The sequence below is a fragment of the Xanthomonas hortorum genome, from assembly GCF_040279205.1.
Classification (GTDB): Bacteria; Pseudomonadota; Gammaproteobacteria; order Xanthomonadales; family Xanthomonadaceae; genus Xanthomonas; species Xanthomonas hortorum_F.
Genome location: NZ_JBEOLS010000009.1, coordinates 57,672 through 110,844, shown reverse-complemented (window position 1 = coordinate 110,844; position 53,173 = coordinate 57,672). Strand labels below are relative to the sequence as shown.

46 protein-coding genes and 1 pseudogene (1 of these 47 running past the window's edge) are annotated in these 53,173 nt (G+C 65.5%); 21 read left to right on the top strand and 26 right to left on the bottom strand.

Translation table 11 applies throughout. From position 1 onward, the window contains the following. Positions 1 to 127: 127 nt before the first annotated feature. Positions 128 to 1,068: pseudogene (locus ABS769_RS06240) on the bottom strand (IS3 family transposase); the annotation flags it as partial. Between the two features lie 488 nt (positions 1,069 to 1,556). Between ABS769_RS06240 and ABS769_RS06235 the strand changes: the two are divergent. Then, positions 1,557 to 2,354, top strand: a complete 798-nt coding sequence (locus ABS769_RS06235) for a YopJ family acetyltransferase (protein ID WP_350498123.1) — start codon at positions 1,557 to 1,559, stop codon at positions 2,352 to 2,354. Between the two features lie 634 nt (positions 2,355 to 2,988). Here ABS769_RS06235 and ABS769_RS06230 read toward each other — a convergent pair. The 3 genes from ABS769_RS06230 to dtd all read right to left on the bottom strand — a co-directional run bounded on the left by ABS769_RS06230 (position 2,989) and on the right by dtd (position 5,907). Next, entirely contained in the window at positions 2,989 to 3,312 is a 324-nt protein-coding gene (locus tag ABS769_RS06230; protein WP_317061739.1) for a DUF6566 family protein, read from the bottom strand. Between the two features lie 174 nt (positions 3,313 to 3,486). After that, the gene (gene rpoD / locus ABS769_RS06225) at positions 3,487 to 5,361 is read right to left on the bottom strand and encodes an RNA polymerase sigma factor RpoD (protein WP_317061738.1); all 1,875 of its coding nucleotides are present in this window, start codon (positions 5,359 to 5,361) and stop codon (positions 3,487 to 3,489) included. 105 nt (positions 5,362 to 5,466) lie between these two features. Next, complete coding sequence (gene dtd / locus ABS769_RS06220) at positions 5,467 to 5,907, bottom strand: D-aminoacyl-tRNA deacylase (protein WP_317061735.1); 441 nt, start codon at positions 5,905 to 5,907, stop codon at positions 5,467 to 5,469. Here dtd and ABS769_RS06215 point away from each other — a divergent pair. Next, entirely contained in the window at positions 5,906 to 6,922 is a 1,017-nt protein-coding gene (locus ABS769_RS06215) for a lauroyl acyltransferase (protein WP_317061734.1), read from the top strand. The two genes, dtd and ABS769_RS06215, sit on opposite strands and share 2 nt — an antisense overlap. 241 nt (positions 6,923 to 7,163) lie before the next feature. On the opposite strand, the gene ABS769_RS06210 is transcribed toward ABS769_RS06215, so the two are convergent. Beyond that, positions 7,164 to 7,685 (bottom strand): GNAT family N-acetyltransferase, encoded by a 522-nt coding sequence (locus ABS769_RS06210; protein WP_317061733.1) that lies wholly within the window; start codon positions 7,683 to 7,685, stop codon positions 7,164 to 7,166. 245 nt (positions 7,686 to 7,930) lie between these two features. Between ABS769_RS06210 and ribA the strand changes: the two genes are divergently transcribed. The 3 genes from ribA to ABS769_RS06195 all read left to right on the top strand — a co-directional run bounded on the left by ribA (position 7,931) and on the right by ABS769_RS06195 (position 11,182). Then, positions 7,931 to 9,064 (top strand): GTP cyclohydrolase II RibA, encoded by a 1,134-nt coding sequence (gene ribA, locus ABS769_RS06205; RefSeq protein WP_317061732.1) that lies wholly within the window; start codon positions 7,931 to 7,933, stop codon positions 9,062 to 9,064. Positions 9,065 to 9,203: 139 nt separating this feature from the next. Continuing rightward, positions 9,204 to 9,680: a PH domain-containing protein gene (locus ABS769_RS06200; RefSeq protein WP_317061731.1), complete on the top strand. Its 477-nt coding sequence runs from the start codon at positions 9,204 to 9,206 to the stop codon at positions 9,678 to 9,680. Next, entirely contained in the window at positions 9,677 to 11,182 is a 1,506-nt protein-coding gene (locus ABS769_RS06195) for a PH domain-containing protein (protein ID WP_317061730.1), read from the top strand. Before ABS769_RS06200 ends, ABS769_RS06195 begins: the two co-directional genes overlap by 4 nt. A 208-nt stretch (positions 11,183 to 11,390) precedes the next feature. Here ABS769_RS06195 and ABS769_RS06190 read toward each other — a convergent pair whose 3' ends face one another. After that, the gene (locus tag ABS769_RS06190; RefSeq protein WP_317061728.1) at positions 11,391 to 12,449 is read right to left on the bottom strand and encodes a CDP-glycerol glycerophosphotransferase family protein; all 1,059 of its coding nucleotides are present in this window, start codon (positions 12,447 to 12,449) and stop codon (positions 11,391 to 11,393) included. Between ABS769_RS06190 and ABS769_RS06185 the strand changes: the two genes are divergently transcribed. After that, positions 12,450 to 13,274 (top strand): glycosyltransferase family 2 protein, encoded by an 825-nt coding sequence (locus ABS769_RS06185; protein WP_317061727.1) that lies wholly within the window; start codon positions 12,450 to 12,452, stop codon positions 13,272 to 13,274. On the opposite strand, the gene ABS769_RS06180 is transcribed toward ABS769_RS06185, so the two are convergent. The 5 genes from ABS769_RS06180 to def form a co-directional block, all read right to left on the bottom strand. Next, positions 13,259 to 14,530: an O-antigen ligase family protein gene (locus tag ABS769_RS06180; RefSeq protein WP_317061726.1), complete on the bottom strand. Its 1,272-nt coding sequence runs from the start codon at positions 14,528 to 14,530 to the stop codon at positions 13,259 to 13,261. The two genes, ABS769_RS06185 and ABS769_RS06180, sit on opposite strands and share 16 nt — an antisense overlap. Positions 14,531 to 14,682: 152 nt before the next feature. Then, positions 14,683 to 16,404 (bottom strand): ArnT family glycosyltransferase, encoded by a 1,722-nt coding sequence (locus ABS769_RS06175; RefSeq protein WP_317061724.1) that lies wholly within the window; start codon positions 16,402 to 16,404, stop codon positions 14,683 to 14,685. Between the two features lie 47 nt (positions 16,405 to 16,451). Beyond that, positions 16,452 to 17,762 (bottom strand): 16S rRNA (cytosine(967)-C(5))-methyltransferase RsmB, encoded by a 1,311-nt coding sequence (rsmB, locus tag ABS769_RS06170; protein WP_317061723.1) that lies wholly within the window; start codon positions 17,760 to 17,762, stop codon positions 16,452 to 16,454. Then, complete coding sequence (fmt, locus tag ABS769_RS06165; RefSeq protein WP_104550011.1) at positions 17,762 to 18,685, bottom strand: methionyl-tRNA formyltransferase; 924 nt, start codon at positions 18,683 to 18,685, stop codon at positions 17,762 to 17,764. Before fmt ends, rsmB begins: the two co-directional genes overlap by 1 nt. 102 nt (positions 18,686 to 18,787) lie before the next feature. Further along, positions 18,788 to 19,300 (bottom strand): peptide deformylase, encoded by a 513-nt coding sequence (def, locus tag ABS769_RS06160; protein WP_006453163.1) that lies wholly within the window; start codon positions 19,298 to 19,300, stop codon positions 18,788 to 18,790. 132 nt (positions 19,301 to 19,432) lie between these two features. On the opposite strand from def, the gene ABS769_RS06155 reads away from it, so the two are divergent. From ABS769_RS06155 to ABS769_RS06115, 9 genes are all read left to right on the top strand, one after another. Then, complete coding sequence (locus ABS769_RS06155) at positions 19,433 to 20,569, top strand: LysM peptidoglycan-binding domain-containing protein (RefSeq protein ID WP_104550010.1); 1,137 nt, start codon at positions 19,433 to 19,435, stop codon at positions 20,567 to 20,569. A 74-nt stretch (positions 20,570 to 20,643) separates the two neighbouring features. Beyond that, positions 20,644 to 21,780, top strand: coding sequence for a DNA-processing protein DprA (dprA, locus tag ABS769_RS06150; protein WP_317061721.1), 1,137 nt, complete (start codon positions 20,644 to 20,646; stop codon positions 21,778 to 21,780). 43 nt (positions 21,781 to 21,823) lie between these two features. Beyond that, positions 21,824 to 22,297 carry a DUF494 family protein gene (locus tag ABS769_RS06145; RefSeq protein ID WP_006453160.1) on the top strand — a complete coding sequence of 158 codons (474 nt, stop codon included), beginning with the start codon at positions 21,824 to 21,826 and terminating at the stop codon, positions 22,295 to 22,297. 40 nt (positions 22,298 to 22,337) lie between these two features. Continuing rightward, complete coding sequence (locus ABS769_RS06140) at positions 22,338 to 23,069, top strand: pilin (RefSeq protein ID WP_317061720.1); 732 nt, start codon at positions 22,338 to 22,340, stop codon at positions 23,067 to 23,069. Between the two features lie 60 nt (positions 23,070 to 23,129). After that, positions 23,130 to 24,365 carry an RDD family protein gene (locus tag ABS769_RS06135; protein WP_317061719.1) on the top strand — a complete coding sequence of 412 codons (1,236 nt, stop codon included), beginning with the start codon at positions 23,130 to 23,132 and terminating at the stop codon, positions 24,363 to 24,365. Between the two features lie 182 nt (positions 24,366 to 24,547). Further along, entirely contained in the window at positions 24,548 to 27,040 is a 2,493-nt protein-coding gene (locus ABS769_RS06130) for a DNA topoisomerase I (RefSeq protein ID WP_317061718.1), read from the top strand. A gap of 8 nt (positions 27,041 to 27,048) precedes the next feature. Next, positions 27,049 to 27,624 carry a Sua5/YciO/YrdC/YwlC family protein gene (locus tag ABS769_RS06125; RefSeq protein ID WP_317061717.1) on the top strand — a complete coding sequence of 192 codons (576 nt, stop codon included), beginning with the start codon at positions 27,049 to 27,051 and terminating at the stop codon, positions 27,622 to 27,624. Between the two features lie 192 nt (positions 27,625 to 27,816). Beyond that, on the top strand, positions 27,817 to 28,593 hold the full coding sequence (locus tag ABS769_RS06120; RefSeq protein ID WP_317061716.1) for a DUF4124 domain-containing protein: 777 nt from the start codon (positions 27,817 to 27,819) through the stop codon (positions 28,591 to 28,593). Continuing rightward, positions 28,590 to 29,252, top strand: coding sequence for a DUF4124 domain-containing protein (locus ABS769_RS06115; protein ID WP_317061714.1), 663 nt, complete (start codon positions 28,590 to 28,592; stop codon positions 29,250 to 29,252). Before ABS769_RS06120 ends, ABS769_RS06115 begins: the two co-directional genes overlap by 4 nt. Before the next feature lie 171 nt (positions 29,253 to 29,423). Here ABS769_RS06115 and ABS769_RS06110 read toward each other — a convergent pair whose 3' ends face one another. Further along, a complete protein-coding gene (locus ABS769_RS06110; protein ID WP_024938534.1) occupies positions 29,424 to 30,200 on the bottom strand; it encodes an SDR family oxidoreductase in 777 nt (258 codons plus the stop codon). A 106-nt stretch (positions 30,201 to 30,306) separates the two neighbouring features. On the opposite strand from ABS769_RS06110, the gene ABS769_RS06105 reads away from it, so the two are divergent. Further along, positions 30,307 to 30,522, top strand: coding sequence for a hypothetical protein (locus ABS769_RS06105; protein WP_016903674.1), 216 nt, complete (start codon positions 30,307 to 30,309; stop codon positions 30,520 to 30,522). A 277-nt stretch (positions 30,523 to 30,799) separates the two neighbouring features. Here the strand turns inward: ABS769_RS06105 and sppA are convergent, their stop codons facing one another. From sppA to ABS769_RS06085, 4 genes are all read right to left on the bottom strand, one after another. Continuing rightward, positions 30,800 to 32,701, bottom strand: a complete 1,902-nt coding sequence (gene sppA, locus ABS769_RS06100) for a signal peptide peptidase SppA (protein WP_317061713.1) — start codon at positions 32,699 to 32,701, stop codon at positions 30,800 to 30,802. An 84-nt stretch (positions 32,702 to 32,785) separates the two neighbouring features. Further along, on the bottom strand, positions 32,786 to 34,162 hold the full coding sequence (locus ABS769_RS06095; RefSeq protein WP_268212946.1) for an MATE family efflux transporter: 1,377 nt from the start codon (positions 34,160 to 34,162) through the stop codon (positions 32,786 to 32,788). A 173-nt stretch (positions 34,163 to 34,335) separates the two neighbouring features. Beyond that, on the bottom strand, positions 34,336 to 34,953 hold the full coding sequence (locus ABS769_RS06090) for a DUF3106 domain-containing protein (RefSeq protein ID WP_317061712.1): 618 nt from the start codon (positions 34,951 to 34,953) through the stop codon (positions 34,336 to 34,338). Then, on the bottom strand, positions 34,940 to 35,977 hold the full coding sequence (locus ABS769_RS06085) for a hypothetical protein (RefSeq protein WP_317061711.1): 1,038 nt from the start codon (positions 35,975 to 35,977) through the stop codon (positions 34,940 to 34,942). The genes ABS769_RS06090 and ABS769_RS06085 overlap by 14 nt, the downstream gene beginning before the upstream one ends. 470 nt (positions 35,978 to 36,447) lie before the next feature. On the opposite strand from ABS769_RS06085, the gene ABS769_RS06080 reads away from it, so the two are divergent. Then, positions 36,448 to 38,670 carry a primosomal protein N' gene (locus ABS769_RS06080; RefSeq protein ID WP_317061709.1) on the top strand — a complete coding sequence of 741 codons (2,223 nt, stop codon included), beginning with the start codon at positions 36,448 to 36,450 and terminating at the stop codon, positions 38,668 to 38,670. A 257-nt stretch (positions 38,671 to 38,927) separates the two neighbouring features. On the opposite strand, the gene ABS769_RS06075 is transcribed toward ABS769_RS06080, so the two are convergent. Genes ABS769_RS06075 through ABS769_RS06065 form a run of 3 tightly spaced genes read right to left on the bottom strand, consistent with a single transcriptional unit; the run spans position 38,928 to position 40,944 of the window. Next, a complete protein-coding gene (locus ABS769_RS06075) occupies positions 38,928 to 39,590 on the bottom strand; it encodes a glutathione S-transferase family protein (RefSeq protein ID WP_317061707.1) in 663 nt (220 codons plus the stop codon). After that, entirely contained in the window at positions 39,587 to 40,417 is an 831-nt protein-coding gene (locus ABS769_RS06070) for an NYN domain-containing protein (RefSeq protein WP_317061705.1), read from the bottom strand. Before ABS769_RS06070 ends, ABS769_RS06075 begins: the two co-directional genes overlap by 4 nt. Next, a complete protein-coding gene (locus ABS769_RS06065; RefSeq protein ID WP_317061703.1) occupies positions 40,414 to 40,944 on the bottom strand; it encodes a hypothetical protein in 531 nt (176 codons plus the stop codon). Before ABS769_RS06065 ends, ABS769_RS06070 begins: the two co-directional genes overlap by 4 nt. A gap of 118 nt (positions 40,945 to 41,062) precedes the next feature. Here ABS769_RS06065 and ABS769_RS06060 point away from each other — a divergent pair, with 118 nt between their 5' ends. After that, a complete protein-coding gene (locus ABS769_RS06060) occupies positions 41,063 to 42,355 on the top strand; it encodes an NAD(P)/FAD-dependent oxidoreductase (RefSeq protein WP_317061702.1) in 1,293 nt (430 codons plus the stop codon). Between the two features lie 52 nt (positions 42,356 to 42,407). Next, positions 42,408 to 43,022, top strand: coding sequence for a trimeric intracellular cation channel family protein (locus ABS769_RS06055; protein ID WP_317061701.1), 615 nt, complete (start codon positions 42,408 to 42,410; stop codon positions 43,020 to 43,022). Positions 43,023 to 43,166: 144 nt separating this feature from the next. On the opposite strand, the gene rpoH is transcribed toward ABS769_RS06055, so the two are convergent. The 6 genes from rpoH to rhlB form a co-directional block, all read right to left on the bottom strand. Then, positions 43,167 to 44,042 (bottom strand): RNA polymerase sigma factor RpoH, encoded by an 876-nt coding sequence (gene rpoH, locus ABS769_RS06050; RefSeq protein WP_006453141.1) that lies wholly within the window; start codon positions 44,040 to 44,042, stop codon positions 43,167 to 43,169. A gap of 199 nt (positions 44,043 to 44,241) precedes the next feature. Next, complete coding sequence (gene ung, locus ABS769_RS06045; protein ID WP_317061741.1) at positions 44,242 to 44,967, bottom strand: uracil-DNA glycosylase; 726 nt, start codon at positions 44,965 to 44,967, stop codon at positions 44,242 to 44,244. A gap of 14 nt (positions 44,968 to 44,981) precedes the next feature. Next, positions 44,982 to 45,824 carry a response regulator gene (locus ABS769_RS06040; protein WP_006453139.1) on the bottom strand — a complete coding sequence of 281 codons (843 nt, stop codon included), beginning with the start codon at positions 45,822 to 45,824 and terminating at the stop codon, positions 44,982 to 44,984. Positions 45,825 to 45,832: 8 nt separating this feature from the next. Further along, the gene (gene ftsX, locus ABS769_RS06035) at positions 45,833 to 46,783 is read right to left on the bottom strand and encodes a permease-like cell division protein FtsX (protein ID WP_006453138.1); all 951 of its coding nucleotides are present in this window, start codon (positions 46,781 to 46,783) and stop codon (positions 45,833 to 45,835) included. Continuing rightward, the gene (gene ftsE, locus ABS769_RS06030; protein WP_023905405.1) at positions 46,780 to 47,466 is read right to left on the bottom strand and encodes a cell division ATP-binding protein FtsE; all 687 of its coding nucleotides are present in this window, start codon (positions 47,464 to 47,466) and stop codon (positions 46,780 to 46,782) included. Before ftsE ends, ftsX begins: the two co-directional genes overlap by 4 nt. A gap of 75 nt (positions 47,467 to 47,541) precedes the next feature. Beyond that, positions 47,542 to 49,278: an ATP-dependent RNA helicase RhlB gene (rhlB, locus tag ABS769_RS06025; protein WP_317061699.1), complete on the bottom strand. Its 1,737-nt coding sequence runs from the start codon at positions 49,276 to 49,278 to the stop codon at positions 47,542 to 47,544. Positions 49,279 to 49,476: 198 nt separating this feature from the next. Between rhlB and trxA the strand changes: the two genes are divergently transcribed. Next, entirely contained in the window at positions 49,477 to 49,818 is a 342-nt protein-coding gene (gene trxA, locus ABS769_RS06020) for a thioredoxin TrxA (protein WP_005923050.1), read from the top strand. 220 nt (positions 49,819 to 50,038) lie between these two features. Continuing rightward, a complete protein-coding gene (rho, locus tag ABS769_RS06015; RefSeq protein WP_317061696.1) occupies positions 50,039 to 51,949 on the top strand; it encodes a transcription termination factor Rho in 1,911 nt (636 codons plus the stop codon). A 679-nt stretch (positions 51,950 to 52,628) separates the two neighbouring features. On the opposite strand, the gene ABS769_RS06010 is transcribed toward rho, so the two are convergent. Then, a protein-coding gene (locus ABS769_RS06010; protein WP_317061694.1) for a hypothetical protein crosses the window boundary here: on the bottom strand, positions 52,629 to 53,173 show its 3' portion. It continues 340 nt past the right edge of the window; only the last 545 of its 885 coding nucleotides appear in the window; its start codon lies beyond the right edge, outside the window — the gene reads right to left on this strand; its stop codon occupies positions 52,629 to 52,631.

Here is a 53,173-nt window from a genome sequence, read left to right as displayed (position 1 = left end):
ACGAGGACCGACCCAAAAAAGCAATCTGCGGCATGACCCCGGCTGCGTATGCCCAACATCTGGCAAACACCGATATCATCAGCCCCGGACTCTAAACCAGGCCGCTACTCAGGGCGGGGGGACGTCGGCAGTTGCCACGCCGACTCATGCTGCACACCAAGCCATGGGACGCCAGGAAACTGCGCCAGTCATCGCCGGTGTAGACAGACCCCTGGTCCGAATGAACCAGGCAACCAGCGCTGGGTTTGCGCCGCCACACCGCAGACAACAAGGCCTGCACGACCAACTCGGTGTCGGCCCGATCGCGCATCGCCCAGCCGACGACCTGCCTGGAAAACAGATCGATCACAACAGCCAAATACATCCAGCCTTCATGCGTGCGGATGAAGGTGAAATCGCTGGCCCAGGCCGTGTCCGGCTCCGTCACGTCGAACTGTCGGTCAAGCAGGTTGGCCGCCGCCTTGCACTGCATTCCTCCATGGAAGCGCGGTGTGCGACCATAGTCCACCTGGGCACGCAGTCCCTCGGTGCGCATCAGCCGATGCACCCGATGGCGACTACAACGCTCACCTAGATCGCGCAGATCCGTGGTGATCTTGCGATGCCCATAGACACTGCCGCTGGCCAGCCAGTGGTGCTTGATTAGTCCAAGCAAGCGATCATCTTCCTTGGCGCGCTCACTGTCGGGCGAGCGTAACCAGGCGTAATAACCCGCCCGGTTGACCCGCAACACCCGGCACATCGCACACACCCTGAATTCCCCGCAGTGGGCTTGCATGAAGGCGTACTTTGCCTTTACCCCTTGGCAAAGGACGCGGCGGCCTTTTTTAGGATGTCGCGCTCCTCGGTCACTCGACACAACTCTGCCTTCAGCCGCCGAACCTCGGCGCTCTGGTCCACCTCGGCGCGATGCACCACGCCAGACTTGCCGAACGTGCGCAGCCAGGCGTACAGGCTGTGCGTCGTGACACCCAGCCGCTCGGCGACTTCTGCCACCTTGAACCCACGATCAGTCACTTGCCGGACCGCCTCGATCTTGAACTCATCCGTATACCGCTTGCTGCTCATAGACACCTCCGAATCGACCATTTTCCATGGCCTTGAGATGTCTAGGAAACCCTGGGCGTATCAGATGCTCAGCCTGTTGGGAAAGGCATGGGTCATCCTCCGCGTCAATGCCTTCGTCGTCCCGGCCAAGTCTTCGGTGAGGCGAAGCGAATCGGAGAACTACTCACCAAACTTGCATTCTAAAGTCACTGCAGGAGATCAACATGGGACTATGCAATTCAAAGAGCGTGGCAGGCTCAGTGGCAGGCTCACCTATAGCAACTTCACCTGAGCATTATCCAACCAGCGCCACAGAGCAGACCACGCCTTTTAGGCCTTCATCTCCCGAGGCGTCCATGTCACCCAGCCTGCATGACTTGGCGGCACTCGGCTCTCCCCGAGCAAGGCGGGCCCGCTCGGGGAGAGCCGCCAGTCCCTCCGGCACCGGCATCATGGCAGGGCGAGTGTCCTTTCCTTCTTCGTCGTCCGGACCTACGCTCGCGGCTCAATTGCAGGACTTCATTGAAGCGCTGGAGCACGCCGAGCGTCAAGGAAAACAATATCCGGCGGCCGAACTCGATCAGAAGTTCCAGCCACAGGTGGTGGCGGCCCAGAATCACATCCACCCCAATCTCGATGTAAAGGTCTTCGATGCGTCGGCATCCGAGCCGCATGCGTTGCGGCAAGCTATTGTCAATACCGGGCGGGGTCAGCGGTGGCGCGCCGTCGTTAACGTGGAGCGGATCCATGGAAAGGGAGCGCCAAGCCATGGCATCGCGGTGGACGTGTCGGGAGGTCGTGGCAAGGTGTCCGTCTTGGCGGTCGACAGCGTATGGGGATGCACCGACACGCTGTCCGTCATGACCGCCGCGTTGAAGGGCGTGAAGAACGCGACGCTGACCATCCTCAACACGGGCACGCAGAAGGATGTCATCAACTGCAAGACCTTCGCCCTGGCGAATGCGAAGGCGATGGCGGATAACGATGACTTGATGGTGGATCTCCACAAGAAGAATTTTAGAGGGAAGATCGTCGGGACGGGCGATACCATCAATGACGTGGACGTCACGATCGCGCGCGGCTCCGACGTGCTCGATGCGAGCTTCTTCCAGCACACGACGTCGAAGGACGTTTTCGACGATCTTCCCGAGCATATCCGGGAACCACTGGAGGAGAGCTTCGACCAGAACTTCCGGGAGATCGAGGCAGGAGGCAAGCGCAGGGCGTACAACACCTCCATCCAGCAGGAGAGGCTCAAGTACCTAAGGGATGCGCTGCTTTTCGCCGACGCCGAGTACTGGAGCTAAGCGCTCAAGGAACCCACGGGGTGCCCCTGAGATAATTGAGGGTCGGCAGGGATTCGTGTAAAAACCTTTGCTGACAGCGAGTTAGCTCACTTTTTGCTGTTTTTTACACGAATCCTTGCCGAACCTTGTGTACCAATCCTTATGCGCTGAAGATGCTAGTGCAGGGCACGGCAGTGGTCACCCGCAACGCGGCCAATTTCAGCCGACAGGAGTGACTATCGTCAACCCGTGGGAGCAGTCGCCATGAACGCCTACGAGTTCAAGATTGTCTCCAATAGCGGTACTCAAGCGATACAGGGCTGAGTTTTGCCCGTCATCGCCAAGCTGCGCTAAACTGCTGTCGCAGCTTACTTTTTTGTTCTGCTGCTTACGTTGTCTTATGCGTGGTTTTCCTAGGCATGGCGCGTTGACGTCAAACTCATAATCCTTTGGTTCCAGGTTCGAATCCTGGTGGGCCCACCAGTAAAACTCCATGGTCTACTGAGGCGACTCATCTTCACGAGAAGCCAAAGGTGCTGTTTCGATACAGACCGGGAGCCGGCGAGCTATGGCGGATGGTAAGGACCTCCACAGGTTCTTGGGAGACAGTCATCTGTAAGACTGATGGCCTCCTGCGACTCGTACATTCCGCCCACTACGCCATCTCAAACCGCGCATCGATCAACTTCCGCCCCGCTTGAAACCCTTGCGCAATAGCGTCCTGATACGTCTCCCAACCAGGCCCCTGGTCGTCGATGCGTGGCTGGCGTTGGCCGCCAAGCGCATACACATCGACCTGCACCGTCCAGTTGGCATCCGGCGCAGCGCGCTCGACGCGTACGCGGATCTCATGATCGCGGTACGTGGTGGTTTCAAAGCGGCTTTGCCTGCTCATAAGGCGGTCTCGTGTGCGTGCGTCCATCAACTTAGAAGGCACGGTTGGAACACCACGTGAGCTTTGGAGAAGCGCCGATTTCATGTTGCGGCGCCGTGCGGCTTCGTCGCCGATGCGTGAATGCCGTAGCGCTGCAATACGCTGCCGGGGCACGCATCCCCCGCACTTACTGCAAGTACCGTCCTTCGGCTGACCCATAACGCAACAGCCCCGCGATTGCGGGGCTGTTGTGATCACTGCGCTGGCATCGCCCTGCTATCAGTCGATATCGAGGAACGAGCGCAGCTGCTCCGAACGGCTCGGGTGACGCAGCTTACGCAACGCCTTGGCCTCTATCTGACGAATCCGCTCGCGGGTGACGTCGAACTGCTTGCCCACTTCTTCCAGCGTGTGATCGGTATTCATGTCGATACCGAAGCGCATCCGCAGCACCTTGGCTTCGCGCGGGGTGAGGCCGGCCAACACATCCCGCACCGTCTCGGAGAGATTGATGTTGGTGGTGTTGTCGATCGGGGACTCCACGTTGGTGTCCTCGATGAAGTCGCCCAGATGCGAATCCTCGTCGTCGCCGATCGGGGTTTCCATCGAGATCGGCTCCTTGGCGATTTTCATCACCTTGCGGATCTTGTCCTCGGGCATGTCCATCTCCTTGGCCAGTTCCTCCGGCGTGGCCTCGCGGCCGAACTGCTGGAGCATCTGACGGGAAATGCGGTTCAACTTGTTGATCGTTTCGATCATGTGCACCGGAATACGGATGGTGCGCGCCTGATCGGCGATCGAACGGGTGATGGCCTGACGGATCCACCACGTTGCATACGTGGAGAACTTGTAACCGCGACGGTATTCGAACTTGTCCACGGCCTTCATCAGGCCGATGTTGCCTTCCTGGATCAGGTCGAGGAACTGCAGGCCGCGGTTGGTGTACTTCTTGGCGATGGAGATGACCAGGCGCAGGTTGGCCTCGACCATTTCCTTCTTGGCCTTGCGCGCCTTGGCTTCGCCATAGGCCATCGCGCGGCTGATTTCCTTGATCTCGCCCAGGGTCAGGTAGTTGACCTTCTCCATCTCGATCGAGCCTTGCTGCTCGGAGACGATCTGGTCCTTGACATCGCGCAGCGCCGAGGACCACTTCTGCTTGCGCTTGAGTGCGTCTTCCACCCATTCCAGGTTGGTCTGGTTGCCTTCCCAGGAGCGGATGAAGTCCTTGCGCGGCATGCGTGCCACGGTGGTGGCCAGGTGCAGCACCTTGCGCTCGTGGTCCTTGATGCCGTTGACCACGCCACGCAGCTGGGTGACCAGCGCATCGGTCAGCGGCAACGGCAGCTTGAGCGTGGTGAAGATGGCGGCCATGTCCTCGCGCGCCTTGACCACCAACTTGTGCTCGGCGCCGTTCTTGGCATAGATCTTCTTGAACTTGGCGTATTCGTTGGCCAGGTTCTCCATGCGCGTAGCGACTTCCACCGGGTCCGGACCGGTCGGGCCGGCCTCTTCCTCGGCAGCGTCGTCATCGCCGTCTTCGTCGTCGTCTTCATCGACCGCGTCTTCGTCCACGGCGACCGGGCCGGCGGCGGCCAGCGCGGCAGCGGCGGCGTCGGCTTCTTCGATCAGGTCGTTGAAGCCGACCACGATCTCGGCCAGACGCTTCTTGCCTTCCTTGTGCGCTTCGTAATCGGCCAGCAGCATTTCGGTCGACAGCGGGAATACGCCCAGTGCTGCCTGGACCTGGCTCAGGCCTTCTTCGATACGCTTGGCGATGGCGATTTCGCCTTCGCGGGTCAGCAGCTCGACCGTGCCCATTTCGCGCATGTACATGCGCACCGGGTCGGTGGTGCGGCCACCTTCGGTATCGAGCGCGGTCAGCGCGGCGGCGGCTTCTTCGGCGGCGGTATCGTCAACCTCGCGGTTGCCGGTGTTGCCGTCGTTGAGCAACAAGGTTTCAGCATCGGGCGCAACTTCATGGACATCGATGCCCATGCCGTTGATCATGCTGATGATGTCTTCGATCTGCTCCGGGTCGACCAGGTCGTCGGGCAAATGGTCATTGACTTCGGCGTAGGTCAGATAGCCCTGTTCCAGGCCCTTGCTGATCAGTAGCTTGATGTCGGATTGCTGGGCAGGACGTTCGTTGGCCATGGATGCTCGCGCCACCGGCTTTGAGATTGGAAAGAGGACCTAGCATTATACCAGCGTGAAGCCCCGTCTGCCGGATTCAAGACGAGACCGCTGGTGTAGCGCTGGCTAGGGCCTGAGAAGGAAGGTCACCGGGCCATCGTTGACCAGGTCGACAACCATATGGGCACCGAAACGCCCGGTTTCCACCCCGCCGCGATGTTTTTCGCGGCAGATCGCCACCAATTGATTGAACGCCCGTTCAGCCTCCAGCGGCGGTGCAGCTGTGCTAAAGCCTGGTCGTGTGCCCGAGCTGGTGTCGGCAACCAGGGTGAACTGGCTGACCAGCAGCAGCCCGCCCGCGGTATCGGTGAGTGAGCGGTTCATCTTGCCGGCGTGGTCGGCGAAGACGCGATAGCCGAGCAGGCGTTCGGCCAGGCGCCGGATCTGCGCATCGCTGTCGCCGGGCTCGACCCCTACCAGGGCCAACAGCCCGGGACCGATCTGACCTACTCGCTCCGCATCGACAGTGACGCAGGCCCGGGTGACGCGTTGGATCAGTGCAAGCATGGGCAATGTGGTTGAGCAAACTGTGTCGCGCAGCATGCCCAGCACTGCCCGTACTGTCACGCGCGGGCCTTGGGCGGCCGCGCTGTTTAGAATTACGTCGATGAAACCTGATGCTCGCGCCCGCCTGCTCTACGCCACTGCCGCCACCGTGGGGCGCCTACCGTGGCCGCTGCTCAAACGTGTGGCCGATACGCTGGCCTGGAGCTGGCGCAAACTCGATGCGCGCGAGAGCCGCGTGGCGCGTCGCAACCTGGAGTTGGCGTACCCGGAACTGAGCGCCGAGCAGCGCGCGCAGCTGCATGCGCAGGTGCTGCGTTCGACCGCGCGGCAGACACTGGAAGTGCTGCGCACCTGGACCCGCCCGCCGGCCGAGAACCTGGCGCGCCTGCAGCGCAATGGCCAGGAACTCTACGACGCCGCGCTGGCCTCCGGGCGCGGCGTCATCGTGGCCGCGCCGCACTTCGGCAACTGGGAACTACTCAATCAGTGGCTGTCCGAACGCGGGCCGATCGCGATCGTGTATCGCCCGCCGGAATCGGACACGGTGGACGGTTTCCTGCAGCTGGCCCGCGGCGGCGACAACGTGCGCCAGGTGCGTGCCGAAGGCCCGGCGGTGCGGCAGTTGTTCAAGGTGCTCAAGGACGGCGGCGCGGTCGGCATCCTGCCCGACCAGCAACCGAAGATGGGTGATGGCGTCTTTGCGCCGTTCTTCGGCATTCCGGCCTTGACCATGACCCTGGTCAACCGGCTTGCCGAACGTACTGGCGCGATCGTGCTGTACGGCTGGTGCGAACGCGCCGGTGGCGATCTGCAGTTCGCGCTGCATGTGCAGCCGTCGGACCCAGCGGTGGCCGATGCAGACACGGTGCGCGCGGCCAGCGCGCTCAATGCAGGCATCGAACAGATCGCCCGGCGCGACCCGGCGCAATACCAGTGGACCTACAAGCGCTACACGCTGCGCCCGCCAGGCAGCGGCGAGGCCAATCCGTATGCGACGGAGCGGCATCCGCACTAGATTTGCCAGCAAACCGACGGCACGGCTACGTTTTGCTAGCCGCTCCTGGCTGCAGATCCTGTGCAACAGATCCCGTGCAACGCTGCGTTGACACGCAGCGCATTCCGATCGCTTCCATCGCAGACAGCCACTGGGTGACGCCACGTCGCAGTGGCTCGCTACATCGCCCGACCGCTCAGCCCAGCTCAAACAAGGGTGCTAACAGAGCGTGGCACGCCGTGTCGGCGCCAGGCACCACCATTCAATCGTCGTGTGGATCGGCCGGCGTGGACAGAATGCGCTGATAGAACGCCAAATCCAGCCAACGCCCGAACTTGAAGCCTGCCTCGCGCACCGTGCCGGCGTGGGTGAAGCCGAATTGTTCGTGCAAGGCAATGCTGGCCTGATTGCTGGCATCGATGCCGCCGACCAGTACATGCACACCGCGCTCCTGCGCCGCGGCGATCAAGGCCTGCAGCAGCGTGCGCCCCAGCCCTTTGCCGCGATGGTCGCGGTGCACGTAGATCGAATGCTCCACGCTGTACTTGAACGCCGGCCAGGCGCGGAACGTGCCGTAGCTGGCAAACCCCATCAACGTGCCGTCGGCGTCTTCCACACCAATCACCGGAAAGCCGCCCGCCCGCTTGGTCGCAAACCAGCCGACCATGCTCTCCGGCGGCCGCGGCTTGTAGTCGTACAGCGCGGTCGAGTTGGCGATGGCATCGTTGAAGATGTCCAGGATGGCGCTGGCGTGGCGGGCTTCGCTGCAGTCGATAAGAGACATGGGGTCCTAGGCGGGCAGAGGGTCTTGGGATTAAAAAGCATTGCCGGGCGATGAACAACGCGACCGGCATGCAACCAATCGGCGCCTGCTGCGCCACCCAGTCTGCAGCCGCTGGATGCAGCGTTCCACCGCGCCGTGGCGACCGGGCGTTGCGAACCACGCGACAATGGCGTCACGCGACCACGCAGTGGCTGCGGCGGCGTCCGCCTTGAAGCGGCCGTGGCAATCCCCATCTGGAGTCGTGCATGAGCAGCCCCGTCCTCTCCCCCAGCGCACACGCCTTCGGTGATCCGGCGGCGATCCGCTGTGAGCGCGCCGCCTCCGAACTGCGGTCCGGCCGCCCGGTGCTGCTGACGGCTGCTAACGGGCAGGCGCGCGCGGTACTGGCGTTGGACAGCAGCACCGCGCAGTCGTATGCGGCCTTCGCGCGTGCGGCGCAGGGGCGTCACTATCTGTTCGTCACCCCGACCCGCGCCCAGGTACTGGGCTTGAGCGCGCCGCAGGGCGCGCGCGTGGCGCTGATCGAACACAGCTACGACCAGCTTGCCGCGTTGGCGTATCTGCGCGACACGCCGGTACCGACAGAGTGGACACCCGGCGATGCGCTTGACGCAGGCGCAGTGGAGATCGCGCGTCTGGGGCTATTGCTGCCGGCGATGCTGGCCGTGGACCTGCGCGACGCGGACGACCAGGCCGCCTTCGCCGGCTGCCAGTCGCTGGCACTGGACGACCTGAGCACCGGCTGTGCCAAATCCGCCGCCGCCGGCTACGAGCTGGTCACGCGTACGCCGGTGCCGTTGCGCGGCCTGGGCATGAGTGAATTCGTGGTGTTTCGAGGCGGGGTGGCGCAGCGCGACCAGGTGGCGATCGTGGTCGGACAGCCCGACCTCTCGGCTGCGGTGCCGGTGCGCGTGCATTCCTCGTGCCTGACCGGCGACCTGTTCGGCTCGCTCAAATGCGATTGCGGCGATCAGCTGCGGCACGGCCTGGCCAAGCTGAAAGACCTCGGCGGCGGCGTGCTGCTGTATCTGGACCAGGAAGGCCGCGGCACCGGCATCGCTGCCAAGATGCGCGCTTACGGCTATCAGCATGCCGGGCTGGACACCATCGATGCCGATGCGCAGCTGGGCTTCGGCCCGGACGAGCGTCGCTACGGCAGCGCGGTGGCAATGCTGCGCGGCCTGGGCATCGGCCGGATCCGGCTGTTGACCAACAACCCCGCCAAGGCCGAACGCCTGCGTGCGGCAGGCATCAGCGTCGAAGACCGCATCCCGGTCACCGGCGACATCACCCCCGAAAACGAGCAATACCTGCGCACCAAGGCCGCCCGTGCCGGCCACGCGCTGGATGTGGATGCACTGATTCTGGCCGCTCAGTAAGCGCGGCCTGCGCCGGATGCGCCCGCCCTCGGCGCCCGGCTATGCTTGCGCACCGCTTCTGCAGGCCAGCCTAGTGCACGATGCTCCACCGCCGCACCCCGATGTCATCATCCCAGCCGCTCCGGCAGAGAGTCCGGCCGTGGACCACGCGCACTGGCAGGCGCTACCGCAGCGTGGCGCCTATGTGGCCGGGGTGAACGGCGCACTGGGCGGCGGATTCGCCGGGCTGATTGCCGCTGGCGTGATGGCCACCGCGCTGCACGCCTGGGGTTACTGGCCGGTGGTGCTGGGCGTGACGTTGATAGCCGCTGCACTGGGTGCCTGGTTTGCAGTCAAACGCCATCGCCTCACCCATTGGAAGCTCGACCAGCACGGCCTGGCGCTGCAACGCGGCCACCTGTGGCAGAGCGATACGCGGATTCCGATCTCGCGCGTGCAGCATGTGGATCTGCGCCGCGGCCCGATCGAGCGCGCCACGCGCCTGACCACACTGGTGGTGCACACCGCCGGCAGCCGGCTCAATGCAGTGGCGTTGTCCGGCCTGGATCAGGACGATGCCGAGCGGCTGCGCGACCGCCTCGCGCGCCAGCTCGATCACGACGACGACGCGCTGTGAGCGCGATCGAACATCCCGGCGACGCTGAGCAGCGCCTGCATCCGCTGTCGTGGATGTTCGTGCTGCTGCAGCAGATCCGCCAGTTCCTGATTCCGCTGGCCGCGCTCGTGTTGTTCGGCAGCCGCGACGGCAGCCGCGATTTTGCCGACCACATCGCCACCGGCGTGGTGATCGCGGTGCTGGTGGCGATTTCGGTGCTGCGCTACTTCACCTATCGCTACCGCATCGGCACCGACGGCGTGGCCATCCGCAGCGGCCTGCTGGAACGCAGCCGGCGCGACATCCCGTTCGCGCGTATCCACAACGTGGTGGTGCATCAATCGCTGCTGCACCGGCTGGCCGGCGTGGCCGAAGTGCGGCTGGAATCGGCCGGTGGCCACAAACCCGAAGCGGAAATGCGCGTGCTGCGGTTGGATCAGGCACTGGCACTGGAAGACCTGATCCGTCGCCGCGCGCACCACACCGATGCCGCCGCGCCGCAGCTCGACAACAACAGCAACACGCTGCTGCGCCTGCCGATGGGCGAAGTAATCCGGCTGGGGCTGATTTCCAACCGCGGCATGGTGGTGGTGGCAGCCAGTTTCGGTGTGATCTACCAGATGATTCCGCGCCGCACGGTGTCCAACTTCGTCGAACACAATGGCGAGCTGGCGTATCGCTATGTCAGCCAGATCCATCCGGGCACGGCAGTCACCGCTGCGTTGGTGCTGATCGGCTTTTTAGCGGTCTTACTCGCAATGCGCGCGCTCTCTGTGGCCTTGGCAGTGGCGCAATACCATGGCTTTCATCTCAGTGAATCCGAGCGCCGTCTCACCGTGGAGCGCGGCCTGCTGACGCGCGTCCGCAGCAGCGTGGCGTTGCGGCGTATCCAGTCGTGGACGCTGTACGAAAGCCGCCTGCATCGCCTGTTCGGCCGGCGCCAGTTGCGCGTGGACACTGCCGTGGCCGGCACTGGCGATAACGAAGGCAGCGCATTGAAGGAACTCGCGCCGATCGCCGACCCGCAGCGCTGCGATACCTTGTTGCAACGCCTGCTGCCCGGTGCTGCCTGGCCGCCTGCGCAGTGGCAGTCGATCGCCACGCATTGCTGGTGGCGGCTGAGTCTTCCCACGTTGCTGTTGCTGCTGCCGCTGATGGCCGGCCTGGCCTGGCAATTCGGCAGTCAGGCGGCGTGGGTGATGCTGTGGTTGCCCTGGAGTGCATTCAAGGCGTATCGCCAGGTGCAACGCATGGGCTATGCGCTGGATGCGCGGTATGTGGCGGTGCGCGGTGGCTGGTGGAAGCGTTGGTGGCGGCTGGCCGAACTGGACAAGCTGCAGGCGCTGCAACTGCAACGCTCGCCACTGGATCGGCTGTCCGGCACCGCCACACTCTGGCTGGACACCGCCGGCGCCAGCGCAACCGGCCCGGCGTTACGCCTGCGCTTTGTGCCGTTGGCGCAGGCGCAGGAGCTGCAGGCACAACTCGGTGCGGCGTTGACGCGGCGCAAATTGCGCTGGTGATTGGTGATTGGTGATTGGTGATTGGTGATTGGTGATTGGGGATTGGGGATTGGGGATTGGGGATTGGGGATTGGGGATTGGGGATTGGGGATTGGGGATTGGGGATTGGGGATTGGGGATTGGGGATTGGGGATTGGGGATTGGGGATTGGGGGTGGCAGTTTGGATCAGCGTCGCTGATCGGCATTGGCATCGCGCACCACCAGCAATCAACGTTGCGCCGGCCCCCAATACCCGAGTTCGCGCCGAATCTGCAGCCCGCGCCACAGCGCACCCAACGGCTTGCGCCGTAGCGGGCCGAGCTTGCCGGCGATGAAATCATCGGTCGCTGCGATCACCCGCGCCGACGACTGCCCATCGCGATATGGATGGATCGCGTCGGCATAACTGGCCAGCGCGCTACGCAGCGCCGCATCCGGCGCCAGCGCGCGCGCCAGTTGTTGCGGCAACTGCTCGGGCTGCTGAAAGTCCAGCATATGCGGCTGCGGCACGCGGTTGCGAAAGGTCACCACCGGTTTGAGCTGCACCACGAATTCGGACACGATCGATGAGGTGTCCGAGACCAGCACATCGGCCGCACGCTGCGCTGCCATGACTTCTTCAGGTTCGACAAAGCGTGCATGCGGCCCGGCCAGTGCGCGATAGCGATCGAACAGTTCGGGCGCGCATTTCGGATGCAAGGTCAGCAACCAGTAATGCGCACCGCGCGCGATGTCGGCAGCGATCTCGTCGTACAGCGCGGGCGCAGCGCTCAAGCGCTCGGTAAACGTGGAGCCGAACAACATCACCGGTCGCCCATTGGCTGGCGCGCGCAGTGCAGCGCTACGCGCGCCATCGTCGTGAAATACCGGGTCGAGCTTCGGCCAGCCGGTTTCCACCACCGCAAAATGCCCCTCGCGCTGCGCTAACGCGCAAAACGGCGCCGTAGTTGCCGGACCTTGCGTGCAGTACAGATCGAACAGACCGCGTACGCGGAAATGGCCGCGATTGTCTTCGCGCTTTTGCACGTTGAAGCCGTGAAAGAGCTGCACCTTGGCGCCGGAGATAAACGGCGGCACCCAGTTGGCTGCGCTGAACACCGCACGCGGACGCAGCGCCAGCGCCTCGCGCAGGCCGACCTCGCGCACACCCGGCAAGGCCAGCCCACGCGCACCGCCCTCGAACCAGGCCGACACGGAGTAACCGCGGGCCTGTAATGCCTGCGCCAATGGCGCCAGAATAGGCAACGCGTAACGCTCCGTTGCGAACAGCAGGTACTCGGCCATCACATGTCCTCTTTGACCGCACCCGACGAACGGCCGCGCATCAGCGCCTGCATTATCGCGTTCAACGAGGCCGATCGCCTACGCGACTGTCTGAGCTCGCTGGCGTTCTGCGACGAGATCGTGGTGGTGGACTCCGGTTCCACCGACGCCACCGTGGCGCTGGCCACCGCGCTTGGCGCACGCGTGTTGCAACGCGACTTCGACGGCTATCGCAGCCAAAAAGCGTATTGCGTCGAACAGGCCAGCCACGACTGGGTGCTGTGCCTGGATGCCGACGAACGCATCAGCGATGCCTTGCGCGCCTCGATCGTCGCCGCGCGCGATGCGGGCTTCACCGAGGCGGCCGGCTATCGCTTCGCACGGCTGTCGGATTACTTCGGCCGCTTTCTGCGCCATGGCAATGCCTATCCGGATCGTGTGCTGCGCCTGTTCGATCGCCGGCGTGGCGGCTGGCGCGGCAAGCGCGAGATCCACGAAGCGGCGAGTGTGGATGGAACCGTCGTCACCCTGTCCGGCGATCTGATTCATTACCCGTATCGCTCACTGGCGCAGCAGCTGGCCAAGACCCAGCGCTATGCGCAGATGATGGCCGAGCACGAGTACGCACGCGGCAAACGCGCGACCTGGAGCAAGCTGGTGCTGGCGCCGGCCTGGCGTTTCTGGCGCGGCTATCTGCTGCGTGGCGGTTTTCGCGATGGCTGGCACGGGCTGATCTACGCCTATGTGCGTGCCAACTACGTACGTCAGAAGACCATCATGTTGTGGCTGCTACAGCACAACCAACCGGTGCAGGACCCGCCGCGCGCGGATGATCAACGCAGCGACTGAGCTGCAGCCTGCTGCGCCTGACGCGCTGCCAGGCCAGCCAGCACACCGACCATCGCCGTGTAGAAACTCGCCGAGACCTGATGCGCGAACATCGATTGCGTCAGCCCGCACAGTGCGTAGCTGATCACGATCATCACGCCGGCCGCTGCCGGCCCGCGGAACTGGCGCTGCCCGCTGCGCCGATGCAGTCGCACGAAGATCCACAGCGGCACGCCATACACCGCAAACAACAGCAACAGGCCCGGAACGCCCTGCGTGGCGCCCCATTCGGCCAGATCGTTATGCGCGTGACCCAGATGACAACGCAGCAACCAGGTATCACCGGCACACACCGGCAGCTCGCGCATCGCATCGTCGAAACGCCCGACACCCACGCCGGTGAGCGGATGCGCGCGCAAGGTATCCCAGGCCACATGCAGCCGCTCGATACGGGCGCCGGCAGACGAATCGCTGTCGCCGACCTCGTAGCGTTGCAGATCTCTCTGCAATTCACCCAGACGCATTTGATCGGTCAAGGCCGGCACGCTGACGATCACGCCCACCGCCAGCACGCCGCTGCCGATGAAGGCCAGCAAACGCATGCGCGGGCTATGCCAGGCCGCGCCCCAGATCAGCACACCCAGGGTCACCAGCAACGACAGGTACACACCACGGCTGCCACTGAGCACGATGACCACCACCGCAGCAATGGCCGCGCCGACCAGCCAGCGCACGTTGCCGACCGGGCGACAGAACACCGCCACCACCAGCAGCATCAGCGTGATATCGGCGAACACAATCGCGTTGGTAAAGCCTTCCGCGCGGTCGGCACCGTTCATCACCTGCAACAAGGCGATCAACATGGCTGCGAACACGCCGGCCAGTGCGCCGCGCCACAACCAGACCTGGCGCGGCTGCAGCGCGTACGCCCACAACGCAGCCCACGGCAACACCAGAAAGCGCGAGCGGTTATCGACGTCGCGCAGCCCATGTTCGAACAGGGCGATCGACAGCAGCGACATCGCGATGACCGCCGCCGTCAGCCAGCCCAGCGCACGTAGCGACCCATCGCGCGTGACGATGCCCGCACGCAGGTTGCGCCAACCCACCAGCGAACCGAGCAGCAGGCACACGCCGAAAGGCAGCAGGCCGCTCGGCATGCTGACCACCAGTGCGGTCATCAGGAACACGCCCAGTTCGGCGATGCGCACGCCTGACCGCGATGCGATGGGGGCAGTCTGCGACAGCGAAGCGGGTTGAGTGGGCAAGGAATTCATCGAGCATCGGTGGCGAAAGGGAGGTAAAGCGGGCAACACGCAGCGGCAATGCCGGCCAAGCTAACGATGCCCCGCATGAATCGTCGCTAGACAGCGGCCAGCGGCACCATTGACGCGGCACAAATCGGGCCCGGGACCAGGGCTCGGTGCCCTCATTCGGTCTCCAGGTTGCCCTGCTCCTGTGCTTCCACCGCCCGCTCGTTGGAGCTCGCCACGCAGCTGCCCTGCACCGCATCGGCCGGCACCAGCCACCAGCGACGACGGTTGGCCACCCCCACCAATTGGCTGCGACTGCGATCCACGCAGGCCAGCAACGCCGTTTCCTGTACCAACAGCCAGCGTTGCACAGGCTGCTCTGCCTGCCAGGTCACCCCGCGTTGCAGCTGTTGTTCCCACGGCACCTTGAAGCCGAATGTCTGCGCGGGGCGGTCGGCCATCAGCAGGTTCTGCTCTTTCCAGGCCACCAGCCCGAGCTGCGCATGCAACCCGATCCGGCGCCCGGCTTCGCGCATCACCGCGCCCGACGAGCTGGAGTCGTTGAAGATCGGGTAGCAGACCAGCCCGAATGCCACCCACCACGCACCCAGCAGCGAGGCGACCGCAAGCGCGGAGCGGCGCACCCGCAGCAACAGCAGGCTGGCCACGCCCCACCCCCCCACCGCCAGCAACAGCCAGCCGAGCGGGTCGGTGGCCTCGCTGCCGACCCCGCGGCTGTCCATAATCTTCTGCTCGAAGCCCGGATGCCCGATCAGCATCGCCACCCCGCCAACGCTGAAGACCAGCGTCAGCAGCAGCGCGAATCCGAACAACATGCGTTGCACCCCGGCGCGGCGCAACAGCCCCGCCGCCAACGGCGCCAGCGCCAGGCAGAACATCGGCAGCGCCGGCAGGATGTAGACATCGCGCTTGCCGCTGGGAATGGTGAAGAACACCAGCACCAACAGCCACCACGCCAGCGGCAGCAGATAGCGCGGATCGCGGCGCTTGAGCCGGCGCCGCCAAGCCGGGATCGCCCATGGCAGCAGCAGGATGGTCGGCAGCCACATCGTGGCCATGCCCTTCAAGTGGTACCAGACCGGTTGCGCGTGGTCCCAGGAGCTGGCGTAGCGCTTGGCGGTCTGGCGCAGCAGGATGTCGTTGAGATACACGCGGTATTCGGGCTGGCCTGCGGTCAGCGCGGTCACCATCATCGGCACGAACCACAGCAGGATCGCGGCAAAGAAGAACAGCGGCCCCAGCCAGAAGCGCCGATCGCGCACATGCACGCGTACGCCCGGCCAACCGCGCGCCGACGCAATGCCGGCCGGGATCAGCATCAGCAACGCGATCACCCCGACGCCTTTGGTAATTACGCCCAGCCCGGCGGCGAACCAGCCCAGCGTCCACCAGCGCCAGGCCGGGCCCATCAACAGATGGCGCAACAGGCCGTAATTGGCCAGGGTGATCCAGAACACCACCAGCGGGTCGATCTGCGCCTTCTTGGCCTGGAAGGTGAAGTGCAACGTGAACAGCAGCATCCAGGCCGCATACAGGCCGACGCGCCGGGTCCACAGCCGCCGCCCCAGGTCGTACACGCAGGCCAGCGTGCCCAGGGCTGCCAGCAGCGACGGCAGCAGGAACGCCACCCGCCAATTGCCCAGCAGCGTGTAGAACAGCGCCTGCAGCCACATCAGCATCGGCGGCTTGTCCGAGTACAGCTCGTTGCCGCGATGCGGGAACAGCCAGTCGCCGCTCAGCACCATCTGCTTGGCGACCAGCGCAAACCGCGGCTCGTCCGCCGGCCAGGGGTCACGCAATCCCAGGCCGGCACCGATGACCAATACAGCGGTGATGGCCAGCAGCCAGAAATCGGTGGAAGCACGGGTCTTGAGCATGGCCGGCGGCAGTGGGAATCAGGAGGGAGCGCCGACTCGGCGCGCGATCAGGAGGTTTTTAGCAAAAGCGCGTAGAAAAATCCGTCGCAGTGCTGCTCGCCTGGAAACCGCTGGCGCCCCGGCCCTGCCGCATGACCAAACTGTGCACCCAACGGCTGTGCCTGGGCATCAGGGGTGCGTTGCAAAAACGCCTCCACCTGGGCCCGGTTCTCACGCGCGAGCAAGGAACAGGTGGTGTAAAGCAACTGCCCGCCCGGACGCAGCGTGCGCCAGGTCGCATCGAGCAGGCGTGCCTGCAAGGCGCACAGCGCATCGATATCGTCGGCGCGGCGATGCAGCAGCACATCCGGTTGACGGCGCACTACGCCGGTGGCCGAACATGGCGCATCCAGCAGCACCGCATCGAACGGCTGCCCGTCCCACCACGCCGCGGGATCGGCGGCGTCGGCCGCATGCAGAGTCACCTGCGCGCCCGGCACGGTGCGCTGCAGGGTCTGCTGCACGCGTTCCAGCCGGCGCGCATCCACATCCAGCGCGGTGAGCTGCAAGCCGGGATAGCGTTCCAGCAGGTGCGCCGCCTTGCCACCGGGCGCGGCGCAGGCATCGAGCACGCGCGCCGATGAAGCCAATGGCAATGCATCGGCCACCTGCTGCGCAGAGCCGTCCTGCACCGAGACCTCGCCTTCGGCAAAACCCGGCAATTGACTCACCGGCAGCGCACTGTGCAAGCGCACCGCATCCGGCAACATCGCATCAATTTCGGCAGCGATGCCCAGTTCGGCCAGGCGCGCGACATACGCGGCCGGATCGGTGCGCCCGCGATGCACCCGCAGCCACATCGGCGCCATCAGCGCGCTTGCCACAAAGATGGCTTCGGCGTGGTCGCCCCAATCGCCGCGCAGCTGCTTGCGCAACCAGGACGGCCAACCGGCATCGGCAGACACTGCCGGAAATCCTTCGCGCTGCGCACGCCGCAGGATCGCGTTGACCATGCCGGCCTGACGCGGCCGGCCCAGCGCACGGCACGCATCCACGGTGGCCGACAACGCCGCATGCGCAGGCAGTTGCAGCACGTCGAGCTGGGCGAAGCCGGCCATCAGCAGCGCTTTCAGTTCGGCATCGCGCGGCGGCAACGGGCGCTCCAGCCACTGCCGCAGCGCTACGTCGTAGGCCGGGCGGCGGCGCAACACCGCAAAACAGATCGCCTCCACCAGCGCGCGGTCACGCGGATCGCTCAGGCCGGGCAAGCTCGCAGCCAGCTCGGCCTTGAGCGAGCGGCCCTGGTCGAACACCGCCGTCAGCACCCGTGCTGCGGCCAGACGCGAAGCAACGCCGGCAGTGGCGGCTTCCGTCGACATCAGGTCAGCGCCGGCAGATCGCGGCGCGCGTTGAGGTAGTCGGCGGCGGTGATCGCCTTGCCACCCTCGCGCTGCAGGACGCGTACCCGCAACGCACCCGCACCGCAGGCGATATCGATGCCCTGCTTGCTGGCAGCGAGCAGGGTGCCCGGCGCCTGCCGATGTGCCAGGTCCAGCGCCACTGCGCCATGCAGGCGCACACGCTCACCGGCCAGCATCGCCTCGGCCACCGGCCATGGATTGAATGCGCGCACGCGCCGCGCCAGTTCCTGCGCCGGCTGCGCCCAGTCCAGCCGCGCCTGCGCCTTGTCCAGCTTGTGCGCATAGGTCACGCCCTCGGCCGGCTGCGGTTGCGCCACCGGGCGAACCCCTGCGCGCAGCAACCCCAGTCCATCGGACAACACCTGCGCACCCAGCGCAGCCAGGCGGTCGTGCAGCTGCCCGCCGGTCTCCTGCTCGCCGATCTCCAGACGTTGCGACAGCAGCACCGGGCCGGTATCCAGGCCCGCTTCCATCTGCATCAGGCACACGCCGGTTTCGGTATCGCCGGCCTCGATCGCACGCTGGATCGGCGCGGCGCCACGCCAGCGCGGCAGTAACGAGGCATGCACATTCCAACAGCCGTAGGTCGGCGCGGCCAGCACTGCCTTGGGCAGGATCAAGCCGTAAGCCACCACCACCATCAGGTCGGCATCGAGCGCGCGCAGCGTCGCCAGGGCCTCGGGCGAGCGCAGCGTTTGCGGCTGAAACACCGGGATGCCGCGCGCAATCGCTTCCAACTTGACCGGCGAGGCGGTCAGCCCACGGCCGCGGCCGGCAGGCCGATCCGGCTGGGTATAGACCGCCACCACTTCATGTCGCTGCGCGGCCGCGCGCAACGAGGCGACGGCAAAATCCGGCGTACCGGCGAAGATGATTTTCATTGGGCGGGGGATTCGGGAGTGGAAATTGGGGAGTCGCAGGGGCGGATTCGGCAATCGGTGAGAGAACCGGCTTTCCGAATCCCGACTCCCGAATCCCGGCCGTCAGGCAACGTGTTTGCGCTGCTTGGCCAGTTTCTTGCGCACCATCTCGCGCTTGAGCGGCGACAGATAATCGACAAACAACTTGCCGTCCAGGTGATCCATCTCATGCTGGATGCACACCGCCAGCAGGCCTTCGGTGCTCAGTTCCTGCGCCTGCCCGTGGCGGTCGACATAGCGCACCGTGATCGCATCGGCACGGCTGACATCGGCATAGATGCCAGGCACCGACAGGCAGCCTTCCTGATACAGCTGCTCGCCCTGTTTACTGACGATTTGCGGGTTGATGAACACCTGCGGCAGGTTCTTCTCGTCGCTGACGTCGATCACCATGAAACGCTTGTGCACATCCACCTGACTGGCGGCCAGGCCGATGCCGGGCGCCTCGTACATGGTCTGGAACATGTCGTCGAGCAAGCGTTGAAATGCCGGGCTGGTGACCTCGGCAGCATCCACCGGCACGGCCTTGGTGCGCAACCGCGGGTCGGGAAATTCGAGAATAGGGAGCAAAGCCATGGGGTTACCCGTGCTGGGAACACCGGCGCGGCGCCGGCAAGACGCTCCTATTCTAGCGCACTGCTTGCGTAGCGCCGGGGTTTCTGGACTATAGTGCGCGGACCTGTTGGGGAATCAGGCAAGAAGGCACTCATGTTGAAACGACTTCGTACGGTCGTCGCTGCGGCGATGCTGACCGTCGCGACCTACGCTGCCGCGCAAGCGGTGGGCGAACATCCAGAGACTTACGTGGTCCGCAAGGGGGATACCCTTTGGGACATCGCTGGGCGTTTTCTGCAAAAGCCGTGGCTGTGGCCGGAAATCTGGCAGGCCAACCCGCAAATACAGAATCCGCACCTGATCTACCCGGGCGATGTGATCAGCCTGGCCTACCTGGATCGCGTCGCCAAGGGCACTGTGCAGCCCGGCCCGCGTCAGGAAGCGCCGATCAATGCGATTCCGCTGTCGGACGTCGAGCCGTTTCTCAAAAACCTGCGCGTCACCGACGACTTCGACGGCCTGCCGTATGTCGTGGGTCTGGAGGGCGGTCGTTCGCGTGCCACCACTGGCCAGTTGGCCTATGTAGTCGGCCTGGATGACGCGCAGCCGGGGCAGCGTTTTGCAGTGGTGCGCCCGACCGTGAAGTTCAGCCTGCCCAAGCCCAACGATGATCTGGATATGGCCGGCAATAGCGTCGCCGGCTCCGGCAACATCTGGAAGAACTACATCGCGCCGAGCAGTCGCCGCGAGTTCCTGGGGTATGAACTGGCGCAGGTCAACGTCGGCACTATTACCCGCAGCGCGGCAGGCGGCAATTCCAAGGCAGCGACCTTGCTGTTGCAGGACAGCGGCCGTGAAGTGCGGGCGGGCGATCGCATCATCGCGGTGGAGGCACAGCCGTACGATCTGCAGTTCATTCCGCATCCACCGTCGGAACAGGCCACGCAGACCGAGTTGCGCGTGCTGGCCATCTCCGATGCCTTCATCGTCGGCGGTACCCGCGACGTGATCGCCATCTCCGGTGGCGCGCGCGAGGGCATCAACAACGGCACCGTGTTTTCGATCTGGCGCAAGGGCCGTACGGTCAGCGACCGCGTCAAGCACTCGCGTTTTTCGCGGACTGATGACGATTTCAGCGGCCCGGCCGGTTCCACCGTCGGCCTGCCCGACGAATACGTCTCGCACGCGATGGTGTTCCGCACCTTCGACAAGGTCAGCTATGCGCTGGTGATGGAAAGCGTCAAGCCGACCGGCCTGGGCTACATCGTCAAGCATCCAGACGCGCAGTAAGCGGGACAAAATCCGATGCTGTAACGCGACGGCGCCTGAGGGCGCCGTCGTCGCTTGCGGCCTACGCTGACCGCATGGCCCTGATTGCTCCCGACCTGCGTGCGTTGTTGATCCTGCTGCTGGCCGGCGGCCGCAGCCCGCCGCGCCGTACGCTGCTGACGACGTTCGCCTCGCCGGCCGAGATCCTTGCCGCCGGCTCCGATGCATGGCGCGCTGCCGGCTGCGACGCGCTGCAATCGGCCCTGCTGCGTGTCCCCGACGCGCAGGCGCTGGACGCAGCGCTGCACTGGTGCGCGCAGCCCCGGCATCACCTCATCGGCTGGCAGGATCCGGACTATCCCGCCCTGCTGCGGCATCTGGTCAATCCGCCGCTGGCCTTGTTCGTGGACGGCGACCCCAATGCGTTGTGGCATCCAGCGGTGGCGGTGGTCGGCAGCCGCGCAGCCACCGCCGGAGGGCGGGAGCACACCCGCGCATTCGCTTCCAGCCTGGCGGGCGCCGGGCTGGGCATCGTCAGCGGCATGGCGGCAGGCGTGGATGCGATCGCCCACGAGGCCGCGCTGGCCCGTGCCGACGGCATCACCGTGGCGGTGGTCGGCACCGGCACCGATGTGGCCTATCCCGCACACCATCACGGCTTGCGCGATCGCATCGCCGCGCGTGGCGCGGTCATCAGCGAGTATCTGCCTGGCACAGCGGCGGCCGCGGGGCATTTCCCGGCCCGCAACCGGATCATCGCCGGGCTGGCATTGGGCACGCTGGTGGTCGAAGCGGCCATGCGCTCGGGCGCGCTGATCACCGCGCGGCTGGCAGCCGAGGCAGGGCGTGAAGTGTTCGCCCTGCCCGGCTCGCTGCACAATCCACTCGCGCGCGGCTGCCATCACCTGATCCGTCAGGGTGCCACCCTGGCTCAGGAGCCGGCCCAGATCATCGACGGGCTGCGCCTGCTCTCGGGCGAGTTGGCCGATGCCTTGCGCCAGCGCCTGGCCGCCCCCACTGATCAGGCCAGGAAGGCGCCCAAGGCCTCCACCGCGCGCCCGGATCCGGACTACCAGCGCTTGTGGCAGGCACTTGGCCACGACCCAACCCCTATGGACGCATTGGTCGAACGCACCGGATTGACGGCCGCCACGCTGTCCTCCATGCTGCTCATCATGGAACTGGAGGGAGACGTGGTCACCGAGCACGGTCGCTATACCCGCAATCCCTAGTTTCTTCACCTCCACAGCGTCGCGCGACGCAGGCCGAGGGGCAATGAAAGAGAGCATTCTTGATGTACTGCTGTACCTGTTCGAACATTATTTCAGCGAAGACGCGGACCTGGTCCGTGACCGTGACTCGCTTCAGAATGGCCTGATCCAGGCTGGCTTCAGCCCTGCAGAAATCAGTAAAGCCTTCGATTGGCTGGACGCGCTCTCCGAGCAGCGACCTAGCGTTGCGCGCCCGCACGTCGACGGACCGGTGCGTATCTACCACGGCCCGGAGCTGGACAAGCTGGATGTGGACTGCCGTGGGTTTCTGATGTTCCTGGAGCAACACCGCATTCTCGATGCCGATCAGCGCGAGTTGGTGCTGGACCGCGCCATGGCGCTGGACCAGGACGAGCTTGATCTGGACGACCTCAAGTGGGTGGTCCTGATGGTGCTGTTCAACCAGCCGGGCGCCGAAGCGGCCTATGCCTGGATGGAAACGCAGATGTTCCTCGACGAGCCTGAACCCGTACACTGAGGGTCGAAGCCGCGATGGAAGCGCGTGCGTGGGGACGGGAATGAGCAGTTGGTATTACGCCGAGGGCAACCGCCATCGGCGTGGCCCGGTGGCCGGCGAGGCCTTGCTGGGCCTGTATCGTGATCGCGCGATTGCCCTGGATACCCTGGTCTGGCGCGAAGGCCTGACCCAATGGGTGCCATTGTCTGCCTGCGCCGATGAGCTCGGGCCGCCGATTTCCACCGAGTTGAGCGCTGCAGCGCAGCCTCCGCCACTGCCACTGCCATCGGCGGCGGCACACATGTCGCCTGCCCACGTATCTGTAATGCCAGCGCATCGCCTGCCGAACCACGGGCCGGGATGGTCGTTGGCGTTGGTGCTGGGCGCGGTGGTGGGGATGTTTGTCCTGGTGGCAGTGATCGGCATTCTGGCTGCAATCGCGCTGCCGGCTTATCAGGACTATGTGGGACGCACCAAGGTCGCCAAAGCGGTGGCCGCATTGGCGCCATTAAAGCCGCAGATCGCCGAATTTCTCGCGCAGGAAGGCCGTTGTCCAATCAATGGCGACAGCGGGTTCCAGGCGCCCGAGCATTATGCAAACGACGTGCTGACCAGCGTACGGGTCGGCCGTTTCGACACCACCCAGTGCGGCATCGAAGCGGTGATGCATGCACCGAAATCGGCCAAGCTCGATGGCAAGGCGCTGTGGCTGGATTTCGACGCTGATGCCAGCAGTTGGCAGTGCAGTTCCGAGATCGACGACAACCAACTTCCGCCGGACTGCCGCGGTTAGAGCGCGTTAGCTCAAATGCATCTCACGCTCTAGCCAATCGTTTCACCCAAGGGGACATCAATGACGCAGTGGTATTACGCCGACGCCCAGCGCGAACGCCAGGGGCCGATCGACACCGACACGCTGGTTGCGCGTCTGTCGCAAGGCATCATCGACCGCTCCAGCCTGGTCTGGCGCGAAGGTCTGCCGCAGTGGGTGGCGCTGCGCGATGTCGCGGCCGAACTGGGCGTCGACACAGCAGTGCCGGCGACCCCCGAGCCGACCGGATATACGTCAGTGGACGTTCCGGGCATTGAACCGCAGGCGACGGTTTACCCGACCGGCGCCCCGGTGGATAACGCGCCCGCCGCAGCGGCGCCGTTTGCCGGCTCCGCTGCAGACGCCTCGTTCGCGCAGACCGAATCTGGCCTTGCCGATCACCCTGCGCCAGTCGAGCAGCAGCAGATTCCGCCAAGCGAGCACGCTGCACCGGCAGATCCGGTAGCGTGGTCCACCACGCCGGCAGAGGCAGCGACACCCCCGGCGGCCTCAAGCCCGACCCTGACCAAGACCCCGGACGCGCCTGCGACGCCCGCCGATGCCTCGTCGCAGACACCCGCTGGCGTGCCAATTCCCAGCGCCTGGGACTCCGTAGCCGTCGCCGCACCCACAGCAAGCGTTGCTTTGCAGGATGCCCCGGTTGTCTACGCCGGCCTGTGGCGGCGCTTGGCGGCCAGCATTCTGGACAGCTTCGTGACCACCTTCGCGGTGTATCTGATCGTGATCCCGTTGGTGTTCGTCGTGGCGCTGGCAACCACCCGCGGCGATTCCGGTTCGGCGCTGGACGATGGGAGCGCGCTCGGCATCGCGATCATGGTGGTGTCGTATGGCATCGGCCTGGCCATCCCGACGCTGTATTTCGCCTGGATGCAGTCCAGCCGGCACCAGGCCAGCCTGGGCAAGCTCGCCTGCGGGATCAAGCTGGTGCGCGCCGACAGCAACGGTGGCCGGGTCGGTTTTTGGCGCAACGTGTTGCGCTATCTGGCCTACATGCTGATCAGCGTGCTCACCCTGGGCATCGGTGCGATCGTGGCGGCGTTCATGGCAGGCATGACCCAGCGCAAGCAGGCCCCGCACGACAAAGTGTGCGAGACCCTGGTGGTGGATCGCTGGGCCTTCACCGATCACCCGGAGCGGCAATCCACGGGGCTGGACACAGTCACGATTGTGGTGCTGGCCATTTATGCGGTGATAGTAGTGATTGGCGTGATCTTCGCTGCAATCATGATTGCAGCCATCGGAATGAGCCAGAACTGAGGGTTCGTGGCCGAAGCCGCTTGACACGGCGGCGTCTGCCGTGATCTTTCTAATAAGAGAACTGAACGCCCGGGCTACCATCCCGGGCGTTGACGTGTGGGAAACAGGCGATCTGCTTCCCTCCACCGGCCAATTAGGCCACGCTACCTGCCCCCCGGGCCCTGCCCAAAGAATTAACCACCATGCCCAAGCACCTGCTCATCGTCGAATCGCCCGCCAAGGCCAAGACGATCAATAAATACCTCGGCAAGGACTTCACCGTCCTGGCCTCGTATGGGCACGTGCGCGACCTGGTCCCCAAGGAGGGCGCGGTCGATCCGGACAACGGCTTCGCAATGCGTTACGACCTGATCGAAAAGAACGAAAAGCATGTCGAAGCCATTGCGCGTGCGGCCAAGACCGCCGACGACATCTTTTTGGCGACCGACCCGGACCGCGAGGGTGAGGCGATCAGCTGGCACATCGCCGAGATCCTGAAAGAGCGCGGTTTGCTCAAGGACAAGCCGATGCAGCGGGTGGTGTTCACCGAGATCACCCCGCGTGCGATCAAGGAAGCGATGCTCAAGCCGCGCGCGATCGCCGCCGACCTGGTCGATGCGCAGCAGGCACGTCGCGCGCTCGACTATCTGGTCGGCTTCAATCTGTCGCCGGTGTTGTGGCGCAAGGTGCAGCGCGGCCTGTCGGCCGGCCGCGTGCAGTCGCCGGCGCTGCGTATGATCGTCGAGCGCGAAGAGGAGATCGAAGCCTTCATCGCGCGCGAATACTGGTCCATCGATGCGCAATGCCGGCATCCGTCGCAGCCGTTCAATGCGCGTTTGATCAAGCTGGACGGGCAGAAATTCGAGCAGTTCACCGTCACCGACGGCGACACCGCCGAAGCGGCGCGCTTGCGCATCCAGAAGGCCGCGCAAGGCGTGCTGCATGTCACCGACGTGGCCAGCAAGGAGCGCAAGCGCCGCCCCGCCCCGCCGTTCACCACCTCCACGTTGCAGCAGGAAGCCTCGCGCAAGCTCGGTTTCACCACCCGCAAGACCATGCAGGTGGCGCAGAAGTTGTACGAAGGTGTGGCACTGGGCGAGGAAGGCTCGGTCGGCCTGATCAGCTATATGCGTACCGACTCGGTGAATCTGTCGCAGGACGCGTTGGCGGAAATCCGCGACGTGATCGCGCGCGACTTCGGCACCGCCTCGTTGCCGGATCAACCCAATACCTACACCACCAAATCCAAGAATGCGCAGGAAGCGCATGAGGCGATCCGTCCGACCTCGGCATTGCACACACCGGCGCAGGTCGCGCGCTTTCTGTCCGAGGACGAGCGCCGTCTGTACGAATTGATCTGGAAGCGCGCAGTCGCCTGCCAGATGATTCCGGCCACGCTCAACACCGTCAGCGTCGATCTGTCGGCCGGTAGCGAGCACGTGTTCCGCGCCAGCGGCACCACCGTGGTGGTTGCAGGCTTTCTGGCCGTGTACGAAGAAGGCAAGGACACCAAGAGCAGCGAAGACGAGGACGAGGGCCGCAAGCTTCCTCCGATGAAGGCCGGCGACAACATCCCGCTGGACCGCATCGTCACCGATCAACATTTCACCCAGCCGCCGCCGCGCTTCACCGAAGCGGCGCTGGTCAAGACGCTGGAGGAATACGGCATCGGCCGTCCGTCCACCTACGCCTCGATCATCCAAACCCTGCAGTTCCGCAAGTACGTGGAAATGGACGGCCGCAGCTTCCGCCCCACCGACGTGGGCCGTGCGGTGTCCAAGTTCCTGTCCGGGCACTTCACCCGTTACGTGGATTACGACTTCACCGCCAAGCTCGAAGACGATCTGGATGCGGTCTCGCGTGGCGAAGCGGAATGGATTCCGTTGATGGAGAAGTTCTGGGGCCCGTTCAAGGAACTGGTCGAGGACAAGAAGGATTCGCTGGACAAGACCGACGCAGGCAGCGTGCGCGTGCTCGGCGCCGACCCGGTCAGCGGCAAGGAAGTGAGTGCGCGCATCGGCCGGTTCGGCCCGATGGTGCAGATCGGCACGGTCGAAGACGAAGAAAAGCCCACATTCGCCTCGTTGCGCCCGGGCCAGAGCATCTTTTCGATCTCCATCGAAGACGCGCTGGAACTGTTCAAGATGCCGCGCGCGCTGGGCCAGGACAAGGACCAGGACGTCAGCGTCGGCATCGGCCGGTTCGGGCCGTTTGCGCGCCGTGGCAGCGTATATGCCTCGCTGAAGAAAGAAGACGACCCTTACACCATCGATCTGGAACGCGCGGTGTTCCTGATCGAAGAGAAGGAAGAGATCGCACGCAATCGGGTGATCAAGGAATTCGACGGCAGCGACATCCAGGTGCTCAACGGCCGCTTCGGCCCGTATATCAGCGACGGCAAGCTCAACGGCAAGATCCCCAAGGATCGCGAACCGGCGTCGCTGAGCTTCGAAGAAGTGCAGCAGTTGCTGACCGACACCGGCAAGCCGGTGCGCAAGGGCTTCGGTGCGAAGAAGGCCACGCTGAAGAAGAATACGGTCAAGGATTCATCGCCGAAGAAGACGGCGGTCAAGAAGACCGCCACCAAGACTGCTGCGACCAAGACCGCTGCCAAAAAGGCACCGGCCAAGAAAATCGCCGCCAAGAAGGCCGCCAAGCGTGTGGTCAAGAAAGTGGCGAGCAAGGCGGCAGGCTGAGTCGCACGATGCAATCGGCACCCAGCCCCGCGCTCAGCTTGGATAACGCCGTCGCTGCCCTGACCCGGGGCGGCGTGATCGCCTATCCCACCGAAGCGGTGTGGGGACTGGGTTGCGACCCGCGCCAGGAAGCGGCCGTGCTGCGGCTGCTGGCGATCAAGCGGCGTCCGGTCGACAAGGGCGTGATCGTGGTGGCCGCCAGCGTGGATGTCCTGCACGACTGGGTGGATTTCGACGCGCTGGAGCCTGCGCGCAAGCAGGAGGTGCTGGCCAGCTGGCCGGGCCCGCACACCTGGATCCTGCCAGTCACCGCACAGGCGCCGCGCTGGGTCACTGGCGCGCATGACGGGCTGGCAGTGCGCATCAGCGCGCATCCGGTCGTCGCCGCGCTCTGCGCAGCCTGGGGCGCCCCGTTGGTGTCCACCAGCGCCAACCTGGCCGGTGAGCCACCCGCACGCAGCCGGCAGGCGCTGGATCCGGCGCTGCTGGTCAGCATTGATGGCGTGGTGGATGGCGAGGTGGGCGCGTTGGCGCAGCCAACACAGATCCGCGATGCGCGCAGCGGGCGGATCCTGCGCGACTGAGGGAAGCGGTGAGATGGATTCAACGAGTTTGGCTGCCGTGTGATGGATACCTCAGGCCCAGCTCGATTGGCACGCTTGGCAAAGCGCGAAACCACGTGCAACGGCCGTCGCTGATCCGCCTGCCTGCATCGTCCGAAACCAGTTCAGCCGCCCCCCTTTGCCCATAGCCGGACAGACGCGCACACTGCGGTCATGCGTACCGTCCTGACCCTTCTGTTGCTGGCCACCGCGCTGCCTGCGTCGGCGGCCAGTACCGCCAGCAAACCCGATCCGAATGTACGGATCTACCGCTGCGTCAGCAGCACCGGCACCGTGGCGCTGCAGGATGCGCCATGCAGCAGCGGGCGCCAGCAGGTGCTGGACCTGCAGCGTCCGCAAGATCCGCCGCCGCGACCGGAACGCGCCGTCATCGCCCCTGCCGCCGTCGCGACGCAGCCACCACGCGAGGTGCGCATCATCACCGTGCAGCCGCCACAGCCGATGTACGAGTGCACCACCGAAGACGGCAACCGCTACACAAGCGACAGCCCGGAAGGCAATCCGCGCTGGGTGCCAACCTGGGGCCCCGCCTATGTGGGCAATGGCATTGCCCGGCCGGTCAACGGCGGCGGCATCCAGCGTCCGCCGATCTCGGTGAGCCCGCGCCCGGCGGTATCGGTGCAAGGTGGCTCCGGACGAGGTGGAAGCCTGCGCGGAAGCGCAAGCTTCGGAGGCGGCGGCTATCAGGGCGGTTACAACGGCGGCGGCGGCGGCTACGGCGGCGGCACGGTGATCGTGCCCTACGGCAATGTGCAGATCCGCGACGAATGCCATGCCCTGCCGGAGCAGGAAGTCTGCGGGCGGCTGGCCGATCGCCGCTGGGAGCTGATCCGGCGCTACAACAGCGCCCTGCAGAGCGAGCGCGAGGACCTCAGCCGCGAACAGCGCGGCATCGACGCACGCCTGCAGCGCGATTGCGGCGGCGCATGAGGCGCTGGCTCCTGTTGTTGTTGATGGGATGGATGTCGGTTGCCAGCGCCCAGGACGTGACCATCTACCGCTGCACCGATCCGACCGGCGCGCTCACAGTGCAGAACATGCCGTGCCCGAAAGGCGTGCAGCAGCAAAAGAAAGTGATGACTGCGCCGGCCGCCGTGCCGTTTGCGCCTGGCGGATCGAGCGCAGCATCGCCTGCGCGCACAGCGCCCTCTGCACAACCGCGCGCCACCCCGAAAACCGAGGCGCCCGCTGCTGCACCCGTTGCGGCACCAGCACCGGTTGCGCCGACGCCGTCTGCCTCTACCTCCACACTGCCACCGCCGCCGTTATTCGAATGCACCGCGCACGATAACGGACGCTATTTCACCGAAGACCGCGAACCGGCCACGCGCTGCCTGCCGATGCAGACCACCAACCTGGCGGGCGGGCCGGCCACCGGCGGCGGCAGCGCCTGCGAGGTGGTCACCGATCGCTGCGCGCCCGTTCCGGATCAGAGCCTGTGCGAGGCCTGGCGCAAACGCGCCGAGCAGGCCGAGGCGACCTGGCGCTTCTCCGACGAGGCGCAATCGGCCGAACGCAAACAGCGCTTCGATCAAATGCGCCGGGTGCTGGACGAAAGCCGCTGCGCGAATCCGTCCGCCACGCCTTGATGCTGCAACCAGCGGTCCAGCGCAGGTCAGTCAGTTCGACGGCGCTGCGTTTGCTGGGCCGATGTTTTAAAACCACTGGCAACCTACAGCGATCCCCAGATGGCATGTGCGGTGCACCGACCAGCAGCGCAAACGAGCAACCTCGCCCCCCCTGACTCGCGCGCAGGCGGGTTAAAACCCGTAACGCAGGAATCCGCCATCCACCGCGATGCATTCGCCGGTGATGTAACTGGCTGCCGGCAGACATAGAAAACCGACCGCCGCGGCGACTTCCTCCGGTTCGCCGATGCGGCGCATCGGGGTGCGTTCGATCACCTGCTCGTAGTAATCCGGATCCGACAATGGCCCGGAGGTGCGACGGGTGCGGATGTACCACGGCGCCACCGCGTTGACGCGGATGCCGTCCTCGGCCCATTCCACCGCCAGGTTGCGCGTCATCTGCTGCAACGCGGCCTTGGTCATGCCGTACGGCGCGCCGCTGCGCACATGGGTGATGCCGGAGACGCTGCCGACGTTGACGATCGCCGACGCCGCGTGGCGGGTCAGCAACGGGTGCGCATAACGCGACAACTCGAAAGCGGCGAACACATTGGTTTCGAAGATGCCGCGCCACTGGTCTTCGGTGTAATCGATCGCCGCGCGGGTGATGTTGCCGCCGGCATTATTGATCAGCAGGTGCAGGCCATCGGCATGGTCTTCCACCCAATCCAGAATCGCGCGCCGCTCTTCATCGTCGGCCACATCGGCGGCCAGCCCATGCAGCTCGCGCTCGGGAAATTCCTCGGCCAACTCGTCGCGCGCCTGCGCCAGCGCATCGGCATCGCGCGCCACCATCAGCAGATCCGCGCCGAAGGCCAGCAATTCGCGCGCGATGGCAAAGCCAATGCCGGCGCTGGCGCCGGTGATGAGCGCGGTCTGTCCATCCAGCCGCCAACGGTGGGTTGTCACGTGTGTGATCCTCTTTCAAGACGCAGGAAACGGCCGCGGCAGCGCGCTTGACGCATGCCTGCGGCCCGGGCGTTAGGATACCGCCACCCCGAGCGAGGTCACGACGATGAAACGGCATTGGATTCTTGCGATCAGCCTGACGTTGCTGCTGGGCGCCTGTCAGCGGCCGCAACCTGCGCCCACCGAGCAGAAGCCCGAGCCGCAGGCCACCGCCCTGCGCGACCACATCCAGGAACCGTTGAACAAGGCGCACGCAGTGCAGGCGGCAAGCGATCAGGCCGCAGACGATCAACGCAAGGCGATCGACGCGGCCACGCAGTAACCGAAGCCTGCTGGCTGAAGCACGCGCGTTTTTTGTCGACGCAGCAACTGCGCGTGCGCGCCTGCGATTGAGCGCAAGGCGATCACTGCATCTGCGCGCACGGCAAACACGCGTGAGGTTGCTCGACCGATGGCTGATTGCCTGTGATCGTGGCGCCGTGCGTTCTGCCATTTTTGCGCTGTTGGCGCGCCCGCATTGCTGCATCGCCTGAGTGCAGATACAACAACGCCGGCACAAGGCCGGCGTTGTTGATCCATCATGTTGCGAACCTGCCGCGTCAGAAGCCGCAGAAGCAATACGCCAGGGACTTGACCGGGGTGCCGCCTGCCTTGCTATCGTGCACGGCGTCTTCGACAAAGCGCAACTGCGTGTCCACTTCCGGCAGCGAGCGCGCCAGCAGTGCGCGCGCCATGCCCGAATCGCCCAGCATCCAGGCGCCCATGCGGCTGCCAGCAAATCCGCTCATGAACTGCGAGAACGGCGTCGCCGGCTTTTCCACATAGCGCACGCGGAACTTGCCGCGGCTCAACTTGGCGCGGTCGGCCGCGTCGGCCACCGCTTCGGACATGCCACCGAACGCGTCCACCAGGCCATGCTGCTTGGCCTGCGCACCGCTCCACACGCGGCCGCGTGCGACCTTGTCGATGGCGTCCACAGACTGATGCCGCGCCTGCGCCACCTTGCCGGTGAAGTCGGCGTAGCCCTTGTTGATCACCGCCTGGATCACCTGGCCGGCGGCTGGGTCCAGCGGACGGGTGATGTCGAAGGCGCCGGCAAAGCGCGTGGTGCCCACGCCGTCGGTATGCACGCCGATCTTGTCCAGCGCGCGGGTCAGGTTGGGCACCATGCCGAAGATGCCGATCGAGCCACTGATGGTCGACGGGTCGGCATAGATGCGATCGGCGTTCATGCTGATCCAGTAACCGCCCGAGGCGGCCAGATCGCCCATCGACACCACCACCGGCTTGCCGGCCTGCTTGAGCGCGACCACCTCGCGACGGATCTGCTCGGAGGCGAACACTTCGCCGCCGGGCGAATCCACGCGCAGCACCACCGCCTTGACCTCGTCGTCGTCGCGCGCCTGGCGCAGCAACGCGGCAGTGGACTCGCCACCGATGCGACCGGCCGGCTGCTCGCCACCGCTGATCTCGCCAGCGGCCACCACCACGGCCACCTGCGGACGGCTGTCCATCGGCGAGCGCTGCGCCTGCAACTGGCTCAGATAATCGTTGAAACCGATGTTGCGAAAGCCGCTGTCGGCATCGCTGTCGGCCACGCCGCGCTTGGTCAGCAGCGCATCGACGTCCTCGCGGGTCTTGAGCCCGTCGACCAGCTTCTGCTGCAGCGCGAACTTGGCCAGGTCGCCACCGGCGGCGGTCACGCCTTCGGGCAGCGTATCGATGCCGGCGGTCAGCTGCGCCGGGCTCAGCTTGCGCGCGGTACCGACGTCGGCCAGGTAGCGCTGCCACACGTCGTTCATCCAGAACAGATCCGCTTCCTTGGCATCGGCCGAGGCCGCGTCGAGGATGTACGGCTCGGCGGCGGACTTGTACTCGCCCACGCGGAACAGATGCACGTCCACGCCCAGCTTGTCCTGCAGGCCTTCGCGGAAGTACTGGCGATAGCGGCCAAGACCTTCCAGCAGCACGCTGCCCATCGGGTCGAGATAGACCTCGTTGGCCTGCGCGGCCAGCAGGTACTGGCCCTGGCTCATGCTCTCGCTGAAGGCGACGATCTGCTTGCCGGAGGCGCGCAGCTTCTGCAACGCCGCGGCCACTTCGCGCTGCGAAGCGAAACCGGAGGGCTGAAACTTGTCCAGGTTCAACAGCACCCGTTCGATCTTGCGATCCTTGCCGGCCGCCTCGATCACCCGCACCAGGTCGCGCAGCTGCACCTCTTCGGCGCTCTTGTCGCCGACTGCCTTGGCCAGCGAACGGCTCACCGGGTCGGCGCTGAACTGCTCGACCAGGGTGCCTTCCGGGTTGATCACCAGCGTGGTGCGCTCGGCCAGCGGCTTGGTGCCGTCGCCACGCGCGATCGCCACTACAAACAGCAGCAGGATCAGGAACAAAAAGCCGAAAAACGCCAGGTTGAAGATCAGGCGCCGGGTGAAATTCATCACATCCCACAGGCCAACGAAGAAACTGGCGATGGGATTGCGACGCACGGGGTGGTTCATGGAAAACTCCGTCGAAATGACGCTGCATGCAAGTAATGCTGCCCAGCATACCGGCTGCGCGGCACGCACGGCATGCGCTGGAAGTCAGGGGGTCGCGTCGGCAGTCAGGCGCCGGCTGGTCTGGCGGAAACGCAGTCCCATCAGGATCGACGCCACGGTCAGGCCCAGGATCAGGCCGATCCACATGCCTTGCGGGCCCCAGCCAAGTCCCAGGCCGAGCCCGGCACCGATCGGCATGCCCACGCCCCAATACGAGAACATCGCCAGGAACATCGGCACACGGGTGTCCTTGAGCCCACGCAGCGCGCCGCTGGAGAGCACCTGGATGCCGTCGGGAAACTGGAAAGTAGCTGCGTACAGCAGCAGCACCGAGGCCAGCGCCGCCACCGCCACATCGTCGGTATAGACACTCACGATGGCGTCGTGGCCCAGCAACAGCACGCTGGCCGACAACGCCTGGGTGCCCAGCACGATGGCGTAGCCGGCCCAGGCCGCACGCCGCATGCCGAGCGGATCGCCACGCCCCACCGCATGCCCGACCCGCACGGTGGTGGCCTCGGCCACGCCCATCGGGATCATGAAGCACAGCTGCGCAACGTTGATCGCAATCTGGTGCGCCGCCGCTTCGGTGGAGCCGAGCCGGCCGATCAGCAAGGCGGTGACGATGAACAGCCCGCCTTCCATCAACACGGTAATGCCGATCGGCAGACCGGTGCGCAGCAGATCGCCGATGGCGCGCCAGCGCGGCCCTTCGAGGTGATTGAACAATTCCAGATGCGCGAAGCGGCGCGAGCGCCACAGATACAGCGCAAACGCGAGTGCCTGCACCCACATGGTGATCGCCGAGGCCATGCCCAGGCCTTGCGCACCGTGCTCGGCAAAACCGAATTTGCCGTAGGTCAGCGCATAGCCCAGCGGCGCCAGCACCAGCAAGCCACCAAAGCCCAGCAACATGGTCGGCAGCGTCCAGTGCATGCCCTCGCTGAGATAGCGCATGCAGAAGTAGAACGTCAGCGCCGGCCCGCCCCAGCGCACCGCATGCAGGAAGTCGGTCGCCCCCGGCACGATGTCCGGCGCAATGCCGAAGGTGGGCAGCAGCGGCGGTACCGCGCTCAGGAAGGCGAACATCACCGCGCCCAGGCCTAGCGACAACCACAACGCCTGGCGGAACAACGGGCCGATCTCGCGCTCGCGGCCGGCACCGACCAGTTGCGAGACCGAAGCGGTCAACGAGATCAGCGTGCCGATCGGCACCAGCATCGGCAGCCACAACAGCGAGGTGCCGATGGTGACCGCGGCCAACGTGGCGGTGCCGTGGTGGCCGGCGATGACGTTGTCGACAAAGCCAATGAGGCCGGTAGAGACGTGGCCGAGCACCAGCGGCAGCGCGAGCAGGCCGGTGGTACGCACTTCCGCAGCGAAGCCTGGCGTCGCGGACGTGGGTGCAGAAGAAACAGACATGACAAACCGATCGCTGCGCAGACTACGGCCGTGCCGGGAGGCGCTGGCACCGGGTTGCGCGGGGCCGACATCTTACCCGCACTGTGCGACGTGGGTCAGTCAGCCTCCCATGCGCCAGCGGCGCGTGGACGCGTGACGATGCGTTGAGGGTTTCGACAGCGATGGTTTCGACATCAGCGCGCCAGCTGCCGCTTCAACCATGCATTGCGCGTTGCAGGCGCCTCGGCCAGCAAGGCATCGCGCAGGGCATCGCGCTCCTGCGGCGGGGTGCGTTGTGCCAGCAATGCCAACTGCTCCAGTTGCCCGGCATCCAGGCTGCGCAACACGCTCAAGAGCGCGTCGCGCTGTGCCGGCGGTACGTAGCCGATCAACGGCTGCAACGGGGAATAGAACGCGCCCAGCTGCGAGCCCAGGCGCCAGCCATCGCGATGCAGGCGATCCATCACGGTGAACTGCGTGCGCAGTGCGCGCTGCTGGTCTTCGGGCAAGGCATGCAGACGCTCGCGTGCCTGCCGCAGCACCACCCGGTCGGTGGCGGTGAGCCCTTTCCACGCGGCATAGCGGGCGCGCAGCTCGGCCTGCTGTGCAGGCGTCAAGGCGTCCCAGCGCGCGCGTTGCTGTGCGGCGCTCGGGGTCGCGGAAGTTGGAGTCGCGGGCGTCGCGGCGACGGGCGTTGGGGCGCCGGCCGGCGCGGCAGCGCTGCCTTCTTCCAGGGGCGCCGGCAGGGCTTGCGCACCGGCCAGACCGGCGGCGGCGAACAACAGCAGGCCGCACCACTTAATTCTCGTCATCGACGGTCTCCATCGGGGCGGCAGGCGGCTCGGCGGCGGTGGCATGGGCGCCGGATTCGTCGGCCGGCACCGGATGGCCGGCCGCATACCAGGCGTAGAAATCCGCCGAGCGCGCCAGTTCCAGATCCGGGTCGGCCAGCATCGCCTGGTCGCGCGGGTCCATGCCGGGGGTTGCCGCTGCGTCAGGCAGGTCGGCGGCGGGAAGTTCTTCCACCAGCACCGGTGCGGCGTCGGTGACATGCAACACGCCGGCCGGCGCCTGCGAGACCGGCTCGGGGGGCAGTGCGGGCCGGCGATGGGTCCACCACCAGCCCAGCACCGCGAGCAACAGTGCCAACGCCAGCACCGCAAGCACGATGCCGGCGTGGCGGCGCGAGATCCGCGGCCAATGCCACTGACGGGCGGGGCGCACACGTGGCGCCGCCGGACGACGCGGCTCGGCAGCGGCGACCACGGGCGCTACCGCCGCCGGTTGCAGCGGCATGCCGGCCAGGGCCAAATCGCGGAGTTGCCCCAGTCGACTCACCTGGGCCGGGGTGAGTTCGCGCAACTCCTGCTGCGCCGCCTCGGCCAGCACCCGCCAGGCCTGCGCGTCCGGATTGCCGGCCGCATCGCGCGGGCAGGCGCGGGCCAGCGATTGCCGATACGCCGCCACGTCGATGCCCTGTACCTCGCTGGCGGGCTCTTCTTCCAGCCCGGCCACGATGCGCAGCAGCAGCGCCAGCCGGTCGGCGGTCTGCATCCGCCCCAGCGCGGTGAACGGGGGCAGCCAGGTGCCCGGCATCGGCTCGCGCCGCAACGGCGGGGCAGCTGCCAACAGGCTCCAGAAGCGCATCGGCCAGCCGGCCATCGGGCGTCCTGCCGCCTGGCTGCTGAAGGCACGTAACGCCGCAGCCAGGGCCCGCTCGGCCGCCGCCACATCGCCGCATTGCAGTTGCGCGAGCACCAGACCCCGGCGTTCGACACCGCGCAGGAAGGCTGACAGCGCAGCGGGGGTGACAGGGGCGTCGGGGACTACGGTCATGAGAACTCCAGCATCGGCCGGCATGATACCGACGCAACTGGCCCCCGCCGATGGCTTGACAGATCGAGACGACCTTGCTCCGCCCTCACCTTGGCCGCGACCGCCACCCGTGCGGGTTGTGCACAGCGGCAGACATACCGATACGCAAACGTCTGTCAACTGTTGATTTTTCTTTGTTGCAATCGTGTTTCACGCCTAAAGTATTGATATTGATAGACTTATCTGTGTTGGCTAAAAAATGTCCAAGAGGTTGCAGAGGCTAGTGAATCCGCCTTCAACGCGTGGAGCACGAGACTAATTCACAGGTTTATCCACAGGCAGTGTGGATAAACCGGTTTCCTTAACCCTCACATAGGTTTACGTCGTATTTATCACTTCCGTCACAGAAACGCGCCATAAGCCAAGGTGCCGATTTGGGGCGATCTGATACCCGACTGCCGGCCTCCGGACAGGGTCGGTAGACTGACCGGATGTCTTCGACCGTCGCCACCCTGCGCGTCGCCTTGCCGGTGCCGCTGCCGCAATTGTTCGACTATCTGCCCCCGGCCGATGCCCCGCTGACCGATCCGGCGCGGGTCGGCTGCCGGGTGCGGGTGCCGTTCGGGCCACGCGAGCTGGTCGGGGTGGTGGTGGAGATCGGGCAGCTGGCCTCGGCCGAGGGGCTGCGCCCGGCATTGGCCTGGTGTGACGACGCCCCGCTACTGGTCGAGGAGCTGGCCCGCTCGCTGCACTGGCTGGCGCGCTACACCCACGCCCCGCTTGGCGAAACCCAGGCCAGCGCGCTGCCCGGCCCGTTACGCCGTGGCGAACCGCTGGCCGATACCCATGCCTGGGCCTGGCAGCTGACCGAGACCGGGCGCACCGGCGCTGCCGGTCTGCGCGCAGGCAGCCGCCCAGCCTTGCTCGCAGCCCTGCTGCTCACCGGTGCGGTGGGCGAAGAACAGTTGGACCCGTTGCTGCCGCAATGGCGCGAGGCCGCGCGCAGTCTGGCCAAGCGCGACTATGTCGAGCGCGTGGCGGTGCCCGCCGACGCCATCCCGCCGCGCCCCGGCACTGGCCCGCAGCTCAACGACGAGCAACAGGCCGCCGCCGCCGCCATCCGCGCGCACACCGGCTTTGCCACCTATCTGCTCGATGGCGTCACCGGCAGCGGCAAGACCGAGGTCTATCTGCAGGCGATCGCCGATTGCCTTGCAGCCGGACGCCAGGCGCTGGTGCTGGTGCCGGAAATCGGCCTGACCCCGCAGACGCTGGGACGCTTCCGTGCCCGCCTCGGCGTACCCGTACATGCGCTGCACTCGGGCCTGTCCGATGGCGAACGCGCCCGCGTGTGGGCGGCCGCCTGGCGTAGCGAGGCCAAACTGATCGTCGGCACCCGCTCGGCGATCTTCATTCCGCTGCCCAAGGCCGGCCTGATCGTGGTCGATGAAGAACACGACGGCAGCTATAAGCAACAGGACGGCATCCGCTACCACGCGCGCGACTTCGCGCTGGTGCGCGGCAAGGCGCTGGATGTGCCGGTAATTCTGGGCAGCGCCACGCCGTCGCTGGAAAGCCTGCACAACGCCTATTCCGGCCGCTACCAGCATCTGCGCCTGTCGCGCCGGGCCGGCGAAGCGCGCCCGCCGCGCGTGCGCGTGCTCGATGTGCGCAAGCGACCGCTGAAAGACGGGCTGTCGCCGGAAGTGCTGGCCGGCATCGGCGCCACCCTGGCGCGTGGCGAGCAGGTGCTGGTGTTCAAGAACCGCCGTGGCTATGCGCCGGTGCTGCTGTGCCACGACTGCGGCTGGACCGCCGCCTGCCAGCGCTGTAGCACGCCGCTGCATCAGACCCCGATGACCGTGCACGCCGGCGGACGCCGCCTGCAATGCCACCACTGCGGCGCGCGCCAATCCGCACCGCTGGCCTGCCCGGCCTGCGCCAGTCTGGCGCTGCAGCCGCAAGGCATCGGCACCGAGCGGCTGGAAGAACGCCTGACCGAAGCGTTCCCGGAGTTTCCGGTGGTGCGTATCGATCGCAGCACCACCCAGCGCCGCGATGCCCTGGAAACCCAACTCGCCCGGCTCGGTACTGAAGCCGGCATTCTGGTCGGCACCCAGATCCTGGCCAAGGGCCACGACCTGCCACGGCTGACCATGGTGGTGGTGGTCGGCATCGACGAAGGCCTGTTTTCGGCCGATTTCCGTGCCGCCGAAAAACTCTCCCAGCAGCTGATCCAGGTGGCAGGACGCGCCGGGCGTGCAGACCGCCCTGGCGAGGTCTGGTTACAGACCCATCACCCCGAACACCCGCTGCTGCAGACCCTGGTCAACGGCGGTTATCACGCCTTTGCCGATGCCGAACTGCAACAGCGCGAGGCCGCTGGATTTCCACCCTTCGCGCATCTGGCGCTGTTCCGCGCGGAGGCCAAGGATGTGGCGGCCGCCAATCAGTTTTTGATGGCAGTGCGTGGCCTGACCACGGCAGACACCACGACGCAATCGCCCGCGTTTACCGCAGTGGAATGCTACGGCCCGATGCCCGCACCGATGCCGCGCCGCGCCGGTTTCCAGCGCACGCAGCTGTTGTTGTCTGCGCAACAGCGCTCGGCCCTGCACCGTTTGCTCGATGCGCAACTGCCGGCCATCTACGCATTGCCGCAGGCGCGCCGCGTGCGCTGGTCGCTGGATGTGGACCCGATTGATCTGTATTAGTGCAGGGCATGTCGCACACGCGGCTGCAGCCAGACTCACGTTTTGCGCGGTCTGCTCACATTTTGTAGGAGCGCGCCTGAGCGCGACGAGGCGTTCCCGGCAATGCCATCGCGCACAGGTGCGCTTCTACAAAAACGCGACGCTACCAGGCCGTGTGGTGTGCGAGGCACACACCTTTGCAGCAGCGCGTTGAAGCCGTCGGCGCGTAGCGTGTGCGCTTTCAATGAAGCACACTGGCCTGCGCTGAGACTCGCAGCTCACGTCAGCGCCGTCATCACCCCACGCTGGTACGCAGGCCGCGCGCGCAAGCGCTGATACCACGCCTGCAGGTGCGGCAACTCGGGTCGGTCGATCGGCATTTCGAACCAGGCGTAGATAAAGCTGCCGAGCGGAATATCGCCCATCGCGAACTGTTCGCCAGACAGATACGGCTGTTGCGCCAATACCGCATCGGCGCGTGCAAGCAGTTCGCCTGAGCGCATCAAAGCAGCGGCGATGCGTGCGTGATCGCGCTCGGCCTCGGGGGTGCGCAGCACGCCCCAGAACAGATCGCGAAACACGCCTGCAAATGTCGAGGTGGTCCAGTCCATCCAGCGATCGCCCAGTGCGCGTTCGGCCGGCGATTGCGGATACAGGGCCGGCGCATAACGCGCGGCCAGATAACGCACGATCGCGTTGGACTCCCACAGCACCAATTCGCCATCCTGCAGCGTCGGCACCACCCCGTTCGGATTCAACGCGCGATACGCGGGCGTGTCGTTACCACCGAAAGCGCCGCCCACTTCGATCGATGTGTAGGGCACTGCGGCTTCTTCGGCACACCACAACACCTTGCGCACATTGCTGGAATTGCGGCGCCCCCATAACGTGATCGTTGGTGTCTGCGCGGTGGGCTGCGTTGCAGCGGGTGCCAGGGTCATTTCCCTGCCGCCGGCTTGGACGTCGCGCGCGCCGTAGGCTTCGCAACCGAGGCTTGCGCCGATCCAGCAGCAGAGGGCTGCGCAGCCTTCGCCCGCCCGCCTTTGGGTGCATCGCGTAGCCACAGCGCCTGCTCGTCCTGCTTGATCTCGAACAAGCCGATCGCGCGCACCAGATCGCTGAGCTTGCGGTAGCCGTAGTTGCGCGGATCGAACGAGGCCTGGTTGGCCACCTGCTTACCCACCGCACTCAGCAGCGCCCAGCCATCGTCTTCGCGCGCACTGTCGATCGCGTTGCGCAGCATCTGCACCAGACGCGTATCGCTGCGCAGCGCCGTGGCGTCCTTGCGCCCGGCAGCGGTGTCGCCGGCTGCTGCCGCCTGCTCGCCCAGCGCTTCGACGTAGGTGAACTTGGAGCAGGCGTTGACGAACGGCGCCGGGGTTTTCTTCTCGCCGAAGCCGTACACCTTCATGCCATCGGTGAGCAGACGCATCACCAGCGGGGTGAAATCCGCATCGCTGGAGACGATGGCAAACCCATCCAGATTGCGCGCGTACAACAGGTCCATCGCATCGATCACCATCGCCATGTCCGAGGCGTTTTTGCCCGAGCTGTAGGCGAATTGCTGGATCGGCCGGATCGCATAATCGTGCAACGCCGCTTCCCAGTTTTTCAGGTGCGGGCTCTTCCAGTTGCCGTAGGCGCGGCGCACATTGGCTACGCCATAACGCGCCACTTCGGCCAGCACCACGTCGATCTTGCCGGCCGGCGCGTTGTCGGCATCGATCAGCAAGGCGATGCGTTTGTCGGGGTTGTCGATCATGCTCATTGCTCCCAGGAATCGGCAGGGTCGGTGTCGGTATTTTCAGCAGTTGCGCCCGGCAACGCGTATTTGCTGCCATCGCGCATGATGAGCGTCCCGTTGGTCAGCGTCTCGCTTTCTGCCCCGGCGCTGACCCAGGTGGCATGCACCCGCCCCGCGCCACGATCGCCTTCCACATTGAAGACAAAATCATCGCCGCCCGGCGCAAGACCGGTGCGATACAGATCCACCCGCATCGTGTAGATCTGGCCGATCCGCTCCTGCACCACCGCATCGTCCTGCAGCGCGGTGCGCGCCTGATCGGCGAACAGCGACCAGCCGGTGACGATCAACCAGCCAAGCGCCCCGAGCACCAGCATGCCGAACAGCATCGCGCAGGCTGCCAGGCCGATCAGGCCGATCGCGACCCCGCTGAGCCGCTTTCGGACGGGACGCACTGCCGGCGCGGACGGCGCTGCGGCAGACGTGGAGGAGGGAAACGGCGATTGCGGCGGAGGTGACAACGGCGGCAAGGGCGGTGGCAGCAACGACATGCGGTGACCGGATCGATGGGATGCGACATGATGCCGCAGGCAGGCCGAATTCAGGCGTCATGTTCAGTGCAAATGCGGCATGCTGATGAGCCCGCGTCGCATTCCATCGGACTCTACGATGACTTCTCCTCCCTCCCAAGCTCCACTGCATCTGGTCGTGGTTGGTGGCGGTTTTGCCGGCTTATGGGCGACCCGCGCGCTCGACGATCCCGGCATCCGCATCACCCTGATCGACCGCCAGAACCATCACCTGTTCCAGCCGCTGCTGTATCAGGTCGCCACCGCCGGCCTGTCGGCACCGGATATCGCCGCGCCGCTGCGCCACATCCTGCGCGAGCAGCGCAATGTCGAAGTGCTGCTTGGCGATGTGGCCGAAATTGCTCCAACCCGTCGCGAAGTGGTGCTCGCCGATGGCAACACGCTCGGCTACGACATGCTGCTGCTGGCCACCGGCGCCACCCATGCCTACTTCGGCAACGACCAGTGGGCCGAACATGCGCCAGGCCTGAAAACGCTGTACGACGCGCTGGTGCTGCGGCGCAAATTGCTGCTGGCCTTCGAGCGTGCCGAAGCCGAATCCGACCCCGCCGCACGCGCCGCCTGGCTCAGCTTTGCGGTGGTCGGCGGCGGTCCGACCGGCGTGGAACTGGCCGGCACGCTGGCCGAAATCGCCCGCCACACGCTCAAGGACGAGTTCCGCCATATCGATCCGCAGCAGGCGCGCGTGCGTCTGGTCGAAGCCGGCCCGCGCGTGCTGCCCTCGTTCCCGGAAGATCTCACCGACAAGGCGCGCAAGCAGCTGGAACGCTTGGGCGTGGAAGTGCACACCGGTACGCCGGTGACGCATATTGACGCGCTCGGCTATCAACTCGGCGACACCTTCGTGCCCGCGCGCACCGTCGTCTGGGCCGCCGGCGTGGCCGCCTCGCCGCTGGCGCGCACGCTGGGCGTGCCGCTGGATCGCGCCGGTCGCGTGCTGGTACAGCCGGACCTGAGCGTGCCCGGCCATCCGGAAATCTTCGTCGGCGGCGATCTGGCCTCGGTACAGCAGGACGGCCGCCCGGTGCCGGGCGTGGCGCCGGCGGCCAAGCAGATGGGCAAGCACATCGCCAAGGCGATCCGCGCGCGCCATCGCGGCCAGGCCACGCCGGCCTTCCGTTATCAGGACTACGGCAATCTGGCCACCATCGGCCGCATGGCCGCCATCGTGCATGTAGGCAAGCTCAAGCTCTCCGGCATTGTCGCCTGGTGGTTCTGGCTGGCCGCGCACGTGTACTTCCTGATCGGCTTCCGCAACCGCTTCGTGGTGCTGGTGAACTGGGCAATGGCGTACTGGAGCTACCAGCGCGCCGCACGCATCATCTTCGGCGGCGCAACCGACGACCCGCCGCCCAACAGCAAGGACGGATGACAGTGCGACGGGCGGTGCGCGATGCTGTGCCGCCCGTTCCTACTGCGGCGCCGTGACCACTCTCCTGTTCCTGCTGGATCTGCTCGGCACCTTCGTGTTCGCTCTCAGCGGCGCCACCGTGGCGGTGCGCAACCGTCTGGATCTGTTCGGCGTGTTGGTGCTGTCGTGCGCGGCCGCAGTCTCCGGCGGCATCGTGCGCGATGTACTGATTGGCGCCACCCCGCCGGCTGCGTTGGTGCATCCGCAGTATCTGCTCATCGCCTGCCTGGCCGGGGTGGCCGGTTTCCGCTGGCATGCCGCGGTGGAACGGCTGCGCAACCCGGTGCAACTCTTCGACGCAGCCGGGCTGGCCTTGTTTGCGGTCTACGGCACCAGCAAGGCGCTGGACTATCAGCTCAGCCCGCTCAGCGCGACCTTGCTCGGCATGCTCAGCGGCATCGGCGGCGGCATCGCGCGCGATCTGCTGGTAGCGCGCACGCCGGTGGTATTGCAAGCAGAGCTATATGCAGTGGCCGCACTCGCAGGAGGCGGCCTGGTCGCGATCGGGCATGTACTCGACGTACCGCAAGCCTGGTCGCTGGCGACCGGTGCAGGCCTGTGTTTCGGCCTGCGCTTCATGGCCATCCGCTATGGCTGGCATCTACCGGTGGCGCGTCTGCCGGAATAGCTGTCGTCGGCAAAAGCGATAATGCCGGGCGCATCATCCGGACGGTTCGTCAGCTTCTTGAAGGACATAACTGCACACCTGCAACGCAAACGGCCCGGAAAACCGGGCCGTTTTTTTGCAACCTGACGCGCGTGATCGAACCGATCAGGCGACGAACAGTGCCTTCATCTTCTTCAGCGCGTTCGCCTCGATCTGGCGGATACGCTCGGCCGACACACCGTACTCGTCGGCCAGCTCCTGCAAGGTCACCTTGGAATCGGAATCCAGCCAGCGACGCTTGACGATGTCGCGCGAACGCGTATCCAGACCGGACAGCCCTTCACGCAACAGCTGCAGCTGGTTGTCTTCGCTGTCGTGACGCTCGTAGGCCTGCGACGGGTCTTCCTCGTTGGCGACCAGGTAGCTCACCGGCGACGGCGGGCCGTGATCGTCGTCCTCATCGGACGAGGCATCGAAGCCGATATCGCGACCGGACAGACGCGACTCCATCTCCATCACTTCGCGCTCGGAGACGTTCAGGTCCTTGGCGACCGCAGTCACTTCGGAGGCATTGAGCCAACCCAAGCGGGTCTTGGACTTGCGCAGATTGAAGAACAGCTTGCGCTGCGCCTTGGTCGTGGCGACCTTGACGATGCGCCAGTTCTTCAGGATGAACTCGTGCATTTCGGCACGGATCCAGTGCACTGCGAAGCTGACCAGGCGCACACCCATTTCCGGGTCGAAGCGCTTGACCGCCTTCATCAGGCCGATGTTGCCTTCCTGGATCAGGTCGCCCAGCGGCAGGCCGTAGCCGTTGTAGCCGCGGGCCACGTGAACCACGAAGCGCAGGTGGGAATGGACCAGTTCGCGTGCGGCGTCCAGATCCAGCTCGTCGCGGAAACGACGGGCAAGATTCTGTTCCTCATCGACCGACAGCACCGGGATCTGGTGCACGGCACCGATGTAGGCGTCCAGCGAACCGAGCGCACTGGGAATCGGGAGATTGTTTGCCACAAGGGCAGTCGAGGTAGTCTGGTTCATAGGCACCATCTTAGCAGTCGAACTATTGGACTGCCGGGTACAGAAAGAGTTCCCAGCGTTCCATTTATAGGACGTTCGGGCTTCTGGCATCGCCGTCGTTCCACGGCGCAGCTCCCCGACTTTGAGCACCTACGCTACCACCGCCGCCCTGCGCAGACCGTGACAAAGACGCCGCGAAACGGGCCGGCGCCGGTACCGTTCAGCCGCTGGCCGAAGTGGTATCCAACGCGTTGCGCGGTGGTAGCGACCAGTCGATCGGGCCGAGCCCGCGCCGTTGCAGATGGTCGTTGGTCTTGGAGAAATGCTGGCAGCCCAGAAAGCCGCGATGCGCCGACAACGGCGAGGGATGCGGGGCCTTGAACACGCGATGGCGCGCCTGGTCGATGACCTTGCCCTTGGACTGCGCATAACTGCCCCACAGCAGGAACACCAGGCCTTCGCGCTCGCGGTTGAGCGTTTCCACGACGTGATCGGTAAAGCCTTCCCAGCCCTTGTTCTGGTGCGCGCCGGCACGCCCCTGCTCCACCGTCAGCACCGCATTGAGCAGCAGCACGCCCTGGCGCGCCCACGGCATCAGATAGCCGTGGTCCGGCCGTGCGATGCCCAGGTCGTCCTGAATCTCTTTGTAGATGTTGAGCAGCGACGGCGGCACCGGCACGCCGGGCAGCACCGAAAAGCACAGCCCATGCGCCTGGCCTTCGCCGTGATACGGGTCCTGGCCCAGGATCACCACCTTGACCTGCTCGAACGGGGTGGCATCGAAAGCGGCAAAGATCTGCGGGCCGGGCGGAAACACCCGCGCACCGGCCGCCTTGCGCTGACGCAGGAAGGCGGACAGTTCCTGCATTTCCGGGCGCAGCAACCAATCGCCCACGCGCGCCTTCCACGACGGTTCCAGCTGGATACGTGCTTCTACTTCGGCCACATCTAACATCTCAGTCATAGCGTGACAGCCTGATCCTCAAGCCGTGCCAGGCGCAGCTGGAACAACACCTTGGTCACCAGCAGACGCTCTTCAATGGGTTTTTGCACAAGATCGTTGGCGCCGGCGCGCAGCAGCTCGGACTGGTTGCGCGGGTTGGTGTCGCCGGTCATCACCAGCACCGGCAGGCGGCGCTTGCCGTAGGCGAAATCGATGCGGATGCGCTCGACCACGTCGCGGCCGTTGAGCTCGCCTTTCAGGGTTACATCGGTCAGCACCACGTCGATGCGGCGCTCGGTGCGGCCCAGCGATTCGGCGGTGAGCAGCGCGAAGGCGTCTTCGGCGGTGAGCACATGGATGACCTTCAGGCTCTGGCGCTCGAGCATGCGCTTGGTCGCCTCGGCCACCACGCGGCTGTCTTCGATGTACAGCACGGTCGCGCCGACGATCGGCTCGGGCTGCACGTAGCCGCGGATGAAGGTCGCCAGGGCTTCGTGGCCCAGCGCCTTGTCGAAATAATCGGTGACGTATTCGGTGAAGCGGCGCTCCACCAGATGCTGCTGCGCATCGCCGGAGACCACGATCACCGGCACATAGGCCTGGCCGGCCGCTTCGCGCACGCTGCGCGCCAGGGTCAGGCCATCGCCGTCGGGCAGCGACAGCGAGGTGGTGACCAGATCCACCGTACCGGCTTCCAGCGCCTGACGCGCCTCGGCAATGCTGGAGCAGCCGATCACCTGCACATTCGGCAGGTCGCGGGTCAGCACATCGGCAATCAGCTTGCGCACCAGCTTCGAGCCATCGACCACCATCACGCGCGGCGCGTCGCTGATCAGGTGTTTGAGATCTGGTGGATGCATGGCAGGCCTCAGGTCTCGGTGGGACGGGTCTGGCGAAGGAAATGGCCGGTCACCAGCCAGGCGCCCAGCCAACCCAGGACCAGGGTGCCGACCAGCACCATCGCAGAATGCAGCAGATCGAGCCCGTGCAGGGTAAAAGAACTGCCATAGCTGTCGGCCAATGTCGCCAACGGTGCCTGCAAGGCCAGCCCGGAGGCGGCGATCAGCGCGAGCGCAACCGCGCCGGCACCCAGCCCGTACCACGCACCCAAATACAGAAACGGGCGCCGGATGAAGCCATCGCTGGCACCCAGCAACTGCAGCACGCCGATTTCCTCGCGCCGCGATTGGATATCCAGCCGCACCGTGTTGCCGACCACCAGCACCGCGCCGACGCCGAGCAGCGCCGACAGCACCTGCACCAGACGCTCGCCAAAGCGCAGCCAGCCATCCAGGCGTTTGCGCCACAGCGCGTCGTGCTGCACCTGGTCGGTCTGCGGCAAGGCCTGCAACGCGCCGGCCAGTTGCGCATCGTCGGCCGCATCGGTCGGGGTGACGATCAACAGCGTGGGGAGCGGGTTGTCTCCAAGCGCATCGATCGCCTCATTGAGCTTGGCGCTTTCGCGCAGCTCGGTCAATCCTTGTGCGGGCGTGCGCAGGGTGACCTGGGCGACGTCGGGGCGCGCACGCAATTCGCCGGCCAGCGCCTGTGCGGCATCGGCGCCGATATCGACCTTCAGGAACAGATTGATCTCGCGCGATTGCTGCACGCTGCCGGCCAGCAGCTTGACGTTATCCAGCGCGATCGACAGCCCCAGCGGCAAGGCGAGTGCCAGCGCCATCACCACGATGGTCAGCAAGGTGGCCCACGGCTTGCGCATCGCGCGGCCCAGGCTGAAGGCGATGCTGTGCAGATGGTGGTCGATCCACACGCCGAACCGCGAGGGTGCGGCGGCTTCGGTATTGGCGGGCTTGCTCATTCGGCCAGATCCTGCGGCGAGATGTCGTCGACCAGCCGGCCGTGATCCAGGATCAATACGCGCTTGCGCATCTGCTTGAGCAGGGCCAGATCGTGGCTGACCACCAGCACGCTGGTGCCGCGCGCCGGCAACTCTGCGAACAACTGCATGATTTCGGCGGCCAGCGCCGGGTCGAGATTGCCGGTGGGCTCATCGGCCACCAGCAAACGCGGCTCGCCGACAATGGCACGGGCGATGCCCACGCGCTGCTGCTCGCCGGCCGACAACTGCGACGGCAAGGCCTTCTCGCGATGGGCCAACCCGATCCGCTCCAGCGCCGAACGCACGCGCTTGCCGATCTCGGCGCGGCGGGTGCCACGCAGGATCAATGGCAATGCCACGTTCTCGGCGATGCTGCGGTCGGTGAGCAGGCGATGGTCCTGATAGACCGCACCCACCTGGCGACGATGCAGCGGGATGTGCCGGCCGCGCACCTTGAGCAGGTTGCGTTCGCCCAGCAGCACGGCGCCCTGGCTCGGGCGCTCGCTGAGGTGGATCAATTTGAGCAAGGTACTTTTGCCGGCGCCGGAGTGGCCGGTCACGAACAGCATCTCGCCATCGGCCACTTCGAAGCTGACATCGGTCAGCGCCTGGTGGCCACCGGCGTAGTGCTTGCTGACGTTGTCGAAACGCAGAACGGTCATCCAGCGATTATGCCGGAGCGCCAGCGCTTGCGTCGCATCGCCGAAGGCCGGCGATGCGATTGCAGCGGCAACAGATCAGTTGCCGGAGACCAGCGAACGCAATCTGCGGCCGATACGACTCAGCAGCGAGGGGCTGCCCGACGGCTTGGTCGCACTGCGCACCGGCTTTGCGACCACCTGGGTCGGCTTGCGCGGTGCGGCCGGCGCAGCAACCGGTGTGGACACCACCGCTGGCTCGGCACCTTCGACCGGACGACCGTTGCGGCGACGACGACGCTTGCGCGGTGCGCGCTCGGCATCGGCCACGCCTGTGGACGGCGCTTCGGCAATCGCTGCTGCGACCACGGGCGTCTCCGAGGCTGCGGCAACGGTTGCGGTCTCGGCGGCAACGTCGCCTTCGACACGCGGCTTGCGGCGCGGACGCGGCTTGGCATCGGCACTGCCGCCATCACGGCGGCCGCCACCACTGCTGCTGCCGCTGCGCGAGGCGCCACCCGGGCCGCTGCGGCCACCGCCACGACGCTGCTCTTCGGCAGCACGCTGTTCGCGCGCCTCGCGGAAGATCGTGCCCACGCTGTCGCCGGCGTCGGCGTCGACCTCTTCGCCTTCCACCGGCACGCGTGCGGTACGCGGCAACGGGATCAGCAGTTCGGAAGTCACCGGCTCGACCGGGATCTTCTGCGCGATATAGGCCTCGATGTCCGGCAGGCTCATCGCATAGCGCTCGCAAGCGAAGCTGATCGCATCGCCTTCTTCGCCCAGACGCGCGGTACGGCCAATGCGGTGCACGTAGTCTTCCGCATCGAACGGAAGGTCGTAGTTGTAGACGTACTTGACGCCATCGATATGCAGGCCGCGCGCGGCCACATCGGTGGCGACCAGGATCTCGAGCTGGCCCTTCTGAAAGCGATTGAGCAGCGACTCGCGCTTCTTCTGCGGCACGTCGCCCGACAACACGCCGACCCGGTAACCATGGCGCTCCAGCGTGCGCGCCACCCGCTCGACGAACGCCTTGGTGTTGACGAACACCATGGTGCGGGCGCCTTCGCTACGCGACAGCAAGCCGAGCAGCAGCGTCTGCTTCTCTTCGTCGGAGGGAAAATAGATGCGCTGACGTACGCGTGCGGCAGTGATGGTCTCGGTCTCCACCACCAGCTTTTCCGGCTCGTTCATGTGCTCGTAGGCGAGCTCGAGCACGCGATGGCTAAGCGTGGCCGAGAACAGCAGCGTCTGCCGGGTGCCGCGCTCGGGCATGCGCCGCAGCAGGAAGCGGATGTCCTTGATGAAGCCCAGATCGAACATGCGGTCGGCTTCGTCCAGCACGCAGATCTCGCAGGCGTGCAGCGAGACCACCTTGTGCTGCTTGACGTAGTCGATCAGCCGGCCCGGGGTGGCGATGATCACGTCCACGCCCTGCTGCAGCAGCTCGCGTTGCTTGTCGTAGTCCACCCCGCCGTAGACCAGCGCAAAGCGCAGGCCCAGGTCGGCGCCGAACTTGACCGCATCCTTGTGGATCTGGATCGCCAGCTCGCGGGTCGGGGCCAGGATCAACGCGCGCGGGTCTTCCGGCTTGCGGTCGGCCAGCGCCGGGCGGTTCAACAGGCGGTTCACCACCGTCACCAGGAACGCCAGGGTCTTGCCGGTGCCGGTCTGGGCCTGGCCGGCGACATCGCCGCCCGGCAGCGCGACCGGCAGGGTCAACGCCTGGATCGGGGTACAGCGGGTAAACCCGGCGCTCTCCAGCCCGGCGATCAGCGCCGGATGCAGGTCGAACGTGGAAAAGGTCAAATCGGTCAGCGGTTTGTCGCTCATTATTCCGTCTTCGTGAGGCGCCCTGGGCAGCCCGGGCGCGGCTTGCATCGATGCCGACAGCGTCGCAAACTGCGGCTGTTGTGGCGGACAGCGCGGCTTCAGGACTGACACTTGATTCAGTCGCGCAATGCCCCAGTTTAACGCAATGTAGCGGCCTGCCCGTTCGGGCGGGCCGTTTTGGTTTCCAGGAGACCCAACGTGAGCGACAAGGTTCAACATGTCGGCGATGCCGACTTCGATACAGCTGTACTGCAATCCGGCGAACCGGTCCTGGTGGATTTCTGGGCCGAATGGTGTGGCCCGTGCAAGATGATCGCCCCGGTACTGGACGATCTGGCCGATACATACCAGGGCAGACTGAAGGTTGCCAAGGTCAATGTGGACCAGAACCGCGCCCTGGCCATCAAGTACCACGTGCGATCGATCCCGATGCTGCTGCTGTTCAAGGACGGGCAGGTGCAGGCAACCCAGATCGGGGCGGTTGGCAAGGGCCAACTCACCCAGATGATCGACAAGACCCTGGGCGGCGCGGCCGCCTGAGCGAGCGGGCGTCCCAGCAATGGGCGCCCCCGATGTTTCGCCAGCAGTTAAACCCTGCCCCGGCAGACGCTTGCGCGGTTAAGCGCAGCGGTGATAGTGTCAGTCGATCCGGAGCACGTTCGTGCGCCGCCGTACCCCTCTAGAAACGTCTCTCTAGACTCCCATCACCATAGTTCGCCCCCCAGCCGGGCGCTCGCACTCTTAGCGAGGAATCAAGCACTTGTCCGATCATCCTTCTTCCGATACCGGGAGCGTCGACGCTCCTGTCGAGAAACGCGTGCGCAAGCCGCGCGTGAGCAAGACCGCCGTTGCCAATGACGACGGTGGCGCGCAACAGCCCAACCTGCCCTTGCCCGCCAGCCCTGCACCGGATGTTCCGCGTGCGCCGCAGGCACCGTCGCACGCTGCCGATTCGGCACCGGCGCAGACGTCCAGCGATGGCGCATATGCCGGTAACGCCCCCAGCGCCAGTCAGGGCAACCAAGGCGGCGACACCCATGGCGAATCCCGCGAGGGTGGCCAGTCGCAGCAGCAGCGCTTCAACCAGGCGCAGAACCAGCAGAACCAGAATCAGGCGCAAAGCCGGGGTCAAGGCCAGAACCAGGGTCAAGCCCAGGGCCAGCCGCAAAATCAAGGTCAAGGTCAAGGTCAAGGTCAGGACCAAGGTCAGAACGCAGGCCAGAATCAGCAAGGTCAGGGCCAGGGGCAGAACCAGCAGGGCAATCGCCGTGACCGGTTCCGCAACCGCCGCGACCGTGGGCCGCGCGATCGATTCGGTAATGAAACCGGTGGCGGCATGCCGTCGTCCGATGGTAGCAACGAGCCCTTCATCGCGCGTCCGCACCCGGCCGTGCCGGAAGGCTTCCCGGTGTATTCGCTGAGCGATCTCAAGCGGATGCCGGCGCAGAAGCTGCTGGATATCGCCGATCAGCTCAACATCCAGGAAGGCGTGGCGCGTGCGCGCAAGCAGGACGTGATCTTCGCCCTGCTCAAGGTGCTGACCCGCCACGGCGAAGGCGTTGCCGCCGACGGCGTGCTGGAAATCCTGCCCGACGGCTTCGGTTTCCTGCGTGCCGCCGAAGCCAGCTACCTGGCCGGTCCGGACGATACGTATATTTCGCCCAGCCAGATCCGCCGCTTCAACCTACGCACCGGCGACCATCTGTCCGGCCGCATCCGCTTCCCGAAGGACGGCGAACGCTATTTCGCGCTGTCGATCGTCGACACCATCAACGGCGAGCCGCTGGAAGCCAGCAAGAACAAGGTGCTGTTCGAGAACCTGACTCCGCTGTTCCCGCGCCGGCGTTTCCGTCTGGAGCGTGGCGATGGGTCCACCGAGGACATCACCGGCCGCATCCTGGATCTGATGGCGCCGCAGGGTAAGGGTCAGCGTGCACTGATCGTCTCCCCGCCCAAGGCCGGTAAGACGATGATGATGCAGCAGGTGGCCACGGCCATCACCAGCAATCATCCCGAAGTGCACATGATCGTGTTGCTGATCGACGAGCGCCCGGAAGAAGTCACCGAAATGCAGCGCACCGTGCGCGGCGAGGTCATCTCCTCGACGTTCGACGAACCGGCTGCGCGTCACGTGCAGGTTGCCGAAATGGTGATTGAGCGGGCCAAGCGCCTGGTCGAGCACAAGAAGGACGTGGTGATCCTGCTCGACTCGATCACCCGTCTGGCGCGCGCCTACAACAACGTGGTGCCCAGCTCCGGCAAGGTGCTCACCGGTGGTGTGGACGCCAACGCGTTGCATCGCCCGAAGCGCTTTTTCGGTGCGGCCCGTAATGTCGAAGAAGGCGGCTCGCTGACCATCATCGCCACGGCGCTGGTCGAGACCGGCAGCAAGATGGACGAGGTGATCTACGAAGAATTCAAGGGCACCGGCAATAGCGAAGTGCATTTGAACCGTCGCATCACCGAAAAGCGCGTTTACCCGGCGATCGACATCAACCGTTCGGGTACGCGTCGCGAAGATCTGTTGATCGAGCCGGAGCTGCTGCAGAAGATCTGGATTCTGCGCAAGCTGCTGCACCCGATGGACGAAATCGCAGCGATGGAATTCCTGCTGGACAAGATGAAGACCACCAAGTCCAACGACGAGTTCTTCAGTTCGATGAAGCGCTGATTTCGATCGGCATTTTCGATAAGAAAAAGCCCCGCATTGCGGGGCTTTTTTGTGGGTGCGCGATTGCTTGCAGTCACAAGCCTGGTTGGTCGAGTGCGCGGTGCCCTCACCGCTCGCGGGACACGCCGTGAATCCGTCCCTGGAGGCTCGGTGGCGGCATCCATGCCACCACACGGTCCCGCAATCGGTGAGGACACCACGCCAGACAGGTTGCCGGCTGTTTTATTGAAAACCATGCACACCGACCATCTTTACTGGTTCTTGCCCGCCCACCGTCGCGGGACCTTACGCGGCATGGATGCCGCGTAAGAGCCTACATGGACGTACTTGCGGCGTGTCCCGCGATGGTGGGCGGGCAAGGGCCCTGCAGCAAACTCACAGCATCAAGGTCGCGGCAAGGACACCGCACCCGACAGTTTGCTGGCTGTTTATTGAAACTATGCACACCGACCATCTTCGATGGTCCTTGCCCGCCTGCCGTCGCGGGACCTTACGCGGCATGAATGCCGCGTAAGAGCCTACATGGACGTACTTGCGGCGTGTCCTGCGATGGTGGGCGGGCAAGGGCCCTGCAGCCAAGCCTCAGACACCCCGCATCGCAGCGAATAACCAAGATCATTCGCTCTGCAAAAAACAGGCATGAAATAGTTTGCCAGCCGCTCTGATGTTGGCGTTGCGCTTAACTTCCTTGCAGCGGTGTCACCAGGCGCACACCTACTCCGCGTGCCGAGAACAATCCACTTCCAGGTAGCGCATCCGGACTGTCGGTCGATGCTGACGCACCGCGCTGTTCGTGCCAGGGCGCCGGCTGACGCGGGCCCGGCAAATAGGATTGCCACTTTTTGGCTTGCTTTGCAGCGGTCAGATTGCCTGGCCAGGTTTCGATGTCGAAGGTGACCGGAACCCGCATGACCCAGTACGGCGCGTCGGCCTCGGCGCCTTGCGTGGGCGGCACAAATGTCCAGCGCTGCGCCTTGGTGATTGCGGCATCGGCAAACGCCTTGCGCCAGCGCGGGCGCTTGGATTCCGGCGCAAGCGTGGTCAGGTTGACCTGCTCTGCGACCAGATCCTCGACCTTGCCATCGCGGCCGATCTTGAGCAGCAGATACACCACCCCTGTCGCACCCTCTCGAAACGCATGCTCAGGATAGGCCGGTGGCGGCATGTCCTTGGCAGCGACGCTGGCGGCACCTTGCTCCTGGCTGCCGAAATGCGCGCTGCGAA

Bases quoted from the DNA above. Each gene is read 5' to 3' on its own strand.
- ABS769_RS06230 (WP_317061739.1), bottom strand. From the start codon at position 3,312: ATGAAATCGGCGCTTCTCCAAAGCTCACGTGGTGTTCCAACCGTGCCT.
- rpoD (WP_317061738.1), bottom strand. From the start codon at position 5,361: ATGGCCAACGAACGTCCTGCCCAGCAATCCGACATCAAGCTACTGATC.
- ABS769_RS06215 (WP_317061734.1), top strand. From the start codon at position 5,906: ATGGGCAATGTGGTTGAGCAAACTGTGTCGCGCAGCATGCCCAGCACT.
- dtd (WP_317061735.1), bottom strand. From the start codon at position 5,907: ATGCTTGCACTGATCCAACGCGTCACCCGGGCCTGCGTCACTGTCGAT.
- ABS769_RS06210 (WP_317061733.1), bottom strand. From the start codon at position 7,685: ATGTCTCTTATCGACTGCAGCGAAGCCCGCCACGCCAGCGCCATCCTG.
- ribA (WP_317061732.1), top strand. From the start codon at position 7,931: ATGAGCAGCCCCGTCCTCTCCCCCAGCGCACACGCCTTCGGTGATCCG.
- ABS769_RS06185 (WP_317061727.1), top strand. From the start codon at position 12,450: ATGTCCTCTTTGACCGCACCCGACGAACGGCCGCGCATCAGCGCCTGC.
- ABS769_RS06180 (WP_317061726.1), bottom strand. From the start codon at position 14,530: ATGAATTCCTTGCCCACTCAACCCGCTTCGCTGTCGCAGACTGCCCCC.
- ABS769_RS06175 (WP_317061724.1), bottom strand. From the start codon at position 16,404: ATGCTCAAGACCCGTGCTTCCACCGATTTCTGGCTGCTGGCCATCACC.
- rsmB (WP_317061723.1), bottom strand. From the start codon at position 17,762: ATGTCGACGGAAGCCGCCACTGCCGGCGTTGCTTCGCGTCTGGCCGCA.
- fmt (WP_104550011.1), bottom strand. From the start codon at position 18,685: ATGAAAATCATCTTCGCCGGTACGCCGGATTTTGCCGTCGCCTCGTTG.
- def (WP_006453163.1), bottom strand. From the start codon at position 19,300: ATGGCTTTGCTCCCTATTCTCGAATTTCCCGACCCGCGGTTGCGCACC.
- ABS769_RS06155 (WP_104550010.1), top strand. From the start codon at position 19,433: ATGTTGAAACGACTTCGTACGGTCGTCGCTGCGGCGATGCTGACCGTC.
- dprA (WP_317061721.1), top strand. From the start codon at position 20,644: ATGGCCCTGATTGCTCCCGACCTGCGTGCGTTGTTGATCCTGCTGCTG.
- ABS769_RS06145 (WP_006453160.1), top strand. From the start codon at position 21,824: ATGAAAGAGAGCATTCTTGATGTACTGCTGTACCTGTTCGAACATTAT.
- ABS769_RS06140 (WP_317061720.1), top strand. From the start codon at position 22,338: ATGAGCAGTTGGTATTACGCCGAGGGCAACCGCCATCGGCGTGGCCCG.
- ABS769_RS06135 (WP_317061719.1), top strand. From the start codon at position 23,130: ATGACGCAGTGGTATTACGCCGACGCCCAGCGCGAACGCCAGGGGCCG.
- ABS769_RS06130 (WP_317061718.1), top strand. From the start codon at position 24,548: ATGCCCAAGCACCTGCTCATCGTCGAATCGCCCGCCAAGGCCAAGACG.
- ABS769_RS06125 (WP_317061717.1), top strand. From the start codon at position 27,049: ATGCAATCGGCACCCAGCCCCGCGCTCAGCTTGGATAACGCCGTCGCT.
- ABS769_RS06120 (WP_317061716.1), top strand. From the start codon at position 27,817: ATGCGTACCGTCCTGACCCTTCTGTTGCTGGCCACCGCGCTGCCTGCG.
- ABS769_RS06115 (WP_317061714.1), top strand. From the start codon at position 28,590: ATGAGGCGCTGGCTCCTGTTGTTGTTGATGGGATGGATGTCGGTTGCC.
- ABS769_RS06105 (WP_016903674.1), top strand. From the start codon at position 30,307: ATGAAACGGCATTGGATTCTTGCGATCAGCCTGACGTTGCTGCTGGGC.
- sppA (WP_317061713.1), bottom strand. From the start codon at position 32,701: ATGAACCACCCCGTGCGTCGCAATCCCATCGCCAGTTTCTTCGTTGGC.
- ABS769_RS06095 (WP_268212946.1), bottom strand. From the start codon at position 34,162: ATGTCTGTTTCTTCTGCACCCACGTCCGCGACGCCAGGCTTCGCTGCG.
- ABS769_RS06090 (WP_317061712.1), bottom strand. From the start codon at position 34,953: ATGACGAGAATTAAGTGGTGCGGCCTGCTGTTGTTCGCCGCCGCCGGT.
- ABS769_RS06085 (WP_317061711.1), bottom strand. From the start codon at position 35,977: ATGACCGTAGTCCCCGACGCCCCTGTCACCCCCGCTGCGCTGTCAGCC.
- ABS769_RS06080 (WP_317061709.1), top strand. From the start codon at position 36,448: ATGTCTTCGACCGTCGCCACCCTGCGCGTCGCCTTGCCGGTGCCGCTG.
- ABS769_RS06075 (WP_317061707.1), bottom strand. From the start codon at position 39,590: ATGACCCTGGCACCCGCTGCAACGCAGCCCACCGCGCAGACACCAACG.
- ABS769_RS06070 (WP_317061705.1), bottom strand. From the start codon at position 40,417: ATGAGCATGATCGACAACCCCGACAAACGCATCGCCTTGCTGATCGAT.
- ABS769_RS06065 (WP_317061703.1), bottom strand. From the start codon at position 40,944: ATGTCGTTGCTGCCACCGCCCTTGCCGCCGTTGTCACCTCCGCCGCAA.
- ABS769_RS06060 (WP_317061702.1), top strand. From the start codon at position 41,063: ATGACTTCTCCTCCCTCCCAAGCTCCACTGCATCTGGTCGTGGTTGGT.
- rpoH (WP_006453141.1), bottom strand. From the start codon at position 44,042: ATGAACCAGACTACCTCGACTGCCCTTGTGGCAAACAATCTCCCGATT.
- ABS769_RS06040 (WP_006453139.1), bottom strand. From the start codon at position 45,824: ATGCATCCACCAGATCTCAAACACCTGATCAGCGACGCGCCGCGCGTG.
- ftsX (WP_006453138.1), bottom strand. From the start codon at position 46,783: ATGAGCAAGCCCGCCAATACCGAAGCCGCCGCACCCTCGCGGTTCGGC.
- ftsE (WP_023905405.1), bottom strand. From the start codon at position 47,466: ATGACCGTTCTGCGTTTCGACAACGTCAGCAAGCACTACGCCGGTGGC.
- rhlB (WP_317061699.1), bottom strand. From the start codon at position 49,278: ATGAGCGACAAACCGCTGACCGATTTGACCTTTTCCACGTTCGACCTG.